The sequence below is a fragment of the Spirosoma sp. genome (assembly GCF_026391055.1).
GTDB lineage: Bacteria > Bacteroidota > Bacteroidia > Cytophagales > Spirosomataceae > Spirosoma.
Genome location: NZ_JAPLET010000019.1, coordinates 403,700 through 461,370 on the forward strand (window position 1 = coordinate 403,700; position 57,671 = coordinate 461,370).

Consider the following 57,671-nt stretch of genomic DNA (forward strand, 5'->3'; position numbering starts at 1 on the left):
TCGGTTTACGCCTGAGCAGAAAAAGCCGTTTTATGACTACTACGAAAATAAAATCAGCAAAGAGTTCGATGCAAAGAAGCTCACCGGCAAAGCCCTTGTGGAGTGGAAGTACCAGCGGTATATAAAAGATTACCTGTCCACCGCCTGTTCCCTCGACCGCAACATCGGGGAGCTTCTGGACCATTTGGACAAAAGCGGACTGGCTAAAAATACAGTAGTCATTTACGCGTCAGATCAGGGCTTTTACATGGGCGAGCACGGTTGGTTCGATAAACGGTTTATCTACGAAGAGTCTCTGAAAACGCCTTTTGTAATAAGGTATCCGGGCGTTATCAAACCGGGAACACAAATCAATGAGTTGATTTCCAATATAGACTGGGCACCAACGTTGCTGAATCTGACGGGTACGGCCATCCCCAAAGGCGTGCAGGGTGAGTCGTTCCTGCCGTTGCTGGCCGGCAAGAAAGTGCCCTGGCGCAAGGAAGCGTATTATCACTATTACGAGTACCCGCAGCCGCACCATGTTTATCCGCATTTCGGTATCCGGACAGGCCGTTACACATTGGCCCGGTTTTATGAGGTGAAAGACTTCTGGGAGTTATACGATTTAAAAAACGACCCTCAGGAAATGCATAATTTGTACGGTTCCAAAGGCTACGAAACCATTACCGCTGACCTCAAGGCGAAACTGAAAAAAGAGATAATTCATTATAAAGACGATGAAGCTCTCAAAATCATGGAGAGTAAACTATAGTGCTATGCTGAAGGCCTTTTTAGGAGTTACGCTGTTTGCTGGATTGATAGCCTGTAGTACAACGGACAAATCGACGAGTGAACAAGGTCAGTCGTCGGACTCGGCGGCTGCCTGTGTGGCAAAGGGAATGCCCTCCCGGTCGGCCGCTATTCGGCAGGCATCGTCGGGTACAGCCATAAGTGCAGCCAGTACGGCCGATATGGTCCTGATACCGGGCGGTACCTTCCTGATGGGGTCCGACGAGTTCCCCGATGCCCGTCCGGTGCATTCGGTTACCGTGAAACCGTTCTGGATGGATGAACACGAAGTGACCAATGCTGAGTTTGCCCGGTTCGTAACCGCTACCGGCTACAAGACCGTGGCTGAACGCCCGCTGAATCCGGCAGATTATCCGGGCGTTCCTGCCGCAGACTTGGTGCCGGGGTCAGCCGTATTTACGCCACCCACTCAAAAGGTCTCGCTGGCCAATCCGTTACAATGGTGGGAATACGTGAAAGGTGCAAGCTGGAATCATCCCAACGGGCCGAAAAGCAGCCTAAAGGGGCATGAGAACGAGCCGGTCATTCATGTCAGTTATGAGGATGCCATGGCGTATGCGAAATGGTTCGGAAAGCGCCTGCCTACCGAAGCTGAGTGGGAATTTGCGGCACAGGGCGGAAAAGGAAATCGGACTTATTATTGGGGCGATGAACTGAAGCCATCCGGCAAATGGATAGCCAATATTTACCAGGGTGATTTTCCATCAAAGAACACTACCGAAGATGGTTTCGCGGGCGTAGCCCCCGTCAAGTCATTCCCCGCTAATCCTTACGGGCTGTATGATATGGACGGTAATGTATGGGAGTGGTGTCAGGACTTGTACCGACCGGATTATTACATAAAATCACCGAAAGCTGATCCCCAGGGGCCTTCCGACAGCTACGATCCTGAGGAACCCGGTGCTGTGAAACACGTACAGCGGGGCGGCTCATTCTTGTGTAGTGATCAGTATTGTGTGCGTTATAAGGCTGGTAGCCGGGGGAAAGGTGAAGTGAGCAGCGGTAGCAACAACTTGGGTTTCCGGTGTGTGCGGAATAAATGATTTTCCTTTCGACAGGATTTACAGGCAGAGCAGGATTCTCTTCTACATTTCAATCTTATTTTTTCCTGTATATACTGTCGAAAAGAAACGTTGCCGTCTATACTGCCTTATTCAGAAAGCCTGATTTACCGCCAAAAAAGCGTATCTTTGCGGCTTAATCTGAAAAGGAAATTACAAGATGGTATCGGTACAAAACGTCTCTCTGCGCTATGGTAAGCGGGTGCTTTTCGACGACGTAACTATAAAATTTACTTCAGGCAACTGTTACGGCGTCATTGGCGCCAACGGAGCGGGTAAATCAACGTTTCTGAAAATATTGTCGGGCGAAATTGAGCCGCAAACAGGGTCTGTTGCCATGACACCCGGCGAACGGATGTCGGTGTTGAACCAGAACCAGGCCGCCTACGACGAGTTTCCTGTGTTGCAAACCGTTATTATGGGTAACAAACGCCTGTACGACATCATGCAGGAAAAAGATATTCTTTACGCAAAAGAAGAGTTTACGGATGCAGACGGCGAAAAAGCCGCTGAACTCGAATCGGAGTTTGCCGAAATGAACGGCTGGGATGCCGAGTCAGATGCGGCCAGTCTGCTGTCGGGCCTTGGCATCAAGGAAAATCTACACTATTCGATGATGAGTGACCTGAATGGCTCGGAGAAAGTTCGGGTCCTGCTGGCACAGGCACTTTTTGGTAATCCTGATGTACTGTTGCTTGACGAGCCTACTAACAACCTTGATGTGGAATCGGTGTTGTGGCTCGAAAACTTCCTGGCAAACTTCAAAAACACGGTTATCGTCGTTTCCCACGACCGTCACTTCCTCGACCAGGTCTGTACGCAGATTGTCGACGTCGACTTCAGCAAGGTGAAGCTCTTTGCTGGTAACTATTCGTTCTGGTACGAGTCGAGCCAACTGGCACTTAAGCAACGGCAGGACCAAAACAAAAAGACCGAAGACAAACGGAAAGAACTCGAAGAATTTATCCGTCGCTTTTCGGCCAACGCGTCGAAATCAAAGCAGGCTACAAGTCGGGGCAAGTTGCTCGAAAAACTGACGCTCGAAGACATTCAGCCTTCGTCGCGTAAGTATCCGTATGTAAACTTTAAAGCGGAACGTGAACCCGGCGATCAGATCTTGACGGTCGAAAACCTGACCTACACGGCCGAAGATGGAACAAAGCTGTTTGAGAACCTGTCATTCACTATGAATAAGCAGGATAAGATTTTCTTGTTTAGCCGCGATGGACTGGCCGTGTCGGCTTTGCTGGACATCTTGGCGGGCGAACGTAAAGCGGATTCGGGTACATTCCGTTGGGGAGTCACGATTACGATGTCCTACTTTCCAACCGATGCTGAAAAAGAGAAATTTTTCCAGACTGACCTTAACCTGGTCGACTGGCTGCGGCAATACTCGGTAGAGAAGGACGAAAGCTTCATCCGCGGATTCCTGGGCCGGATGCTTTTCTCCGGCGAAGAGTCACTGAAAAAAGCAACCGTCTTGAGCGGGGGAGAAAAGGTGCGGTGTATGTTGTCGAAAATGATGCTGTCGGGTGCTAACCTCCTGATGCTCGACGAGCCAACTAACCACCTCGATCTCGAATCCATCGAGTCGTTAAACAACGGCCTGATCGACTTCAAAGGACCAATCCTATTTACCTCGCATGACCATCAATTTGTGCAGACGGTAGCCAACCGCATTATTGAAATAACCCCGGCCGGTATTCTGGACAAGCTGATGACCTACGATGAATACCTCACCGACGAGCGCGTAAAAGCACAACGCGAGGAGTTGTACGAGGCTGTGGCCTAAGTAATTAACGCATATTTTTAATGTAATGAAGTGGCTGATTCGGATGAATCAGCCACTTTTTTTAGCCGGTGAGGGTAGTTTTCGAGTTATACACATGACCATTCACCGTCTTCATGGGTATGCTTACTTTTGACTTAGTTGTTATCGGCACCGGCTCGGCGGGTGCTACGGTTGCTCAAACTGCCCGTGAAGCCGGTAAATCGGTGGCTATAATTGACAAATTACCTTTTGGTGGAACCTGCTCGCAACGGGGCTGCGATCCTAAAAAAATACTGGTAGGGGCGGCCGAAATTGTGGCCCGCTCGGCACAACTGACCGGTAAAGGCATTACCTTACCCGCCACCATTGACTGGTCGGACCTGATGCGGTTTAAAAAGACGTTTACCAGCCCGATTCCGGAGCGAACACAATCGAAGTTTACTGACCTAGGTATTCAACTCTTTCAAGGAGTTGCTTCGTTTTTGTCAGCCAATACCGTGCGGGTTGATGAAGTAGAGCTTACGGCAAATCATATTGTTGTCGCAACGGGGCAGCGGCCCCAACCGCTCAACATTCACGGAGAAGAGTTACTGATCGACAGTACCGGGTTTCTGGAGCTTCCCCGGCTGCCGGCCAATATTGTTATGGTAGGCGGGGGCTACATCGCTTTTGAATTCGCTCATATTGCTGCCCGCGCGGGAGCTAATGTTACCATTATTCATCAGGGCCAACGCCCGCTGGAGGGGTTTGATGCCGACTTGGTAGCCTTGCTTGTGAAAGCGATGAAGGCCATTGGTATTCACATAATATTGGGCGCCAAGGTAACAGCATTGGAGGGGGATCGGGATAAGCTGATTGTTCGGTATTCACAACAGGACGAAGAGCATACAGTTTCCACGAACCTGGTCGTTCATGCTGCCGGACGTGTAGCCGATGTTTCTGAACTTCAGCTGGAAAATGCCGATGTTACGGTTGGGAAAAAAGGGATAGTCGTCAACGAATACCTACAAAGCGTGTCAAATCCGGGTATATATGCCTGTGGGGATGTAGCTGAGAAAGGACTGCCTTTAACGCCCCTGGCTTCGTATGAAGGAAGCATTGTTGCCGAGAACATTCTGAACGGTAACAACCGGATGTATGAAGATAACCCTGTGCCAACGGCTGTTTTTACGATCCCGACGTTAGCCTCCGTTGGCCTGACAGAAGAACAGGCGAAAGACAAAGGACTTAAGGTACAAGTAACATTCCAGGAAACGAGTGATTGGTACAGCAGCCGACGTATCAATGAGTCGTTCACTTCGTTTAAAACGCTGGTGGATGCAGAGACCGGTATGATTGTAGGAGCACACTTACTGGGATCAGGTTCTGAAGAATTGATCAACCTATTTACACTTGCCATCCGGCATCAAATCAAGGCTAAAGATATGAGTGCAATGCTTTTTGCCTATCCTACACATGGCTCTGACCTTAGTTCGATGTTGCCTGATGTCTAGGTACGGGAGTTGAAGTTGCCGTTGTTGCCAGAGTTGAGGTGTATACTATATAAATATGTGATTGTCTGGCTTTATAAGAAAAAGAGTATTCTGTTAAATACATTTAGTATGGCCGCTTGGTAATCAACCCACAAAATTTACCTTTACGTGCGATCCGTCGCAGTAAGGTTTGTTGCTACTCGCACCACAGCGGCAAAACGCAGTAACCTTACTTTTCTTAGTTTCCTGCCCGTCGTTACTTTTCACCGTAAGGTTGCCGTATACCAGTAGAGGGCCATTGGGTAATGGTTCTACAATACTTTCGGCTTGTATATTTCCGGGTTGCAGGTTCTCTTCGTTTCGGTAATAGCTCAACGCTCTGGAAGGGCAACGATCAACCTGCCCAATAATTTGTTCGGTACCTGCACCTTCCATCTTGACCCACGGACGCTCTCTGGGGTTAAAAACCTCGCTTAATTGCGTCCAGCAGAGTTTGGAATGAATACACACGGCAGGTTTCCAGACAACCGTTATTTCACCGTTCGTATAGGTTTTTGTGATATCAGGAGAAGGGATTGATTCGGCCATATAAATGGGTATTATGGGCGTAGTAAACAGTTTCGAATAAGCCTTCGATTAATAGGAGTCCTTAAGGCTGCTGATGGTTATCTTCAATGAGAATGGTTTCGAAATCAATAGGATTCTGCAACGTTCGATGAATAGGACAGCGGTCGGCTATTTCGGCAAGTCGGGTTCGCTGCTCGTGGGTGAGGTCACCATTTAAAATAAGTTTCATGGTAAACTGCGACCGTTGAGCGATTGAATCACTCGTATACTCAACGTGGGCAACAGCCGAGTCGAGTGGCCATCCTTTTCGATCGGCATACATTCGTACGGTCATAACGGTACAGGAGGCCAGTGAGCCAGCCAGTAACTCACCCGGCCCCATACCCCGGTCCTGACCGCCTACATCTGACGGCTCATCGGCAACAATGACTTGCGAAGAGGTCGATAGATGCGTTTCGTACGGTGTTCGCTCGATTCGGGCGGTGATCAGCGCCATGTTGTTAAGGTTAATGGTTAGTAAGTGAATGGTTATTCAGGGCTAATTTACTCATTTACCACTAGGGTTAATAAACTCACCACCCACTAACTTAATACCCATTAATCAATAACTACCTACTGTCCCCACTGCGCCGGATTCTGCCGCCAGGCCGCCAGCGATTCCATGGCTTCGGCCGGGATATAATCCAGTTCCTGCGCTTCAAGCAGGAGCGCGTCATAATTACTCAGACAGATCAGCGGTATGTTTTTCGTGGCGAAGTTTTGGTCGGCTACGGGAAAGCCATACGTGAAAATGGCGGCCATACCCAATACTTCCGCACCGGCCGCCTGGAGGGCATTGACAACTTTCAGGGAACTGCCACCCGTAGAAATCAAGTCTTCAATAACAACCACGCGCTGACCACTGGTCAGGTGCCCTTCGATCTGCTTCCCCATGCCGTGCGACTTAGGCTCGGGCCGAACGTAACAATATGGTATACCTAATACATCGGCCACTAATGCGCCCTGCGGAATACCCGCCGTGGCAACACCTGCGATGACTTCGACCGACGGAAAACGCTTTCGGATGGCATCGGCTAACTCATTTTTTATGTATGTACGTACTTCAGGATACGCCAGCGTAACCCGGTTGTCGCAATAAATGGGAGATTTCCAGCCTGAGCTCCAGGTGAAGGGTTCGTTTGGCTTAAGCCGGACAGCCTGTACGGCGAGCAGATGCCGCGCTACAGTTCTTTGAATGGACGATTGACTCACGAGTTAACAGTAAATAATAAAAAGCAATGGTGGACTACTCTTTGTTCAGATGGACTTTTACCGTGTCGATTCGAGTACCGTCCATCGAAATAATAGTAAAGGTAAAGGGCGAAAATTCAATAACCTCGCCAACTTGAGGAACGTCTTCGTGGGTAGCCAGAATTAAGCCGCCGAGGGTATCGTATTGAGGAGATTCTGGAATAGTCCAGTCGTAGGTCTTGTTCAGATCTTCAATTTCATGGCGTGCACTCAACAGCCAGTTCGTTTCATCGAGTTGTTGTTCGACCCAGTCTTCGTTGGTATCGTATTCATCCTGGATCTCACCGAAGATCTGTTCAACCATATCTTCCACACTAACAATACCGGCCGTACCCCCAAATTCATCGACAACCAAAGCCAGACTCTTACGCTCCGACAAAAAGCGCAAAAGTAAATCCTGGGCAGGCATGGTTTCTGGCACAACAATAATGGGCGTTATAATTTCTTCGACAGTAGCGGGCTTCTTAAATAAAGCCAGCGCGTGGCAATAGCCAATTACATCGTCTATAGTATCGCGGTAAACAACAATTTTTGAGTGACCGCTACCCTGAAACGCTTGTCGAAGCTCTTCAACGGTATCATCTACAGCAACGGCTGTAATCTCGGTGCGGGGTACCAAACAATCACGTACACGCACGTCCCGAAATTCGATGGCGTTATTAAAAATCTGGGTATCGACCTCTACTTCCTTCTCAGTGTCTGTTTTCTGGTTAAGCTGCTGAAGGTAATGGTTAAGGTCTGTCAAGCCGAAAACGGGCCGGATTTCCGGATTTTTTTTTCGCAGTATATACCGGATAAAGAAGCGAGCCGTGCCAACTAATACCCGAACAACGGGCGCAATGGTTTTATAAATAACCCAAAGGGGCACGGCCAGCGCTTCCAGAAAGCGGTCGGGATGAATAAGCGCCAGACTTTTGGGAATATAATCGGCCAGGGGTAGGAAAATAAGTGTTAGGATCAGCGTTTCAATGCCAATGACGACTGACTCATGGGCGGTCCAACTGGCGGGCAGGAGGGTAGTCAGCAGCGGGTTGAGAACGGTTACGCCCAGAACGGTGTAGAGAACCAGAAAAAGCGTATTACCGGTTAGGGTTGTACCGACAAAGAGAATCGGGTTTTTCAGAAAACCGGATACAAGCTTCTCACTGAGTGGCCCCTGCTTGCTATGCAGCTCAAAATATAAACGGTTGACCGATACATAGGCCATTTCGACAGCCGAGAAAAAACCCGCCAGCACTAGGGCAAGAAAGGCACCAAATAAAAGAGCGTAGGGTTCCATTGTTTACTAATGACCGGGTCGCCGGTGCGATGATAAATGACAAATGGTGAGTAGTATGCCTGAGCAAAACATTCACCATTTACCATCGGACCGGCGACCCGGTCATCATTTCTTTTTCTTCTTTCGGTCTTCAACCATTTGCTTGATGGTTGGGGAGACCACTTTTTCCCGTTCGAGCCGTTTGGTACGAACGTATTGAAAAGCCAGCAAAAAGCCAAGAAACAGCATCAATAGCCAATAACTGTCGCCAAAGCTGGTTCGTTGGTATTCGGCAATCCAGATAACCAGAAAGCCAGCAGCAACAGCTAAAAGGAGTATTTCTGAAAGTTTCATCTTTACAAAGCACCCTGTTTACTTTTCATCTTGCTGAACTCCCGATACCGGCGAACGGTAGCGATCAGGAAGCCAAGCACGACCACGAGCGTACCAATCCATAACAGATTGATCAAAGGTTTCTCCAGGGCTTTCATCACGATATAGTCGCGCTGAGTCCGGTTAACCGCAAATGTAAACTTGCCGGTGCGGGGATCGATCTCGTTGAGTTGGATACGAACGCCCAGTTCATCGCTCATCTCGGCAGGATGGGCTACCATTCGATCTTTAATGACGAAGGCCGGGTTGAGGATGTGCTCGCCATTTTTATCGAGTACGCGAACTCTGGCCCGCACAGCGGCATCGGATGGGCCAATTTCTACTCCATCGACATCATTGGTACGAGCAACGTCGTCCAGAATAGCCACGTAATCGTTCAGGAAGAATGTGTCTTTGATAGCAACGGAATACGTCTCGGTTTTCTCCCACTTATTCTCGGCCGATGGGTCGGGAACAGACGATACGAAGGTGTACATATCGCGGTCTGCCTTGTGCCGGATATCCGGTGAGGCCAGCAATCCCATCCGCTCGTTTACCTGAGCACGCGGGTAAAGGTTGAAAATCTTGCCATTCGGCTCGCGGTACTCAACTTCATAATAGGTGTTTTCCGGATATAAAGCCAGCGTATCACCTTTTTTGTGGTAAAGCTTACCATTCTGCTCAAGGTCGCGCAGAGCAATGCCGTGGAAATCGCCTTCAATTACTTCAACATCGTTACGGGAGATATAACCGGGCATATCGCGCGCTTCGATTCGCTGGCCACGATAGGTCAGTTGATAAGGCCCCATACGCTCGGGTTGGTTCAACCAGAGCAGCGTGTTTTCTTTATTCTCTTTGTTATCGTTTTTGGTGAACTCGTCCTGCTTTGAAATCAGCAGTCCCGTATTATTGATAGAAATAACTTTCGAGAAACCGGCGGAGTAGAGCACACCAATTAGCATCAGTGCCATACCAATGTGCGCAATCGCCCCACCAGATAACCGGTAATTACCACGAATAACACCCAGCAAAATAGTACCGTTGGTCATCAGGGCAAACACCGAAGCAACGAGCAGCGCCATGTATACCGGGTTCTTCATCTCACCAAAGGCAATGAGGGCGGCACTAACAAGTAAGGTCAGAATACCTGGGGTAATGAGTGCTTCGAATTTCTTGCCCTCGATTTTACGCCACCACATAAACTGGCCAACACCCGTGATTAAAGCAATAACCACAAAGAACCAAACCTGGAATTTGTTGTAGTGAGCGATCTGATCGGCGGGTAACGCCAGATTAGAAACTTTCCCGAATGCTTCCAGAATCTTGTTATAAACCGGGATGGAGGTTGTTGCAATCACCTGAAACGAAGCTAGACAAAGTACGGTAGCCCCAATAAACACCCAGAACTCTTTAGTATAGACAGAAGCCTCTTCGGCATCCGATGGGATTTGTTTCCATTTACGGGCCGCCAGCAGCACGGACAACGCCACAAAAACCAGCAGATAAATCAGCAACTGACCGGAAAGGCCTAGATCCGTAAATGAGTGCACAGAGGCATTGCCCAGAATACCGCTACGGGTCAGGAAGGTAGCGTACAGGATAAGAAGGAATGTGCTTATGGTTAGAATGATGGCTGTTTTCAGGCCTGTTGACGAGCGTTTGGCGATTAGCATCGTATGCAGGGCCGCCACCATTACGAGCCAGGGGACATAAACTGCATTCTCAACGGGGTCCCAGTTCCAATAGCCACCGAAGTTAAGTGTTTCGTAAGCCCAGTAGCCACCCATCATGATGCCGATACCCAGAATCATAGCACCAAAGAGCGTCCAGGGCAGGGCCGGGCGAATCCATTCGAGCGGTTGATTGCGCCAAAGGCCGGCGATGCAATAAGCAAAAGGCACCAGCGTAAGGGCAAAACCCAGAAAGAGTGTAGGCGGGTGAATGACCATCCAGTAGTTCTGAAGCAGCGGATTCAAGCCTTTACCATCCTTAGGAATAAAGTTAGGATCGGCTGCGAAAATGGGCGCTTCCGGCATCGCTTCGCTCAACAGCAGAAAGGGCGAAGAGCCAATCTTGAACGTATCACCGAAAACGACGCCTAGAATCATTGACGCCAGAAACGCCTGTACCAGCGCAAAAATAGCCATCATGGGCGCTTCCCAACGGGTACCCGCTTTCTGGATCAATACAGCCCCTAATACAGCATTCCAGAACAGCCAAAGCAGGAACGAGCCTTCCTGACTCTCCCAGAAGCACGCAATCATGTATTGCACCGGCAACGCCCGTGAGGAGTGACTCCAGGCGTAATGGTACTCAAAGTAGTGGTTGAAAATAATGTAAAAGAGCGAAGCGGCTACACCAACCACGGCAAGGCCGTGCAGGTAAAAAGCCCAGCGCGCCAGTGTTCGCCAGTCATCTCGGGCCGGTGGTGTACTAGCCTTGGCAACTGACTTAGCCGAGTGCCGCGTCTTTTTGTTGCCAAAACTCGCTTCGCCGGCATACGCAAGCTGAGGCTCTTCAACGGGTTCCGCCTGTAGGGAACGGCCCCAGCCGAGCGCCGAAATAAAATACGCTGCCGTTGCTACGAGGGCCGTAACGAACGAGAGAATAACAAAAAAGTGGCCGAGTTGCCCGACTGTGGTATGTATCATAATCGCTTAATGAGTTGATTGTACGCTGCGTGGGAGCCTATCCAAAATCAGTAAACTTCCTCTTCGCGTATAGCTAACGCACGGAAATGATCGCCTACACGTGCTGACCATAAGTTCTCTTTTCCGCTAATCTCTTTGAAATGCAACGATGGATGCGATGGATCGATCTTAAGGAGGTCAAAATTCTTATCTGCCAATTCCTAAATGGCTTCAGGCAAATCGCCATAATGTTTCCAAAACTTTGACGTAGTGTGGTGATTCATAAAGGTTTCGTTCTACCCTTACGAATATCCTCTCTAGCTTCGTTGAGCAAATCATCGAGCCGTCCTGCTCCAGCGTCTTCTTTTATCTGCTTGTCCCACTGCTCATGAAAGAAGTCAAAAAGGGGTGTTACCAGTCCATCTAATTCGTTAACCGGTAATTCTTTTGCTGCTCTCACTATTTCCTGTACGCTCATAATTGTGCCGTTTTGGCTTCGTGCTCCGTTGTTTCCAGCTTGCCGTCCTGGTATTTAGAAGGACATTTCAGCAAAATCTTGTTGCACTGAAAATGATCACCCTGCATGGCGCCGATGATTACAATCTGTTCCGACCGCTCGAAATCCTGGGGCTTGGGGCTGTTGAAGACTACTTTCTGCGCCCGGTTCTCGTTGTCGATCAGCGTAAACTCAAAGTGGTTTGGGTCGATTGCGGGGTTGTACAGCATATCCGTTATGCGACCCTGGGCATCTTTCTGAACTTTGCCAACAACGTGAATCATCTTGTCGTCGCCTTCCTTCTTCATCTGCTCGGCTTTGGTGAAGGTCGTGTAAACGCTGGCATCGCCCGCTGTGCTCGCAATGACACCGATGGCTACTGCAATGATGATGATACCGATTATGTGAGAGATTTTCATTTTGGTTAATTGGTTAACGGGTGGTATGCTTTCGGGCATTCAACCACACAACGAACTATAGACTAAATTGCTTCTTTTTATCTTTTACTTCGTCTTCCAACTTGGCAATCTGACGGTCGAGCCGCACCAGGTAAACAATAATACCCGTGAATACAGCTGCGATGACGGCGACCACGACCCAGATTTTGCCATCAGCCCGTAGTTTATCGGCCATTTCTACGCCGTTGGTAACGGGTTGCTGGGCCAATAAATGCTGGCTAAACAGAAGCAAAGTCGCTAAAAGACAAATGAAGCGGGAGGGCAGACGCATTGTTGTACGGGTTGTTGAAAAATAACGCAAAAATAAGGGTAATCATTCCGAAAATGATGCATGACTTTAGTCATCCAGCGCCACTTTCAGCCGTCTGAATCGAACACGCAGTTCAGTAATCCAGACACCCAGCAGGATAAACCCGATAATAGCCGGATAAAAGACCATCCGCATTCGGTTGTCCATGTCATATTTACCGAAAGCCGGATTGCCACCGTTGCCGGGGTGCAGGGAGTCGGTCAGGCGAGGGATAATGAAAATGAGCGGTATAAAGACCGCAAAGGCAAAGATGTTGTAAACGGCCGATATGCGTCCCCGTCGCTGTTCATCATCGAACGAACCCCGTAGCACCAGATAAGCCATATACATCAGCATACCAATGGCAACGCTGTTCAGTTTGGGGTCGTTTGGCCAGGGTTCGCCCCAGGTAAAATTAGCCCATATAGACCCTGTCAGGCAGCCCAGCAGCCCGAATAGTATCGCCGTATTCGCAAATTCAACGGCAACCAAGTCATCGCCGAGTCGGCCGTTGCGGAGATACCGGATCGAGTAAATGGCTGAGGTTAGCAGCAGGGCAATCATGCTGAACCAAAGGGGAACGTGGAAATACACGTTTCGGATGCTTTCGTTCAATATAGGCTGGCGCGGTACTACACCCAGCAACCCCCGAAAAATGACGTACGTAAGGATGATGACCCCTAGGGCCTTCCACCAATTCTTTTTCATATAAGTAGCGCGGGCGAAACCCGCTTATCTAATCTAACAGCGCGGGTTACCCCGCAACGGCGGACCGCCCGCCAAACTCAACTCCGCCATAAAAATGGAAACAGCAACCAGGAAAGTGTCAAAACAATGGCATCAATGGCCAGTACGGTGCCGATCTCGCTCCAGCTTACACTTCTGTCCAGCCCATCGAGCGCATTTTTCGATACCTTAAGCAGCATCAGCAGGAGTGGCAGGATAACCGGGAAGCTTAGTACAGCCATTAATGTAGCCGGGTTTTCGGCTTTGCTGGCAATGCCTGATACAAGGGTCAAGGACGAAGCAAAGCCAATGGCACCTAGTACAAGCGTCAGCAGGTAAAGCGGCACATCGTTGACCGGATTTCCTAATACGAATGCATACACACTAAAACCCAGAAAGGCCAATACCAGCATTAAAGCGGTATTATAGAGGATTTTCGAGAGTATAATCTGTTGCGGACTGGCGAGTGTATAATAATACAACTGGCGTCCGGCCCTTTCCTGCACAAAACTCTTGGCAATGGCATTGATGGCCGTGAATAGCAGAATAATCCAGAATAAGGTATTCCAGACAATGGGCGTTAGCTGACCACGTCGTGCGTTAAAGCTCAGGTAACAAACAAACACGGCCCCCACCATGTATAGCAACATGCCATTGAGCGCATACCGTTGCCGCCACTCCAGCAGAAACTCCTTCCGCATTAGTGCACTCAGCTGCCGTACCGATTCTGCCATACTTTGTCTATTAATGCGGCAAATTTACGGCGCAATGCTGATGCGAAAAAGAAATAGTTTGTGCATCTGCATCCGGACGTTTTCTGTCATCGCCGATCGGACAAGCTTATGGGATGATAATGACCAATTAATCAACTGAAAAGCTGGTTGTGTGAACGAAGCGCTTGCTTTTAGCCTTAATAAAGCAAAGTCGCAGGTTGGCGGATTTTAACCCGAACACCCTTGTGTTAGTAAAGAGAGGAGTACGTTGTCAATGGATTTTAATACGATTTTTATTCTCTGCGGATTCTCATTCGTTGCAGGTTTTGTCGATGCCATCATTGGTGGAGGTGGGTTGATTCAAACACCGGCTATCCTGTTTAGTCTGCCTCAATACCCGGTTCCAACCCTTATTGGTACCACCAAAATACCCTCTCTATCAGGCAGTCTGATGGGTGCCTTTCAGTACAGCCGGCGGGTAGCGGTAGTAGGTCGGTTTATCGGCCCGATGATGGCAATAGCCTTTGCGGCTTCGTGGCTTGGGTCGTGGACGCTCACGCGGGTACCCAACAGTTTTATGAAGCCTCTTGCGTTGGTTATTCTGATCGGTGTGTTTAGTTACACCCTGACGAAAAAAAATTTCGGTCAGGTGTCGCATCGGGTAGTCACGGCGAGCCAGCAGCGAACGCGCATGTGGCTCATGGGGGGGGGGGATCGGTTTCTACGATGGATTTTTCGGGCCTGGAACGGGGAGCTTTCTGGTGCTCGGGTTCATTACCCTGATCGGCTTTGACTTCCTGAAGGCCAATGCACATGCTAAACTGATCAATGCATCAACGAATCTGGCAAGCGCTCTGTTCTTTTTTCATGAAGGCCGAATCCTTTTTGCTTTTGCCTTACCGATGGCCGTGGCAAATTTGTCAGGCGCTTTTTTAGGGGCGCGGCTGGCTATTCTAAAAGGTAATCAATTTATCCGGGTGTTTTTTCTGATGTTGATCGCGGCAACCATACTCCGATTTGCGTGGGATTTGATAAAGTAGATTTGCATCAACAAACTTTCCGTTGTAAACTTGCGTTAATTAAACTGAATCTAAATAAAGATTAGACTCAAAGAAACCATGAGCAAGCGTAGCGTAGCTGACCTGAAAATTGGAGAACGAGCCACCATTGAGTCGTTTAATAATCAATTGATGTCGCTTAAACTGCTCGAAATGGGCTGCTTGCCCGGCGCCGAGGTTTGTCTGCACAGCAAAGCACCACTTGGTGATCCTATTTGTCTGAATGTGGCCGGTTATTGTCTGGCTATGCGTAAGTCTGAAGCTGCTACGATTCTGATTGATAATTAAACGTTTATAGGGTGTGGTTCACGAACGTGATCACTCTACTGTAGACCGTGAACTGCCTTGAAATCGTCTCCCACCATTGCCCTCGTTGGCAATCCCAATGCCGGTAAGTCGTCTTTATTTAACCAGTTAACCGGCCTGCGTCAGAAAACGGGTAATTTCCCCGGTGTCACGATGGATAAAAAATCCGGAACGTGGCCCATTGATACCCAGCACATAGCCACTGTAATTGACCTGCCCGGCGTTTATTCCATTTATCCAAAGTCGCTGGATGAACAGATCGTAACGGATATTCTGGCTAATCCTGCTCATCCGGACTACCCCGATGTGTCGGTTGTTGTGGTCGATGCCTCTAATCTTCATCGGAATTTGCTGCTTTTTACGCAGGTCGCTGATTTGGGCGTGCCAACGGTGCTAGCCCTTAACATGCTCGATGTAGCACAGCAACAAAGTAAAGTGGTTAATTCGGTACGTCTGGCCATGAGTCTGGGCGTCCCCGTTGTTCGTATAAATGCCCGAACGGGCGAAGGCACCGATCTGCTGAAAAAGGCGGTGCTGGGCCAGATGCAGGAACCAGTTCTCCCCGGAAAACTTTTCTTCGACCCCGCAGATGAGGTGCCTGCGTTGATTTCTGACACAAAAAACCAGTATAAGCTTACCAACAATTACCTCGCTTTACAGTACATTATCCAGCATGACGGGTTTTCATTCCTGAATACACCCCAGCGGAAAGTGCTCGATGAGATTATCGAACAGCACAAGTTCAGTGAACCCACCTTCCAGGCGGGGGAAACCATTACCCGTTATAAACGAATAGCGGCTATTGTAACGGAGGTTGTAAGCGATCAGCGTCCGGTCAACGAGCCTACCTGGAGCCAGAAACTGGACCGGGTATTGCTGCATCCGGTTTGGGGCTACGCTATTTTCGGTTTCGTCCTGCTCCTTATTTTTCAGGCCATTTTCGCTTGGGCACAACCCTTTATGGACGCCATCGACTCTGGTGTTGCCTGGCTCAATGGTCAGCTCAAAGAAAGTTTACCCGCTGGACCGCTTACCGATTTGCTTACCGATGGTATTCTGGCCGGGCTGGGCGGCATTCTGGTGTTTATTCCACAAATAGCCTTTTTGTTTCTGTTGATTGCCCTGCTGGAGGAGTCGGGGTATATGTCGAGGGTAATGGTCATTATGGACCGGATCATGCGCAAATTCGGCCTGAATGGCAGGAGTGTGGTTCCCCTTATTTCTGGTGTCGCCTGCGCAGTTCCTGCTATTATGGCTACCCGTAGCATTGGCACCCGGCGCGACCGGCTCATTACCATTTTGGTAACTCCGCTGATGAGTTGCTCAGCCCGATTACCTATTTATACTATCCTTATTGCACTGGTTGTACCAAGTCAGCGTGTGTTAGGCGTATTTAACCTTCAGGGGTTAGCCTTGATGGGCTTGTACCTGTTGGGATTAGTGAGTGCCTTACTGGCTGCCTATGTCCTGAAAATCCTGCTCCGAACCAAAGAGCGGGGGTACTTCATTATGGAACTGCCAACCTTTAAACTACCCCGATGGAATCATGTCGGGTTAACCGTTTGGGAGAGTGTCCGGTCGTTCGTTTGGGAAGCTGGGCGGGTTATTCTGGCCATTTCCATCGTATTGTGGGTCGTAGCCAGCTATGGCCCCGGCAACGATATGGATGAGGCCGAAGCACGGGTGAAGCAGCAGAATCCGATGGCCGCAGCTGATGACCTTCAGGATCGAATCGCTTCTGAACGCCTGGAGGCATCTTACGCCGGGAACTTCGGCCATTTTATTGAACCGGTCATTCGCCCCCTTGGCTACGACTGGAAAATTGGTATCGCTTTGCTAAGTTCATTTGCCGCCCGCGAAGTATTTGTCGGAACCATGTCGACAATCTACAGCATCGGCAGTGGTGCCGATGAGGAAGGCGTAACCATTCGGGAGCGACTTCGGCAGGAGCGAAATCCAGAAACAGGCGCGGCTATGTATACACCCGCCCTGGCCTGGTCCTTGTTGATCTTCTATGTGTTCGCCATGATGTGTATGAGTACACTCGCAGCTACCCAACGGGAAACCAAAAGCTGGAAGTGGCCAGCCGTTCAGCTGGTGTACATGATGGCGCTGGCCTATGTAACCGCCTTCGCCACGTATCAACTTCTGAAATAAGCTATGCGGGTCTTACCAAAGAAGTCCTTTGGCGAACATCGGATAAATAAAATAGCAAAGGATATAAGCAAACAGCGCTAAGGTTAAACCGCCTAGCGCAGTAGTTTGGTCTATGCTAAGTCGATTTCTACGGACGGGGCGGTTTAGCCGCCAATCTCTGTGGGTAGTATTTTTCATGGTGTGCATTATTAAACTATAAGTTTACTGCACGCAAATTTGGGGCCTTCTTACTTTCCATGGTAGAGCAAAAACCCGGAATTTGTTCAATAGGTATAACTACCTGTTTCCATTGTCACGAATTTGCTTGAATTGTTGCTATGCATAGTCCCGGATAATGAATCAAATTATGCCCTGAGTCTTTGTTTTGTGGAACTTTTTCTACGCTTTTTGTGGAATTTATTCCCAGTTGAGCGCTTCAATTATATCAGAAGCAATCATGCCGATTGGTCCCCTTTTCCGGGCCACCACATCGCCAGCCAAACCGTGTGTAAATACCCCCAGTACAGCAGCCTCAACCGAGTCATAACCCTGGGCCAGCAGAGCCGTCAGAACACCTGTCAGTACATCACCCGTGCCACCCGTGCTCAGTCCTGGATTGCCCGTTGAGTTAAAGTGTATATCCCCTTCGGGTGTAGCCACGGCCGAGTAGGCACCTTTCAACACAACGACTACGCCGTACTTTCGGGTGAACTCCCGCAAGAGGTCCAGTTTCTCGTAGTCATTGTCCCATTTTTTAGTCAGTCGTTCAAACTCTTTCGGGTGAGGTGTCAGAATGCTGTTTTTGGGTAGATACCTCAGCAACTCGCGGTTTTCGGAAAGCAGATTTAACGCATCGGCATCAACAACGATGGGCTTTTTTAACATAGGCAGTAACGCTTTCATCATCGCCAGCGTTTCGGGTGCTTTGCCAATACCAGGGCCCAGGCCAATGGTTGAGTAGTCGGTTGGATCGGGTAAATCATCAAGTTGACTGGTTCCCGAAAGTACATGTTCATTTCGATCGGGTCGACACATGGCTTCCGGAACAATCGTTTGTAGCGGTATATAACCGCATTGGGGCACCTGAACCGTCAACAACCCCACCCCCGACCGTAAACAGGCGCGGGCAGCCAGTATGGCCGCGCCAATCTTTCCATAACTACCTGCTAGTAACAGGGCATGGCCAAAAGTACCTTTGTTGGAGAAGCGATCGCGTTTGTGCAGGAGTAACCGGGCTTCTTTAGGTTGCGTATAATAGTACGAGGTAGGGGCCTGATCAATGAAACGTTTGTGCAACTGAATGTCCAAAAGGTGCCATTCACCCACGAATGCGCCATTTTTAGGCAGAACAAAAGCTAGCTTAGGCAACTGAAAGGAAACTGTATAGTCGGGTTCAACAATAACGTCGCCGAGTTTATTCGGCTGATCGGTGTACAAGCCGCTGGCAATATCGACGGCAATAACGGTAGCAGGAGTCCGGTTAATGGCTTCGATTGTGGTTTTCACGATGCCTTCGGTAGGGCGCGATAAACCCGAGCCCAGGATGGCATCGAGCACAATTTCGTTATGTCGAATGGTTGGAATATCGGTGGCAGATTCGATGTAATGAATATTTTCCGTAACGAGTTTCAAACGACGATGGTTGTGCATAAAGTCGTCGGATTCGCGCGGGGCATACCGCACAACATAGACATCAATCGGGTAGGTTCGCTCCAGTAGTAACCGGGCAATGGCCAGCCCGTCTCCGCCATTATTGCCCAACCCGCAAAAAATCTTAATTGGGTGTTTACTCTTGAAACGATCAGCGAACCAATCGACAAAGGTAAGGGCAGCCCGTTCCATTAAATTAATAGGCGCTATCGGTTCATGTTGAATGGTGGATTGGTCAAGGGAACGAATTTGATCAACGTTCAGTATTTTCATAAGTAATTGGATGACGTCGGAGCGTAATTTCACAAAAGTATTTTCTCCTACTGATAAATTTACTATCTTTGCGGCTCATTTCGCAAATACTTATCTGGCGATTTATATACGGTCATGAGCGAGTTAATCAAATTAGTGGAGGCAGACAACGCGCAGCGTCGCACCGAGTTGCCCACATTCCGGGCGGGTGATACGGTGAACGTACACGTTAAAATCCGCGAAGGAAATAAGGAACGTATTCAGGTATTCACGGGAACGGTTATTCAACGCCGGAACCCAAGTTCCGCTGGCGAGACATTTACTGTCCGCAAAGTATCAAATGGCGTTGGCGTAGAGCGTATCTTCCCAGTTCTGTCGCCTAACATCGACAAAATCGAAGTTGTTCGTTTGGGTAAAGTTCGCCGGGCACGGTTGTTCTACCTACGCGGTCGTCAGGGTAAAGCTGCTCGTGTTAAAGAGCGCAAGCCTAAAGCAGTTGTAGCCGCTTAATAGCTTCAATTGCATTAGATTTTGAAAAGCTGTCTGGAAAGACGGCTTTTTTTGTAATAGCCGCAACAGGCTCCGGCTGTTGCATAAACAGTGAACCAGTAACAGCCGGAGCCTGTTGCGGCTATTACTATGGACTTCTTTAAATACCAGGGTACCGGCAATGATTTTATCTTGATCGACGACCGGGCCAGAACTTTTCCTGCAGCCGATCAGGCGTTTATCGAGCACCTATGTCACCGACGCTTCGGCATCGGGGCCGATGGATTAATTCTCCTCCAGACTGATCCGGAGTACGATTTTCGGATGGTTTATTTCAATGCCGACGGCGCTGAAGGCAGCATGTGTGGCAATGGTGGCCGGTGTATTGTCCGGTTTGCCCACGACCTGGGCCTCTTTGACAGTGAAACCCGTTTTCTGGCCGTAGATGGCGAACATCTGGCGATGGTTTCCGACGAAAGCATTTCGTTAAAGATGACAGATGTTACCGGCATTGAAGATCGCCAAGGGCTGACCTTTTTAAATACAGGTTCGCCCCATGTCGTATGTTTTGTTGATGATTTGGAATCGTTTGATGTCGTATCTGAAGGGCGGTCCATTCGCTATAGCGAGCCATTTCAGCCGGGTGGGACAAACGTGAACTTCGCTCAGGTAGTTGATGAAAACACGGTGTTTGTCAGAACCTACGAACGCGGTGTGGAAGATGAAACGTACTCATGCGGTACAGGTGTAACGGCTGTCGCACTGGTTGCTCAACACGAGCTAGGCATGCCTAGCCCCGTATTTATCCGTACCCTTGGCGGCAACCTTCGCGTGTCATTCAATCCTCAGCCCAACGGTGGCTTTGATTCCATTTACCTTATTGGACCAGCAAAGCGGGTTTTTGCCGGAACCATAACTGTTTAGTGTGTTGTGCAGTTAATAAAAACAGCCAGCACTAATACAGGGAATGATTATCTATAAGAATAAAGGGTTATTACAATCTATTTGGCATTTTCATACCGGCCCCACGGCTAAAGCACTGATGGGCCGGTTAATAGTTGTTGCTATTTATGTGACCATCGTTACGGTTGCCGAAATGCACTACACAGACTTACGTCTGAAAGATACACCCTCTTCGTTTCTGGGAGCAATGGGCATTCTGCTCAGTCTGTTGCTTATTTTTCGGACTAACACCGCTTATGACCGATTTTATGAAGGGCGTCAGGCTTGGGGCGTCCTGGTCAACAATTGCCGGAATCTGGCCATTTATTTCAATGCCGTTCTGCCGGAAGGTGATGCCAAAAGCCGGGAGTTTTACGCTAAGGCGATTGCTAATTTTCCCTTCGCCCTGAAGAATCATTTACGCGACAGCAATAACACCGCCGAACTGGACATCGTAGAAGAAGGAGAACGACGTGACCTGAGCCATTTTGACCATAAACCGGCCGGGGTATCGAACCAACTCTGGGTGAAAACTGAAATCCTCTACCGCGAGGGACATATTTCCGAATCACAGCATATTAACCTGAATCAGTATTTAACAACGCTGATGGACGTGTGTGGTGTATGTGAGCGGATTAAAAGTACGCCCATTCCGTTCTCCTACATGCTGTTCATCAAGCTGTTCATTATGCTTTATGTGACGTTGCTGCCCTTTACGGTTGTAACGGCTTTTGGTTACCTGACAATCCCGGCCGTTGTCCTCACGTCGTACATACTGGTTGGGCTGGAGATGATCGGTGAAGAAATTGAAGAACCCTTTGGTCTGGAGCGCAACGACCTTCCATTGAATCAGTTAAGTCAGCTTATTCGTGTGAACGTTCACGACATTTTACAGATTTATTTGCCTCATGTTGAGAAACAGGCGGCCAAGCCGGGCTTTACCATAGTGACATAAAACTTAATCCACGGCTTCAATAATGCCGCCGTGCAGGTGGTAAATGGATTTGGCCTGCAAGTCGGGTTGGCGCAATAAATCCTTAGCCGCCACCCGGCTGCGGACACCGTTAGTGCAGATGACAAGCAGGGTCGAATAGGGTAAGAGTTCACCCTTTCTGGCCCGGATATCGGCAAGGGGTATGTTGAGCCCGCCAATATTGAATTCTTCGAACTCCCATTCGTCCCGCACATCGACAACGGCCGTATCGGGTTGACGGCGCAGCCTTTCGAGCTCTGTAAGGGTTATGTCTGTATAGGTGTGTGTGGTCATACACAAGCATAACAAACTTTCCGGAATGGCTGTTCAGTGAGGAGGCTATCGTCTGGAAATTGCCAGAATGTCAATCTCCTTTACTTTCGGACGACTTCCCCAGATGCATAGTAGCTCAACTTGTTTCCCAGTTTCCACGTAACGAATAAGAACGGCCCGTTCTACGGAGTTGGGCAAGGGTGGAATGTCGCTGATGGCTTTATAATACAAAGGGAGGGAGCTCGCTGTAGGTTTACGCCAACTGGCTATTCCGGTAGTATCGGATCTATCGTTGGCCAGTCGAACAAAGTCTTCACATCCATCAGCAATCCGGCTGTTGTCTGTGATAAAAGCAGCCTCAGTGCGTTCAGTAAGGTTGACCGTTACTGTCGACTGGCATCCGAACAGAAGTGTTAGAATAAGAAACGAAGAAAATTTCATGCTATTTATAGGCTTATTTATACTGACCCTATCAGGCGGTAATCAGTTGGAAAGCACTTGTTACTACGTTAAATCTGTCAATCTGTCAGAAACGCACAGGCTGGAACAGGATTTGACGGCCTGAGAACAGACTCATAATCTTACTAACATAAATTATGGAAGCTGTACAAACCGAGAAGGGGCAAATCTCAATCCATACCGAGAATATTTTCCCGATTATCAAAAAATTCCTCTATTCTGACCACGAGATTTTTCTGCGCGAATTAGTGTCAAATGCAGTGGATGCTACGCAGAAACTGAGCCAGCTGGCTTCGTTTGGCGAATTCGGAGGTGAACTGGGGGAGTTGAAAGTGACGGTTTCGCTGAATGAGGAAGCCAAAACGATTACCATCAGTGACAACGGCATCGGTATGACTGCCGATGAAATCAAGAAATATATCAACCAGATTGCCTTCTCCGGGGCCACCGATTTTCTGGAGAAATACAAAGACAAAACGGACGATAAAGGACAGATCATCGGTCACTTTGGCCTGGGCTTCTACTCGGCGTTTATGGTTGCCGAAAAAGTAGACATCGTCACTAAATCCTATCGGGATGGCGCTGAAGCGGTTCGCTGGACCTGCGATGGCTCTACAGAGTTTGAACTGACGCCCGCCGAGCGTGCCGACCGAGGTACGGACATAATTCTGCACATTGCACCTGACTCCGAAGAGTTTCTGAGCAAAAGCCGGTTGCAGGGAATTCTCGATAAATATGCCCGGTTCCTGCCCGTTGCCGTTGAGTTTGACGAGAAAGTCGTTAACAATACGAACCCGATCTGGACCAAATCACCGGCCGATCTTACCGATGAGGATTATAAGAATTTCTATCGGGAGTTGTACCCAATGGGGGAGGAGCCACTGTTCTGGATTCATCTGAACGTGGATTATCCATTCAACCTGACGGGTATTCTGTATTTCCCGCGTATCAAAAATGAGCTGCGGTTCCAGCGTGAAAAAATTCAACTGTACAGCCGCCAGGTGTTTATTACCGATGAGGTAAAGGACGTAGTGCCTGATTTTCTGATGATGCTGCACGGCGTAATCGACTCGCCCGATATTCCGCTCAACGTGTCGCGGAGTTTCCTCCAGGCCGATAGCAATGTCAAAAAGATCAATGGCTATATCACTCGAAAAGTCGCCGATAAGCTGAACGAGCTGTTCAACGCCGACCGCAAAGGCTTTGAAGAGAAGTTCGACGATATCGGTCTGTTCATCAAATACGGTATCCTGAGCGACGATAAATTCTGGGAGAAAGCGAAAAACTTTGTGTTGCTGAAAAATACCGAAGGGGTGTTTACAACGCTGGATGAGTACCGCGAGAAAGTACAGGCTAACCAGACCGATAAGAGTGAGACGCTAATCATGTTATACACCTCCGACCGTAAGCAACAGGATGCTTACATTGAGTCGGCTCGGCGACGGGGCTACGATGTGTTGTTAATGGACAACGTTATTGATGCTCACTTCATCAATGCATTGGAGCAGAAGCTTGAAAAAGTGCGCTTCCAGCGTGTAGATGCCGATACACTCGATAAATTAATCGATAAAGGGCTTAATAATGAAAGCGTTCTGTCGGAGGTCGACCAAACGAAACTGAAAGAGGTATTTGAGCAGGTGCTGGACAATAAGATGCTGCATGTGAGTGTAGAAGCTCAACCAACGGATGAACTGCCCGTTACGATTACCATGCCAGAGTTCATGCGCCGGATGAAAGATATGTCGGCTCTTTCGGGCGAGCAATCGTTCTACGGGAATCTGCCGGTCACGTACAACGTCGTTGTGAACGCAAACCACCCGCTGATTGGTAAAGTGCTGGCAGAATCGGATACCGATGCGCAAAAAGCACTGGTAAAGCAAGTGTATGATTTGGCGTTGCTTTCGCAGAATATGCTTACCGGTGCCGACCTAACCGCCTTTGTTAAAAGGACGGTAGCCGGATTGGCATAATAGTCAGTTTTGCCAATTAAAACGGGGCTGAAGCGATTTCATCAGTATGAAATCGCTTCAGCCCCGTTTTAATTGGCAAACCGGAGGTCGCGAAAATACAACCCTATAACTCGCTATCGGCTAAGATTCGGCGACTTATCGGCGCGGGTAAACCAGATCTTTCGGCGGGCAACCAGTCGGCTGATAATGAAAATTAGCACCAGAAAGATAACGACAGCGGCCACTAATGGCAATAAAATGCTGAAGATGGAGAGCCCAATGGAGGCCACATTTTCGCCCGTTGCCACCACAGGATTGGCAAGCCCGCCGGTAGTAGCGGTGGAACCAAGCCGGAGCAGACTGGTTCCCGCCTGAATGATTCCCGCCGTACTGCCGCCGAGCATCAACCCAAGTCCCCAATGGAGTAACGGGTTATCTATTTGAAGAAAAGACGTACTCAACAGAGTTCCGGCAATGATGGAGGTTGGGGTCGCTATCGTGTCGAGCACGTTATCGAGCCAGGGGATGTAGTAGGCTCCGAGTTCAAAAATGGTAGCCACTGCCAGGCCTAACAGGGCAGGCCAGCCACTGAGCCATTCGAAGCCGGTGATGGTATTGATAATGCCTAATTTAGTGGCCAGGCTGGCAATCAGAAGCGGCACAAATACCCGGAAGCCACAGCAGGCCGCCAAGCCGATTCCAATGCAGGCACTCATTATCCATTCAAGAGACATAGTAACGTGCGGTTTGTAGTAGTTGGTTTGCGGTATGCCAGTGGGTCTGTAACCGTAAACCAACTACTACAAACCGTAACCGATTGTTTTATCCAAAAAACTGCGAATTAAAATTCATCAGGAAGGCTTCGTCGGTGGCGCGGGTTAAAGCCGTGTACAGCCATCGAACAAATTCGTCGTTTACCTGGCCCTCCGGCAGAAACCCCTGATCAACGAAAACCGCACTCCACTGCCCCCCCTGCGCTTTATGGCAGGTCAGTGCGTACGCAAACTTTACCTGTAATGCGTTGAGGTACGGGTCCCGACGTATCGCTTCTGAACGTTCTTTCTTGCTTTTAATGTAAAAGTAGTCTTTGGCAACACTTTCGTACAGTGCCTTGTACTGATCGGCCGTCAGCGAGGGAACCGGTGTATGGAGCGTGTCGAGCATGATTTTGGCGTCGAAATCGGGCTGCTCTTCGTAGTCAATCAGACGCAGCGTGACCGTGGCAAAGCGAAAGCCGTGCATTTCTTCCTTATTGCGGATTTTTTGCACCTCTGCAAATTCGCCATTGGCCAGAAAACCCGCCGGCGAATCTTCGTCAAGTACAGTGTAATTGTTGCGGGCAATCATGAGCATATCCCCGGCGTCGAGTTCTTCCTCGCACTGGTCAATCATCCGCCGAACAAACTGATTGTACTGTACTGCCGACTTGTTGGAGCGGCAGATGATGGCTGTATTCTCCCGGCCGTATTTGTCGTAGGCATATCGAATGCCATCTTCCAACTTAGTCAACGGCATTTTATAAATGTCGCTGAACGAGCGAACGTTAAGTTGAATAGGCGGTATTTCAGCGGTTGCGGCCGAAGCGTTGTCATTGAGCAAGGCATCAAAACCAACCGCTTTCGGGGTGGGCGAGGTGCCGTCCAGCAGCATCCTAAGGCCCGTTGCATTGTACAGAATACCCGATTCTTCATCCTGGCGCATGACCTCGGTCAATTCCTGTTCATACACAGTCATATCGAACGCGCTAGCCAGAAAGCCCCGGTCGAGGGCAGGGCTCAACTCCCGGCCAACAGGGGGAAGCTGGGCGGTATCGCCCACGAGCATAAGCTTGTTGCCGGGTCCTTCGAAGACAAAGTCAATTAGGTCGGTCAGTAGTCCCTTCCCTCCAAAGTCAGCTTCATCGGAAATCATCGAAGCTTCATCGACAATAAACAGGGTGTCTTCGTGGTAATTTTTCTGCCGCTGAAAAGCCAGATTTCCCGAGCCGGGGTCGGCCACCTGTCTGTATATTTTTCGGTGGATGGTCTGGGCTGGTTTCTTGGCATAGTTCGTCATTACTTTGGCTGCTCGGCCCGTAGGAGCGAGCAGTACCGATTTATAGCCGAAACGGGGAAGTACTTTTATGAGGGTACCTACGAGGGTGGTTTTGCCGGTACCGGCATAGCCGCGAAGCAAAAAACAATCCCGATAATGGGCAACTTCTTCCTTGGAGATAAACTGGCCAATCTGTTCGAAAAACTGTTCCTGACCCGGAGTAGGCTTAAAAGGGAAACGTTTGGCCAGCAAATGGGCGGCCGTTTGGGTTTCGTTCATGGGTCTAATTTACGAAAAAAGGACCAAAGTGAAAAGGGTAAAAAAGGTAGAGAAAGAGGCAATTTTTTATTTTTTTAATCCTTTTTTGATCGCACCTTTCGCACCTTCGTCCTTTTTCTTATCTTCACCCTACACTAATTGCCTCCTACATGAACATACGCCAAATACTTCAGGGAAAGCGCATTAACGCGCTCTATAGCGTCTCCTCAGACCAAACGGTACTGGATGGACTAAAGGTCATGGCCGAAAAAAATATCGGCGCTTTACTCGTTGTTGATAACGGGGAACTGACGGGCATATTTTCAGAGCGGGATTATGCCCGTAAGGTAATTTTGAAAGACAGACATTCTGACGATACGCGAATTGCCGATGTTATGACCGCCAATGTAATCACCATCGGCCCGGATCAGTCGCTGGAAGAAAGTATGGTGATCATGTCAGACCGGCATATTCGTCACCTGCCTGTTGTCGATAAAAGCGAATTAATAGGCATTATTTCAATTAACGACATCGTTACGGCCATCATTCGCGATCAGAAGACGCGTATCGATTCGCTGGAAAGCTACATATCTGGAAGCCCGTATTGAGTAAGTAGTGGGAGTTAGGAATGAGAAGTGGCTAACGCCAGCAGTATCTCGTGTCAGCAACTTCTCACTCCTCGATCCTCACTCCTAATACCTACCCACTAATCCTCAAAATCTGTTACCTTTGCGTCCCCAAATACGTTTAAGATTGTGACAGTAGTAGCGGATAAGCCAAAGCGGGTAGATAAGGTCACTCCGGCGGGTGACAAATTGACCGATAATGTCGATTTGCCTCGGGAAGAAGTACTAAAATTATACGGCAACCGGCTCCGGCTGCGGGTTTGCGGGTTGCACCGTGAAGGCGATCAACTATTAATGGTTCGTCATCGGGGCATTGGGCCAACCAATACCTTTTGGTGTCCGCCGGGTGGCGGTGCTCAGTTTGGCGAGAAAGCGCCGGCAGCATTGAGTCGGGAGTTTGTGGAAGAAACAGGACTGGAAGTCGAAATAGGCGACCTGTTGTTTGTCAACGAATTCATGTTGCCTCCTCTCCATGCCATGGAACTGTTCTTTATCGTTAAGGTAACGGGCGGTCAGCTGCACCAGGGAACAGACCCTGAAATGAGTGTTGGCGGGCAAATTATTGAGGAAGTGCGCTTCATGACGTTTGCCGAAATAAAGAGTTACCCGCCCGAAGAGGTACACGATATGTTTCGTTACTGTAATTCACTCGATGAGGTGTTTCAACTGAAAGGCTATTTGAAATAAGCTGGCCTGCATAAATGTCCGGCTTTTATAGATTTACTTGTCAATATCAACTAAACCTGGTTGCCCCGATATCGTGCAAATCGCTGTTACTCTATCTCCGACCGTACAAATCAGCGCCGATTCGTTCGACGCCGGGCTTGCCAGTAAATCCGTGTTGAGTCTGGAAGTGGGCCGGGAGCGGTTTCGGTTTATGGTGCAGGATAGTCGTGGGCAGGGGTTGTACCTGGAAGATTATACCTTTCCGTCCCTGCTTACCGAGCGTTCGGTAACGGGTGTGCTGCCGGAGGTGTTTCGCGAGCACCCTGTATTATCGGCAGGCCCCTGGCAGGAAATTCGCATTGGTGTCAATTCCCCTTCGTTTACTCTTATTCCGGCTCCGCTTTTTCGCAAAGAATACGCCGGGAGTTATCTGTCACTTATGCGGGGAAGTGCTTTGCCAGCGCATGAGTTCGCTCAGTCCTATACCCACGAAGCCGAAGGGTTTCTGTCGGTGTTCAATATGGAGCATCTGTTAGCTGATTTCTTTTCGGAGACTTATCCACTTCAGCCACTGGTGTTTATACACCAGGTGGGTACGTTAGTTCAGGCCACGGCTGATCTGGATCGGCATGCGTTGACAGCAGACAATGTTTATCTGTTCTTTGAGGACGAATTCGTAACTATCATTTGCAGAAGCTCGGGCAAAGTGCGTTTCTGTAATCGATTTGGGTACAAGAATGTACAGGATCTGGCCTACTATATGCTGTACGTCTTTGAAGAACAGACTCTGGCGCCTGAATTGACACCCGTTTTTCTGTACGGCGAAATCACACCTTTTGCCGAGGCTTACGCTGAATTAAGCCGATTCCTGCCAAACTTAACATTCGGGCAGATACCACCCGGGTTGCGATTATCGTCGGCATTTGACGACCTACCCAACCACAGATACCTGAGTCTGTATGGGTTAGGCTTACTGAGTGAATAAGGGATACGATCAGTCTACCCCTCATTAGCTCAATTCACTCATTCTTTCTATATGAAGCGTATTGCCCTTTTTCCCGGTTCATTCGACCCATTTACACGAGGTCATGAAGACATTGTTTTGCGAGGCCTACAACTGTTCGACGAAGTCATCATTGGTATTGGGCGAAACGCTCGTAAAGAGCGCTACTTCCCGCTGGAACAGATGACCGGATTAATTGAGGAAGCCTTTCGTTCCACGCCTGCGGTACGAGTCATTAGCTACGACGATCTGACCGCCAATGTGGCCCGAAAAGTGGGTGCCCGGTTTCTGCTGCGGGGGCTACGAAACACTACCGACTTCGAATACGAAAACGGAATCTCGCAGGTTAACCGCTACGTGTACGAAGACGTTGAGACGGTATTTTTGATTACCTCTCCACATCTGGCCCCAATCAGTTCCAGCATAATCCGGGATTTACACCGGTACGGACAGGATGTCGATGCGTTCTTGCCGTATCAACTGGCGAAGCTGGAAAAAGAAAAATAAAGCAGGGCAGAGCATGGCCGCCCTGGCTTGTTACACCTTGCCATTTACGCGCTTGTTGACTTCATCGATAACGTACCGAATCGAACTAAAAGAGTTGGTAAGGGCCAGTTTGGTTTCCCGCTGGCCAAACCAGACGAGTTGCTCAATGTCTTCTTCAACTTGAGGTGCCATGCGAGTATCGTCGAGCGCTTTCATCCGATACCATTTTGTTCGCTTTAGAATACGACTTCCGTTGAGTGTGTAGGTATGCCAGGTTGTACAAATGCGTTCGCCGACGGATACACGAACCCCTGTTTCCTCTTTTACCTCTCGAACGGCCCCCTGCTTGGAGGATTCTCCATCATCCAACTTCCCTTTGGGTAGGTCCCAGACGCCCCGGCGGAACATCAGCAGCATCTTGTCGCCTTTAAAGACGACCCCTCCAGCGGCTTTTATAATCTTGAATGGTTTCTTTATTGCTTCTTCGCAGGCTTCTTTATCGAGGCAGCCCAGCGTAACGGAAAGCAACTGATCAGCATCACTTTTTTGGAGTAGGGTTAAAAGCTTGCTGACCGTAGCCGGCGTAGCGTTCAGCAACAGCAAATGACCATTCAGAGCATCTTGTTTGAGCAGCTCCAGACGGGCATCGACGATTAGATCATAATCGACAAATGTGGGGTGATTTGCCAATGCCGGATTGGTCAATTGAGTAGCGGCTTTGGGGCCAACGAGCCGGATAGGGCGGTCGTTTATGAAAACAATCATCAGGAAATAAGCAGTTCGAACTGTAAAAGTACTAAAACAGATGGTCTATCGTACGGTTATATCTGTTGCAAACCAGTTCCATTTCTATATTTTTGCAACAGGTCAATCATCCTCTTTGTGGAACTTCTAATTATTTTTCTTCTGACACTGCTGAATGGTGTGTTTTCGATGTCAGAAATTGCCCTGGTATCCTCCCGTAAGTCGAAGCTGGAAACAGCCGCTAAAAATGGGGATCGGCAGGCGCAGGTTGCCCTCGATCTTTCAAACTCTCCCAACCGCTTTCTGTCGACCGTACAGATAGGAATTACCCTGATCGGTATTTTACTCGGTATTTTCTCCGGTGATAAACTGACCACCGATGTTCAGGAATTTGTGGCGCAGGCTGACTTTATTCAGCCATACGCGCACTCGGTAGCTGTCGTGTTGGTGTTGCTGCTGCTTACCTACCTTTCGCTTGTTTTTGGTGAACTGGTACCCAAACGAATTGGTCTTTCCAATCCCGAAGGAATTGCCAAAACCATGGCTGCCCCCATGCTTCTCCTTTCGCGGCTAACATCGCCCTTTATTGCGCTTCTGACGGTGTCGAGCGATTTGCTCCTCAAAATACTGAACATCCGACCCAACGAAAACGCCGTTACGGAAGAAGAGATAAAGAGCCTTATTCAGGAAGGAACTTCAGGGGGCGCGATCGAGGAAATCGAACAGGAAATTGTTCAGAATGTCTTTCAGCTTGGTGATCGGAAGATTACCTCACTCATGACCAATCGGCAGGAGATCGTTTTCCTTGATCTGGAAGATGAGCCCGCCGAAAATAAAGCCCGTATTCTCGAACACAAACACTCAGTATATCCGCTCTGTAATGGCGGAGTCGATGAAGTCGTTGGCTTGATCTACACTAAAGACTTTTTGGGCAGAGATCTGGATAATGAACTCCTGCACCTGACGGATATGAAGCGGGATGCGCTCTTTGTTCCCGAAAATAACAAGGCTTATCAGGTACTGGAGCGATTTCGGGAGCGCAGACAATACGTTGGCGTTATTGTCGATGAGTATGGTGGTGTGCTGGGCATCATCACCCTGAACGACATCCTGGACGTATTGGTCGGTGATATCAACGATGACGTTAACTCCGATTACGAAATCCGCGAACGCGAAGATGGGACATTTCTGATTGATGCTCAGTTGCCTTTCGAAGATTTTATCTCGTATTTCTCCATTAACATAAATGCACAGGCTCGTCGCGAATTGACGGGATTTGACACCCTCGGCGGCTTCGCTCTCCACATTCTTAAGGACATTCCCAAAGCAGGAGAAACCTTCGTCTGGCAAAACTACCGCTTCGAAATTATCGACATGGACAAAAGCAGGATCGATAAAATTCTGGTTAAGAAGTTGACTGAAGAGTAAACAACCTGTAAGAAAACGAGTTATAGATGAAAACAAATTCATCGATACTCATGCGACACTTCAGCCCCGATGCCAATGAGTTGACTGGTGGTACATCCAGTCGTGTTCCGACCGGTATGGAAAATGATCCAACTGCTGATGAAGAAGTGATTAACCAGCAGGGGGATGACTCGTCATCACAGAACACCTACCCGGAACCAGTCGAAAAATCCGCAAAAATTGCTCCGGACGATTTAGCCGCTTCAATAGCTTATGCACTCGATGGCAGTGGCCCCGGTCCGACCAATGACAAATCGAATGTATCCGGGCACAAAGTAATTTCGGAAGGAATTACGGGTGCCGGTCCTGAAGAGGAAGAAGATGACTTGCGCTCGTGAGCGAGCTTACACTACTTCTTTATATTGCATCCGGTAGAGATTGGCGTAGAAGCCCTCATGCTGGAGCAGTTCTTCGTGATTTCCCTGTTCCACAATACGGCCTTTATCCACGACGATAATATTGTTCGCCTTCTGAATTGTTGACAGACGGTGGGCAATAACGATGGCGGTGCGGCCTTTCATGAGTTTCCCGATAGCATCCTGGATCATTTCTTCTGTTTCGGTATCGACGGATGACGTGGCTTCATCGAGGACAATAATTTTGGGGTCCTGAACCATTGCCCGAACGAACGAAATCAACTGTCGCTGCCCCACAGACAGGGTCGAACCGCGCTCCATGACGTTGTATTCGTAGCCACCTGGCAGTCGCTCAATGAAATCGTGAACGCCAACAAGTTTGGCTGCTTCCACTATCTTCTCTCGGCTGATGCGTTTGTCGCCCAGCGTAATGTTGTTTTCGATAGTATCCGAAAATAGGAAAACATCTTGAAGCACAACGCCGATATTTCGCCGGAGGTGACCTAGTTCGTATTCGTGAACATCGACATCGTCGACCTTGATTTCGCCCTTGTTGATATCGTAAAAGCGGCTCAATAAGTTGATGATCGAAGACTTGCCCGCGCCGGTGGCCCCGACAAAGGCTACTGTTTCGCCGGAGTTGACCCGAAAGGAAATATCACGAAGTACCCAGTCTTCATTGTTGTAAGCAAACCAGACATTTTTGAAATCCACATCACCACGGATGGTGGTCGGAGCGTACGTGCCGTTATTTGCTGTAAACTCATCGCTGTCCAGCAGTTTCAGAATCCGGTCGGTGCTCACGATACCCATTTGAAGGGTGTTGAAGCGGTCGGCCAGCATCCGGATGGGGCGGAAAAACAGGTTGATGAACATGACAAAGGCCGTAACCGTCCCGAACGTAACATCCGAACTGATAATCTGCTGAGCACCGTACCAGACCACCAGGCCAACGGCTACCGCCGAGATAATATCGGCCACGGGATAGTAAACGGAATAGTACCAGATGGAGCGAATGTTGGCTGCCCGGTGCTCGTCATTGATAACCCGGAATTTTTCGGCTTCAATTTTCTCGCTGCCGAAAATCTGGACGATGTTCATACCGGTTATATGTTCCTGAACAAAGGAGTTCAGGTTTGCCACGGCCGTCCGTACCTCATTAAATGATTTCTTGATCTTTTCCTTGAATACGTACGTGCTAAACAGCATCAGCGGAATGGTCGATAGGCTGATGGCCGCCAGCCGCCAGTCGGTATAAAACATCACGCCGATAATCAGTACCAGTTGTAGAATATCGCCCGCAATAGCCGCCATGCCTTCACTGAATACATCGGCCAGAGTTTCAACGTCCGAAATAGAACGAGTAACTAACCGGCCAATGGGCGTGTTGTCGAAAAACTTGAGCCGTAAGTGGAGAATTTTATGGTATAACTGCACCCGAATGTCACGTATAACATACTGCCCCAGCCATCCGGATAAGTAGGTGTTCAGGAACTGAATAAGCGCCTGAGCCACCAGCACGCCAATCATAATGACCAGCATGGTTGTCAACTGCTGATAATCGCCCATGGCGATCACGTTATCAATGGTATAACGAATGAGCAGGGGCGTCAGCGGGGCTAGACAGGCCGCCAGCATAATGATGCCGATCAGCGTGTAAAAACGCGTCTGATAGGGTTTGATAAACGCGTATAATCGTCGGAGGATGGCTAAGTCGAAAATCCGACCTGACTTTTGTTCTTCGTTCACGGGGTAACCAGAAAGGGCAAGTTCAGAATTGTAACAGCGTTTTTAGCCCGAACGTTTCAGATAAAATGGGATTTGACTTGGTCCGGAATGGAATCGGTCAGTAGTAAAAACCGGCTACAGTCGCTTTATTTGAAAAGATCTGACTTAATAACGATTTATGAAACGGCGTATGTTCACCCGGCTGGTTACCGCCCTGCCGGTTAGTTTGGGGATTAGCCAGGTAAAGGCAACCGATAGATTTTTGCAACGAACAACGGCAACCAATACCGCCAATGATGACCGGGCTTACTGGCTGCAAACCTTACTCAAAGTTGCTGATCCGGTATTGATCGCGTTGGCGCAGAATCGCTTGAAAGCGACTATGCCTGTTGAGTCTGCGCCGGGGCAGCAGCCAGGCCGTATAGTGGTGTCGCACCTCGAAGCACTCGGCCGGACAATGGCCGGACTGGCACCCTGGCTCGAACTCAGCGCCGACGACGATGTGCAGGAGAGCCTACTTCGCCAGCGCTACCTCGACTTATCCCGTCAGGCCATTGCCAACGGAGTAAATCCTAAATCGCCCGATTACCTTAACTTTGTGAGAGGAGGACAACCGCTGGTCGATGCCGCTTTTCTGGCGCATGGGCTGGTGCGTTCGCCAAAGCTGTGGCACGCCCTGAGCACTATTGAACAGGGTAATGTGTTGAAAGCCCTACAGGCTAGTCGGGCTATCAAACCAGGCTACAACAATTGGCTGTTGTTCAGTGCCATGGTTGAGGCAGCCTTGTTGAAATACAGCGGTACGTGCGATGAAATGCGGATGGATTACGCCATCAGACAGCACCAGACCTGGTACAAGGGCGATGGTGTTTACGGCGACGGCCCCGATTTTCACTGGGATTATTACAACAGTTACGTCATTCAGCCCATGCTGCTGGATATTGTCAGGACGCTGGCCGACGCCGGAAAAGCTGAGAAAGGGTTATACGAAACGTTACTGGCCCGCGCTCAGCGGTACGCCATCGTTCAGGAGCGGCTGATTGCGCCCGATGGCTCGTTTGCCGCTTTTGGCCGGTCGCTGGCTTACCGATGCGGAGCTTTTCAGTTGCTGGCGCAGGTTGCTTTGCAGGGAAAGTTACCCACAGAGTTATCGCCCGGTCAGGTGCGGTCGGCGTTAACGGCGGTCATTCATCGGACTCTGGACGTGGATGGTACATTCGATGCCAAAGGGTGGTTACAGATTGGCTTGTGCGGTCATCAGCCCGGTATCGGCGAAACCTATATCTCGACGGGCAGCCTATATCTATGCTCGGTGGCGTTTCTGCCGTTGGGTTTGTCGGCTATAGACCCGTTCTGGTCTGCCCCCGCCACCGACTGGACTGCCAAGAAAATATGGTCGGGGCAAAATGTGCCAGTAGATCACGCCATTAAAGGATAAAAAAACTAAAAAGCCGGAAACACATTGTCTCCGGCTTTTTACTGTCTAATAGTAAAGAGATTAGCTTACTGTTCCGCCATTCCAAACGGCGTCGCCGGGAGCAATAAGGGCCAGTTTACCGTCGCGGTCTTCGGCCATCAGAATCATACCCTGCGATTCAAATCCCATCATCTTGCGCGGGGCCAGGTTAGCTAGAAAGGTCACCTGTTTGCCAATAATTTCTTCGGGTGAAAAATGTTTGGCAATGCCGCTCAGAATCTGCCGACCACCCATTCCGTCATCAACTTTTAGTTTCAGCAGCTTGTCGCTCTTGGGTACCCGTTCGGCCTCGGTGATGGTACCGATCCGGATATCCATTTTTGCGAAATCATCGTACGTAATTTCGTCCCGTAGGGCAGGAACGGTCTTGGTTTCTAGCTCATTCATGCGTTTAGCATTCAGTAATTTCTGAATCTGTGTGTTTATTTCGTCGTCTTCAATCTTGGCGAACAGCAACTCACCTTTGCCCAGTTCTGTCCCCGTAACCAGCAGATCGGCCCGGCCTGCGTTGGTCCAGTTGAAATGCTCGGTGATGTTTAGCTGGCTGCGGAGTTTCTGCGTGGTGAAGGGCAGGAACGGTTCGCAGACGATACTCAGGTTCGCCGAGATTTGCAGAGCTATGTTCAGAATCGTATTAGCACGAATCGGATCAGTTTTTACCACTTTCCAGGGCTCTGTTTCGGCCAGGTATTTGTTGCCCAGCCGGGCCAGGTCCATCAGGTGGCCGAGCGCTTCCCGGAACTTATAGGCGCCAATCGCCTGCCCGATTCGGTCTGGGAACAGGGCCAGTTCGTCCAGTACCTGCTGGTCGTAAGCGGTCAACTCGCCAAGGGCCGGTACTTTGCCGTCGCAGAATTTTTGCGTCAGCACCACCGCCCGGTTCACGAAGTTGCCGAATATGCCAACCAGTTCGGCGTTGTTGCGGGTTTGGAAATCCTTCCAGGTAAATTCACTGTCCTTGGTTTCGGGTGCATTGGCCGCCAGTACATACCGCAGCACATCCTGCTTGCCGGGCAATTCCTCCAGGTACTCATGAAGCCAGACAGCCCAGTTGCGCGAGGTACTGATTTTATCCCCTTCTAGGTTCATGAACTCGTTGGCGGGCACGTTGTCTGCCAAAATGAAACTCCCCTCGGCCATGAGCATGGCGGGGAAGATAATGCAGTGGAAAACGATGTTGTCCTTGCCGATAAAATGAACCAGCTTGGTGTGTTCATCGCGCCAGTACAGTTCCCAGTCCCGACCCTGTTCGGCCGCCCACTCTTTAGTCATGGAGATATAGCCGATGGGAGCATCGAACCAGACGTACAGCACTTTGCCATCGGCGTCGGGTAGGGGTACTTTAATGCCCCAGTCGAGGTCGCGGGTCATGGCCCGGGGGCGCAGGCCTTCCTTCAGCCACGACTGACATTGCCCGGATACGTTGGTTTTCCACTCGGGATGGCTGTTGACGTATTCTTCAATTTTGGGCTGCATCCGGTCCAGCGGCAGAAACCAGTTTTTGGTGGAGCGCAGCACGGGTTTCGAGCCGGAGAGTGTGGAGTGCGGCTCAATAAGTTCGGTAGGGCTCAGGGCCGTGCCGCAGCGCTCGCACTGGTCGCCGTATGCGTTGGGGTTGCCGCAAACCGGGCAGGTGCCCACGATGTAGCGGTCGGCCAGAAACTGCCCCGCAACTTCATCGTAATATTGTTCGGTAATTTCTTCGTCGAAATCGCCCTTATCGTAGAGGTTAGTAAAAAACTCCTGCGATGTTTCGTGGTGAATCGGGTTCGACGTACGGGAGTAAATGTCGAAGGAAATACCAAAGTCGCTGAAAGCCTGCTTAATCTGGCCGTAGTATTTATCGACGACTTCCTGCGGGGTGATGCCTTCTTTTTTCGCCTTGATGGTGATGGGCACGCCGTGTTCGTCGGTGCCGCTGATAAAGGCGACATCCTTCCCCGTTGAGCGAAGGTAGCGAACATAAATATCGGCGGGCAGGTAGCATCCGGCAATATGACCGATGTGAATCGGGCCGTTGGCGTAGATCAGGGCCGCCGTAACGGTATAGCGTTGTGGATTCTCTAACATAGTCAGTGGTTAGTAATTAGGGGATGTTGGTTCGCTCCGGCATCAGGAGTTTGACCTGAGCTACGATACACTATCCACTAATTGGCCGCAAAATTAGCAATTCAGGGCCGAACGTGGTTATGTTTACGCAAACAGATGGTGCAAAACAACCTGCGCCGAACGGATTGAAAAGACGGGCTGCTATGGAGAACACCACGCCGAATACAAATAATTTCCTCAACTGGGTCGAAATCAAAAACTTCAATTGACATCATTACTACCTAAATCGGTTTTTATTACGGGTGCTACCGGTTTTGTCGGTTCGCACATTGCCCGGCGTTACCTGGCTGATGGCTATAGAGTTACAGTACTTCATCGCCCGGCCAATGGCTATGGACTGCTGACCGATATAGCCAGTCAGCTTATCTGGTGCGAGGGCGACGTGCTGGATATTCCATCCCTCGAAGCGGCCATTAAGCCAGAACACTCCGGTGCTTCGGTGGACGTTGTTCATGCGGCTGCCGTCGTGTCGTTTGTTCCGAAAGATCGCGACCGGATGGAGCGCATTAATGTGGAGGGGACAGCCAATATTGTCAACGTCTGCCTGAAAGCGGGCGTACGGAAACTGGGCTATGTCAGCTCCGTTGCCGCTCTTGGTCGGCCGGTAGCGAAAGGAGGAAGCCCCAATGAGCCAATCCGAATTGACGAAGAACAGAAGTGGGAAGACTCGCCGAATAACTCAACGTACGCTAAAACCAAGTATTGGGCGGAGTTGGAAGTCTGGCGTGGTGTGGCCGAAGGGCTGAACGCTGTAATCGTTAATCCGTCTCTGGTTCTGGGCGTTGGTGACTGGAGCAAAAGCAGCCTTCAGCTCATAAACTATGTGCATTCCGAAAAGCCCTTCTACCCGGCGGGGTTGGTCAATTACGTCGATGTGCTCGACGTGGCTGATAGCCTGGTCAATCTGATGCAATCCGACATCAAGGCACAGCGGTTCATCCTGAACGGGGGCACCATTCCGTATCGTTCGTTGTTAGAACAGATAGCGGCCGTACTGGGTAAACGTCCGCCTGGGTTTCGGGTTCCTGCCACATTGACCCGTCTGCTTTGGCCTTTGGAGGCTATTCGGGCGCGATTGACCGGTAAGCCCCCGTTGATAACTCGTGAAACAGCCCGGTCGGCAAGTTCGTTGTATCAGTACGACGGGCGCAAAATCGGGCAGGTACTTGATACTCAGTATCGGCCATTAAGTGAGACGCTGGAGCGTGTGGCAAACGCCTTCGGACGACCTTCGGACGGGCCGTAAATTTTACGTTCGGAGGTTGGAGTTCTCCTTTTTTGAGTTTATATTTCACTGCCAAAGGATAAATCGCACCGTTGGTGCGGCCCCTATCCGCCCACATTTTGAAGGCAATAGCATGGAGCAAGAGTTCGAAGAACGAGAAGGCGATATTAAAGAATCTATCCGGCGTTTTGAGCAGATGCTGGACCAGCAGCAAAGCCAGTTTTTCGACCTGGACGTCTATGAACAAATGGTTGAGCACTACCTCAATCAGGGTGATTTAGACAAGGCGCTTAAAGCCGCCGAATCCGGTCTGGAAAATTTTCCCTATGCCCTGGAACTGATGCTCGACAAAGCCCAGATTATGGCCAATTTTCAACGATTCGATGAGTCGCTGGATTTATTGGAACGGGCTTCCTTATTTAACCCCGGCGATCTTGATGTGCCCTTTATGCAAGGCTCTGTCCTGAATATGGCCGGTCGGTATGAAGAATCAATACAGGTGCTGGAAGAACTGCTCGATCGGGCTGAAGAGAAGGACGATATTCTGTTTCAACTGGGCCAGAGTTACCAGAACTGGGGTAAGTACGACGAGGCTATCACGCAATACAAGAAGTCTATTGCGCTGAATATCAATAACGAGAACGCACTGTATGAGCTTGCATTCTGTCTGGATGTAACGGGTGAACTGGAGAATAGTCTGGCCTACTACCAGCAACTGATCGACTCCGATCCTTACTCGTATAACGCCTGGTACAACATTGGCATCGCATACAGTAAACTTGGGCGCTACGCCGAAGCCGCTGAAGCCTACGATTATGCTGTTATTATCAAAGGTGATTTTGCATCGGCGCACTTTAATCTGGGTAACACCTACATGAATCTGGGGTTATTCGAGAAAGCCGAAAGCTGTTACCGCGAAACACTTAAATACGAAGAAGCAACTGCCGATACGTATTGTCATTTGGGGGCCAGCCTGGAAAAGCAGGATCGCATTACGGAGGCTATTAAAGAATATCGGGAGGCTATTAAACTGGACCCTATGTGGGACGAGGCCTGGTATGGTATTGGTGTGTGCCTGAGCGAATCGGGCAAGTGGTACGAAGCGCTGCCGTTTTTGCAGAAAGCCGTTAAACTAAGCGATCAAAACGGCGAGTACTACCTGGCGGTAGCCGAAACGGAGTACAAAATCGGGAATGTGCTGTCGAGTGTCGAGGCTTTCGAGAAAGCTGCCGAAGTAGATGCCGAAAACCCCGATGTGTACCTGACCTGGTCTCTCGTTCCGTTCGATCAGGGCGATTTCCTGAAAGCCAACGATATTATCCAATCGGGTATCAACGATATGCCTGCCGAAGCTGATCTATACTATCGCTCAGCTGTCTATCTGATTCATGCCGGTCACTACCGCGAATCGCTGATTCAGCTGGAAGCGGCTCTCTCGCTGGATTATGACGCGCACGTGCAGCTCTTTGAGTTCTTCCCTGAACTGGAAAAGCAAAAGGCGCTTTATAAAATCATTCAGCAATACAAAAAAGAGTAAGTTGATAATAGTCTATCAACAAAAAGAGCTGCCTGTTTGGGCAGCTCTTTTTGTTGATACCTAGTACACAGGCTTCGTTGTTACCGACAAAAAGTAATTAGAAAAGTGTAGGTTAGCAGCTTGATTTGCAACCACCGTAAATTCGTTTGCCACACTATGAAAAAGCCGAATGGCGGCCAGTCAACCAACCGAAACACGAACTACGCACTCTTTATTAGTTTTTGCTTTTTCTCCATTCTATCCCTAAATGGTAGGGCTCAGCCTGGATTAACTCAACCCGGCAATCTGGAAAACAAAAGCGCATCGGCGCCGGATTCATCGGCCGATATTTGGGATGTTTATTTTCAATTTATCAACCGAAAAGGGCATCGTCCGGCAGAACGAGCCACCGCAGGTTTCCATCCCTCTGTTTTTCCTGAACTGGCCTATGCTCTCCAAACCGGCTTCGCTGTTGGTATGAATGCCAATCTCTCATTTACCAGCACCAATGCTGATCAAAATATTTCGACCATCATAACAACACCCCAGTATACGCAGTATAAACAGCTTATTGTGCCAGTAGTTACGAACATCTGGACGAAAAATAACCACTACAACATCGTTAGCGACTGGCGCTACTACGATTATTCGGCTGACAATTTTGGTTTGGGAGGAAGCTCCCCGGCTACTGTTGACGACCGTTTGTTGTATACCTACCTCAGGCTTCATCAGGCCATTTTACGACAGATTTTGCCTGATTTTTCTGTGGGGGTAGGGTACGCACTCGATTACCACTGGAATATTCGGGATGAAAATAATACGCCCGACCTGAACGACGATTTCAAGATATACAATTCAGGTACCCGGACTGTATCGTCGGGCCTACTGTTTAGTATTCAGTATAGCACTCGGCGAAATCCTAACAACCCCCAAAATGGCTTTTTTGGCAATGTAATAGTCCGGCCAAATATGCGATGGTTGGGCAGTGACCAAAACTGGCAGTCGGTAGTGGCTGATTTCAGGAAATATATCCCATTGGGTGAAAGTGGGAAGCATATTTTAACCTTCTGGAATCTTAATTGGCTGAGTTTTGGAGGGCAGGCACCGTACCTTGACCTTCCCAGTACTGGTTGGGATACTTACTCAAATTTAGGAAGGGGATACACCCAGGGGCGGTTTCGTGGACGTAATTTAGTCTATCTGGAAACAGAATATCGCACCACCCTGCTGCACAATGGATTGTTGGGCGGGGTTGTATTTGCCAATATGCAGACATACAGCGATTATCCGGAGACGAACCATTTTGGGCGACTGCTGCCTGGTGGTGGTATTGGCCTTCGTATAAAAGTAAACAAACACTCGAATTTGAATCTGGCTATCGATTATGGGTTTGGTATTGGCGGATCGCAGGGGCTGTTTCTGAACCTGGGCGAAGTATTTTAAGTACGGACCTGTATAAATTGTCTGGCAGAAGCCGTCGTTGTGTCGCTGGTTGGCGAACCGGAACGACCGTCATGAAAACCGATCCGGGCTAAACGCGGCAATGTCCATACTGCCCGCCTTGCCGCCAATTTCTTCACTAACCAGTTTGCCCGTACCCGGCCCAAGGCTTAGGCCCATCATGCCGTGTCCGGTGGCAAGTACTACGTTTTCGTAGCGTTTGGTACGGCCGATATACGGCAGACCATCGGGGGAGCAGGGGCGTAAGCCTCGCCAAACCACATCGACTTCGGGCATGGTAACCGGAATGTCGGGATAGTACTGGTTAATCGACTGAACAATGCCGCGTACCCGGTTCATATTGACCGTCATATCGGTACCCGCTACTTCGAGCGTACCGGCAAAACGCAGGTCGCTGCCCATGGGCGTGGCCGTCGCGCGGGCTTCGAGCATGATGGCCGGAATACGCACGTTGTTCGTCAGGTTTCGAAGCACAAAACTGTAACCTTTTCCGCCCTGCATAGACAAGCTCAGGTCGAGCATGCGAGCAAGCGCGGGAGACCAGGCACCACCGGCCACAACCAGTTGATCAACGGAGTAGTCGCCCTGGGCTGTCTGAACGGATTTTATGCGGGAGCCCGTCCTGCCGAAACCTGTTACCGCCTGACTTTCGTGAATAGTAACGCCCTGTTTGCGCAGATAGGTCACCAGCGAACGGATCAGTTCACCGGGATTGAGGTGCGCATCGCCGGGGTATAGCACCGCTCCCCGAACATCGACCCGGGCTTTAGTCTCCAGGTCCTGAACCTGCTGACCCGTCAGTACACGGGCTTCGATACCCGCTCGGTTAGCAACCTCGGCTTCTTCGGCCATTTCGTGCTCGGCCGATGCGGTTTTGTAGAGCATCATCAGGCCCCGTTCCTGCCACTCGAAGTCGAGGTCGCCATTGGCGGCTAGATCCTGATACAGCGCCTTACTGAGCAGGCTGATGTCGCGCAGAACCGGAATGGAGCGTTCGACATGCTCGGGGGTCGAATTTCTGAAGAAGAGCCAGCCCCAGCGTGCCAGCTCCAGATTCAGCCTTGGTTTGACGTAAAACGGGCTGGTTGAGTCGAGCATCCAGCGCATACCTTTGGCAATCATGCCCGGCTGAGCCAGCGGAATGATGTGGCTGGGCACAATCATACCGGCATTGCCGAACGAGCAGCCGTCTGAAATGGGGTTCTGATCAAAGAGCGTTACCTGATAACCCGCCTTGTGCAGGTAGTAGGCCGAACTTAACCCGATGATTCCTCCGCCAACAATACCGATCCTATTCGAGGCCCGATGTGTCATATTACTTGAAATCCAAATACGTAAGGGTCCTCTTCATCCAGAATAAGGTGATTGTAGCCATGAATTCTGGCCCAGCCTTCGATGCTCGGAACGATGGCCGGTCGATTGGCCAGCTCCGTTTCGGCTTCGATACGCCCGTTGAAAATTGACCCGATAATGCTCTCATGCACAAAGGTTTCGCCTGGTTTCAGGCGACCCTGCGCGTACCACTGCGCCATTCGGGCCGATGTGCCGGTGCCGCAGGGCGAACGGTCGATGGCCTTATCTCCGTAAAAAACAGCATTTCTGGCCGTCGATGTTTCTGCGATTGGCTTGCCGGTCCACAGAATATGACTCAGGCCATTGATGGTCGGGTTTTCGGGATGAACAAAGGTATACTGTTCATTCATCCGTTCGCGCATGACCCGCGCCCAGCCAATAAGCTGCTCCGCTTTGTAGTGTTCAAGGCCGGGGAAATTGGGCTGCGGGTCGACTATGGCGTAGAAGTTACCACCGTAGGCCACATCCACCGTCAGCAAGCCTAAATCCGGGCAGTCGACGGTTAGCTTTTCGGCTGCGAGATACGACTTGATATTCGTAATCTTCACCGACGTTACCTTTTTGCCTTCCTGCTGGTATTCGGCCCGTACCAGTCCGGCGGGTACTTCCAGATGGAGTACACCGGGCGTTTTGGGTCGTATGAGGTTTTGCTCGATAGCGACCGTAACCGTGCCAATGGTGCCGTGACCGCACATAGGCAAACAACCGGATGTTTCGATGAACAGTACGCCCGCGTCATTGGCCGGATCGGTAGGGGGATAGAGAATGCTGCCCGACATCATGTCGTGGCCCCGTGGTTCAAACATCAGCCCTTTCCGAATCCAGTCGAACTCCCGCAGAAAATGCTGCCGCTTTTCGCTCATGGAATTGCCTTGCAGAAAGGGAATGCTGCCGCCCGTAACTACCCGAACCGGATTGCCGCAGGTATGCGCGTCGATACAGAAAAAATGAAATTCGGCCATGATCTAGTGAACCGTCGTTAACACGGGCCGATTGGCCAGCGACGTTTGAATAACCTGTAGTACCTGCTCGCGTTCGGCACCAACGAGTGTGAGCCGGGGAGCCCGTACGTATTCTGAACCGATACCGGTTGCCGTGGCGGCCAGTTTGATATACTGAACGAGTTTGGGGTGAATATCCAGTTCCAGCAGGGGCATAAACCAGCGGTAAATAGCCAGTGCTTCGGCAACCTGACCGGCTTTGGCCAGTTCGTAAATAGCCATTGTTTCCTGGGGGAAAGCATCGACCAGTCCGCCAACCCAACCGTCGCAGCCCATCAGCAGAGCTTCCAGCGCCAGCGTATCAACACCACCCATCAGCTTGAAGCGATCCCCAAAGGCGTTCCGCATTCGGGTGATGTTGGTGAGGTCGCGGGTTGATTCTTTAACCGCCTGAATGTTGGGTAGTTTGGCCAGTTCATCGAACATAGCCACGGTCGTCATGATCTTGTAATCGTATGGATTGTTGTAGATCATGATAGGCAGCGACGTTTCCTGGGCTATGGCCTTGAAGAAGGTGACCGTTTCGCGCGCGTCGGCGGGGTAGCGCATGGGGGGGAGCAGCATCAGCCCATCGGCACCGTTGCTTTCGGCTTCGTGAGCACGGGCAATGGCCTGTTTGGTGCCCTGTTCGGCAATGTTAACCAGCACGGGAACCCGACCGTCACTTACGCCGAGGCCCGATTCCAGCAGGGCAATCTTTTCGTCGTTGAGCAGCGTACTGGCTTCGCCCAGCGAGCCACCAATGATGAAGCCGTGAACACCCGCTTCGAGCTGGGCGTGCAGGTTTTTTTCGAAAAGCGGCAGATCAAGCTGGTCGTCGGCGGTAAACGGAGTCAGAAGGGCGGGGTAAACACCTTCCCATTTTACAGAAACATTCATGGGCGTAGTAGCTATGCGTTTTAGTCAATCAAAGTTCTACAATTGTTTCGCATCTGCTTTGCGAATAATTCATGGATACTAATACAATTTTCACGCATTATTCAGAATATTGCGAAAAATAGGTAAAATATGTATTGATGAAGGCACTTCTTTTCCGCGTTCCCAGTGTCGATGACCGTTCGTTCCGGATTGAGCAGGACAACGCTCCTCACTTCTACGGCCAGTTGCATTTTCACCCCGAAATTCAGCTCACACTCATTCAGCAAGGGGAGGGGACGCTGATTGTGGGGGATAAGATTGATCGATTCGATCCGTATGACGTGTTGCTGCTGGGGGCTAATCTGCCCCATGTGTTGCGTAGTGATACCGATTATTATCAGCCAGACTCCACCCGCCGGGCCACCTCGGTTTCTGTATTATTCAAACCGGAGCATCTGGAAAAGACGATGCTCAACCTCCCCGAAACCCGGCATCTGACAACGCTTTTGCAGGAAGCGCAGCACGGCGTTCGGCTGCGTTGCGGGATGAGCAACGCCCTTACACACTTGCTGGAGGGTATTCCGGAAAAACGACCGTTTGAGCAGCTGCTTGGGTTGTTGCAGGTGCTGGACAACCTGGCGGCTAATCCTGAACGCGAGGTATTGTCGGCCACGGCTTACGCCCAGCCGCAGCGCCCCGACGATCAGCGTAGGCTGGAGCAGGTGTTTTCGTATATTCTTCAGCGCTACGCGTCGCCTATATCGCTCGATGATGTGGCCAATGTGGCTAACCTGACGCCCGGGGCCTTTTGCCGTTTTTTTCGGCAGCACACGCGCAAAACGTTCTCGCAGTTGCTCAATGAAGTGCGGATCGAACATGCCTGCCGGTACTTGCGCGAATCGCAGGAAAATATTAGTCAGATCGCTCTGAACTGCGGGTATACGAATCTGTCTAATTTCAATCGACAGTTCAAGGAAATCGTGGGCATGCCCCCCGGCGAATACATTCGAAGTTACCGGCTGTAATCGACTCGTGCCGGGTCATTTAGGCGCGCGGACGCAGGGAGGAGGCCCGCACGATGAGCTGGGTTTCCATCACTTTTGTTTCTCTGGGAACAACGGTGTTGGTTGAGTCGAGTTGCTTGAGCAGTAGCCGAACGGTTTCAGTTCCCATCTCCTGAATAGGCTGGCTGATACTGCTGATGCCGGGCGAGAAAAAAGCCGATACGGGTTCATTATTAAAGCTAACAATGGCCACATCCTCCGGAATGCGAAGCCCTTTCTGTTGCATCGCATAAATGGCCGGATAAGCTACCCGATCACTAATCATGACGACCCCATCCGGCGGCTGCGGCTGACTCATCAGGGCCAGTGTTTGCATGATGGTGTTTTCCTGCGTGTAATCACAATGCAGTACATACTGATTACTCACAGGTAGGTTGTGCTTCTCCAGCGCTGCCTGATATCCTTTTACCCGTTGACTGCTGAGCAAAAGCTGGACGGGTCCTGCCAGAAACCCGATTCGGCGGCAACCATTTTCGATCAGGTGTTCGGTCGCTTTAAAGGCAGCCGCTTCATTGTCGACGATCACTTTCGATACATCAATACTTTCAGCGTAACGGTCAAACAGAACCAGGGGTATGTTCTTCCGGGCCAGCCGCTCCACGTGTTCGTAGTTGTCAGTGTCGCGGGAGAGGGAGATGATGAAACCTTCTACCTGACTGCGAAGCAGGTTTTGGATGTTGGTAATTTCACGCAGGTACGATTCGTTCGTTTGACAGACCAGCACACTGTAGCCTGCCTGCAGGGTAGCCTCCTCAATGCTGTTCAGCATGGAGGAAAAGTAGTAATAGCTTAAGTTGGGGACAATCACCCCAATCGTTTTTGTACGGCTTTTAGCCAGGTTTTTAGCGAGCTGATTGGGCTGGTAGTCAAGCTCTTCGGCAAGTTTTACCACAGCCGCTCTGGTATCCGGGTGAATCTCCGGCAACCCCCGTAATGCCCGCGATACCGTTGAGATGGAAATGTTCAGGGACCGGGCAATGTCTTTAATCGTAACGGGCGTATTTTTCATTATGAATGGAGCCAGATGCACACCTGCGTTTTGTCGGGCTGTATCTCAGATACAGTAACAACAGCCAACAGGCTATACGATAACTTGTCAATATTAGAGAAAAAACGTAAACTTTTCCGAAATCAATGCCCGATCGGCCGTACCCACGACTATTTTATCACCGTCTTGTTGAGTGCAAAGCAATGGCAGAAGGTAAAGGCTTGTAACTTCGTGGGCGAAAAGTCGTAAATAAAGTTTTCTGCATGAACGTACTCCTGCTTAAAGTAACCCTGATGCCTTCGGTCATTGCACTGATTACCCTGGCAATTCGAAAGTGGGGAGGCAAAATAGGGGGGCTAATTGGGAGTATGCCCTGGGTAGCCGGACCAATTCTGTTCTTTTTTATTCTGGAACAGGGAAAGCCGTTCGGCATTTATTCCATTCAGGGGTCAATGATTGGTATTCTGGCTTTAATCAGCTTCTGTGTGAGCTATTCGGCGTTTTCGCGCCGGTTGAGATGGCTGCCTACGCTGCTGCTTGCCTATGCTGCGTACACGCTGACAGCAGTGGTATTCAGCTACCTGCAGCTCAATCTGTATGTAAGCTACGCCCTCGTGATCGTAAGTGTCCTGCTGAGTTTACGGTTTTATCCGGTGCCTAATGGGCCGCCCGTCAGTACCCGCCGGTTGCCGTTCGATATTCCCATTCGGATGGTTGTGGCAACCTTGTTTGTGCTGGCGGTTACCGGATTGGCGGGCATATTAGGGCCGAAGTGGAGTGGTATCTTAACGCCATTTCCCATCATGACGACCATTCTGGCTATTTTCTCGCACACCCTTCAGGGAAGTACGGCAACCATTTCGACGCTTCGCGGGCTGGTTATCGGTCTGCTGGGATTTACTACCTTTCTGTTCCTGCAAGCCTTTCTTCTCCGGGATTTCTCGGTGGCGGCATCCTTTGGGCTGGCCTTTATCGTAAACGCCCTGATTAATCTGGCCGCAAGTAGGATATGGTGATAAATCGGGCTCTTTCTGCTTATAGTAGTCTGGATGATTTTAGACCTAGTACCTTACGTGAAAAACTTTCGCAAGACTCTCTTTTTATGTTTGCTGGCGGCTGCTGTACAGGCCCAGCAACCCACTTCCCTGAAACTATGGTACAACCAGCCGGCCGGGAAAATCTGGACTAGCGCGCTGCCCGTTGGCAATGGTCGGCTGGGGGCCATGGTGTACGGAAACCCGGAGCAGGAACTTATCAAATTGAACGAAGCCACCGTTTGGTCAGGTGGGCCGAACCGGAACGACAATCCCGATGCCTTGGCCGCACTGCCCGAAATACGACGCTTGATCTTTGCCGGAAAACAGGCCGAAGCGCAAAAACTGGCGGCTGCCAACATTGAGACGAAGAAAAATAACGGCATGAAATACCAGCCTGTGGGTAATCTTCAGCTATCGTTTCCGGGTCATCAGTCCGTCACGAATTACTACCGCGAACTGGATATTGAAAAAGCCATTGCCACAACCATGTATACGGTCGATGGCGTTCGGTACACGCGCCAGGTTATCGCGTCTGCCCCCGATCAGGTCATTGCCGTTCGGCTGACAGCTGATAAGCCGGGGAAATTGTCATTCACGACATTTCTCAATAGCCCCCAAAAGGTTCAGCGCAGTGTTGAAGGGACCACTAAACTGGTTATGACGGGTACCACCAGCGACCATGAAGGTGTAAAAGGTCAGGTGAATTTCAGCGCCCATGTGCGCGTGGTGCCAGAGGGTGGACAAACGACTAAAACGGACACATCGGTGGTGATCAGCGGGGCTAATGCCGCTACGCTGTATGTATCGATGGCAACCAACGTTGTAGATTACAAAACCCTCACCGCCGATCCCCAAACACGGGCTGATTCGTATCTGACCCCTGCGGCTAAACGTTCGTTCAACGCCATTTTGGCGGCTCATGTGTCGGCTTATCAACGCTATTTTAAGCGGGTCAATCTTGATTTGGGTACATCGGATGCCGCTAAACTGCCTACAGATGAACGCATCCGGCAGTTTGCCTCGGGCAATGATCCGCAGCTGGTATCGCTCTATTTTCAATTCGGCCGTTACCTGCTGATTTCGGCTTCGCAGCCCAGCCGAAACGGGGTAGTGGGGCAGGTGGCCACTTTGCAGGGGCTTTGGAACGACAGGATGGACCCGCCCTGGGATAGTAAGTACACCATCAACATCAATACCGAGATGAACTACTGGCCAGCCGAAGTGACTAACCTCACCGAGTTGCACGAACCGCTGGTGCAGATGGTAAAAGATCTTTCGCAGACAGGCCAGGAAACGGCCCGAGTCATGTACGGTGCCAGTGGCTGGCTGGCCCACCACAATACCGACCTATGGCGGATTACCGGCCCTGTCGATCCCATTTATTACTCCATGTGGCCAATGGGGGGCGCGTGGCTGAGCCAGCATCTGTGGGAAAAGTACCAGTATTCGGGCGATAAAGCGTACCTGAAATCGGTTTACCCGGCCATGAAGGGGGCTGCCCAGTTTTTCGTCGATTACCTTGTCGAAGACCCTAACCACCATTATCTGGTCGTCTGCCCCGGTATGTCGCCCGAGAACGCGCCATCGACACGCCCCGACGTTTCCATCGATGCGGGCGTTACGATGGACAACCAGCTTGTGTTCGACATTTTTACCAACACAATCCGGGCTGCGCAAGCTCTCGGGACTGATGCTGACTTCGTGAAAATCGTTGCGTCGAAACTGGCGCAATTACCGCCCATGCAGGTTGGTAAGCACGGCCAGCTACAGGAGTGGATCGATGATCTGGACAGTCCGGACGACAAGCACCGGCATATCTCGCACCTTTACGGCCTATACCCATCGGCGCAGTTGTCGGCCTACCGCACACCTCAGTTGTTCCGGGCCGCCCGCAATACGCTTGAACAGCGGGGCGATGCATCCACGGGCTGGTCGATGGGGTGGAAGGTTAACTGGTGGGCACGGCTCCTGGATGGTAACCGGGCCTATCGACTCATTACGAATCAGCTATCGCCCGTTAGTGAAGGCGGCAGAAACCGGCCCGGCGGTACGGGAGTTGGCGGCACGTATAACAACCTTTTCGATGCGCATCCGCCGTTTCAGATCGACGGGAATTTTGGCTGCACGGCGGGTATCGCCGAAATGCTCATGCAAAGTCATGACGAAGCCATTCATTTGCTGCCTGCCTTGCCAGACCGCTGGCCAACGGGGCGTATCGGCGGCCTTCGGGCACGGGGCGGCTTTGAAATCGTTTCGATGGACTGGAAAGAGGGAAAGGTGGCCAGCGTAACTATCAAATCGACGCTGGGTGGAAACTGCCGAATTCGGGTGCCCAATGAATTACAGGCAAAGGGGTTCAAGACAGTCCTGAATGCAGCAACGAACGCTAACCCGTTTTATCAGCCGGTAGTTGTTAAAGACCCCATTGTTTCGCCCCAGGCGCAGCTCATCATGGCCAAACCCCGGATCGGGCAGGTGTACGATTTTGCAACCCAGCCCGGAAAAAGCTACACTTTGATCATGAAGTAGCGAAAGTCCGTTATTGCTGGCTAACACCCCGACATAGTCACAGGCTATGCCGGGGTGTTAGCTGACCTCCGACCGGCACTTACTGACTAATCTGATAGAAGGCGGTCAAAAAACGCGAATTATGTTGACATCCTAAAACCTACTGTAGCGTTTGATAACCTAAGACGACGAAAATCTAACTGCACGACACGCCTAATTGGTAGGCCGGGCAGTTTATTTCAACTACATCACTAACTATTGACAGAACTCTGGTTCAGGCTTTGTAGGCTTTTCGAAGGACACTGCCAATTAGGCTTCCGGCAAACGTAAGCCCGACAGAACCGAATAGGCTGAACACTTCAACTTCCCGGTGTGTACTGAGGGGGTCCGGCCCGACCAGCCCATAATAGCCTACCAGAATAAGGAATACCTGAACCAACGCCAGCATCCATCCTTTACGCGGCTCCAGAAAACCAAGGCCAACCGCCGAAGCCGCAGCCCACAGATAAGGCCAGTGAATAACCGGACTCTCTTTGATGATGTAAAGCAGGATTAAGCCACTCATAACTGTTAGACCAGCGTTTAATATAAGCTGCCGATCAATGAATGCACGTTTACCCGGTGGCTGAATCAGGGCTTTTGTACGACCCATCTCATCCAGTCGGCTGGCCTTGTCCATGTCCTGTTGAGCGTCCATGTCCTGCCGGAGTTGCTGACGGGTCAGGCCACGCCATCGGTAGGGCTCAGCAGCTTCACCGTGGGAATGAAAAATTGCTTTATCGAAATCCTGAAAAGCAGTTGTATAGTCATGAGCCTGAAAGTGGATTTGTCCACTTTCGGTATGCAGTTCGGCGAGGGTGTCATCGTAGCTTTTTCCCCGGTTCAGGTCGTCGAGTGCTGCTTGTGTATCGCCCAGAGACCGGTAAATACGAGCCCGGTAGAGATAAGCTACCGACGAGTCGGGCGTTGTACGAATCACGTTGTTGAAGTAGGCAAGGGCTTCGGCATACTGATCGTTCTGATAAAGCGTGATCCCTTCCCGTAACCGATCGGCCTCTAATTCGGCTTTAGACCGCTGGTCGGCATAGTAGCGTAAATAAATGATATACCCGATAAAAGCAGTGAGTGCCGTGAGTTCAAGCATAAGTGTATAGTAAGCCGCCCCCAAAATTGGGGCTATTTAAGTATTTAAACATGTTCCTATAACTAGCAAGCAGGCTTCATTCTTGCCTTAATAGGTATTTATTGGCTAATGGGGTATTATTTGCGCAGGATGAATTCACTCGTATCAGTGTAGCACCTCAATACTAAGAAAAAAGTTGAACTTGTAATTTGATGCCCATGCGTACAAAAACCTCAAGACGAACATTTCTGATGTCGTCGGCTCTCCTTGGGTTGGCATCCGGTTCATTTCCAGAAGTGGCTAGGGCCAATACCCTACCTGATGGCCAACGGAAAGAAACCGGGCTTGTCTTCCTATTTCAGGGCGATTCGATAACCGATGGTAACCGGGGCCGGAACACCGACCCAAACCACATTATGGGACATGGGTATGCCTACGCAATAGCCAGTCGAATCGGAGCCGATTTTCCAGAGCGGGATTTTATCTTTTATAACCGAGGTATCAGCGGCAACAAAATTACGGACCTACAGAAGCGCTGGCAACCCGACACGCTGGCTCTCAAACCGGACGTGCTCAGTATACTGATCGGGATTAATGATACAGGAGCAACCATCAATAAACCCGCCGAAGCAACAACACCTGAGCAGTTCGAAACGATCTACCGCAGTTTGCTTGATGAATGCCGACGGGCTAATCCGGAAACCCTCTTTGTATTGGGTATTCCGTTTGTGTACCCCGTGGGAAGTCGGCAAGAGAACTGGGAGCGCTGGCAGAGCGACACCCGGAATCGGCAGGTGGTAATCCGGAAACTAGCGACCGAATTCAACGCCGTTGTAGTCGATTACCCCGCCGTTCTCGATCAGGCGATTGCAGGAAAAAATACGGAATATTGGGTGTGGGATGGCATTCACCCAACGGTGTTTGCACATGAGCTGATGGCTCGCGAATGGCTTAAACAGGTAAGCCAGCGGCTGAAGTTTTTAAAGAAGTACAAACGCAGTTTTTAATCGTCTTTTGTAAACTGACGCAGTATCATAATAGCTGATTGTAGGCAGTGAAATTGTCTCAGCGTGAAATTGGGTGATGGTTAAAAAAATGTTAAACTTAGTACTTGTTGTTACTTAAGTGATGTATAAGTAATTATATTGGCGACTAATAATCAATATTGTATACTTAGATAGATAGATAAATTGGCTGAGCACTTAACATTAGCTTCTGGAAGTAGGCCGAAAAAAAATTTGCCTACCTGTCCCAAATGCGGTGATTGGTCATCGGTTGAGCGGGTACCTCGTGGAAAATTAATTCGTAACCTTTTATTTTTCCTGCCCCTTCGTGCTTATTTGTGCTATAGATGCAGCCGTAGATTTTACCGGTTCTTATGAGTCTCTGAGGCTGTCAATAGTATGGTTCATCGACAGGGCGTATCGTATCCTTCGATTGGCCTGGGGTAACCGCTAATCGGATTATGGAGGAAACGGATCGTTTGATGAGAAATTTGTTAAATTTAGGCGTAAACGAACCCGGACCAACATGAGCCAAATCAATAAAGAAGACCTCAAACAGGAAGTGTTTGACCTGTATGATGACTATGCCCACAACCGGATTGACCGGCGCGACTTTGTGCAAAAGCTGTCTACATACGCTGTAGGTGGTATTACCGTAGCGTCTTTGATGGGGTTTCTCACGCCTGATTATCAGGGGGCTATTCAAATCAAAGAAGATGACCCCCGCATAACTTCGGAGTATATTACGTATCCATCGGCCAAGGGGGGCGGAACAATCAAAGCTCTACTGTCGAAACCAGCCAATGCAAAAGGCAAACTCGGCGGTATTGTTGTGGTACATGAAAACCGGGGGCTTAACCCACACATCGCCGATGTTGCCAGACGGGCGGCCTTAGCCGGGTTTGTTTCAATTGCCCCCGATGCGTTAAGCCCCTTAGGTGGCTATCCGGGTAATGACGACGACGGCCGTGCCCTGCAAAGTAAACGTGACAGAAATGAAATGCTGGAAGATTTTATAGCAGCCAATGACTATTTGAAAACCCAGAAAGACTGCAATGGCAAGGTTGGTGTTGTTGGTTTTTGCTTCGGAGGGTGGATTGCCAACATGATGGCTGTGCGGCTTCCGGACTTATCAGCTTCTGTTCCGTTTTATGGCGGTCAGCCCACGGGCGATGATGTGGCGAAAATAAAGGCTCCTCTGCTGTTACATTTTGGCGAGCTGGACAAAGGGGTTAACGCGGGTTGGCCTGCTTACGAAGCGGCTTTAAAAGAGAACCATAAAGAATACACAGCCTACGTATATCCAAATGCGAATCATGGCTTTCATAACGATACAACCCCCCGTTACGACAAAGCCGCAGCCGAACTGGCCTGGAAGCGTACCATCGACTTCTTCAACGCAAAACTGGCCTGATTAACTTTTTAAGAGGTTCTTCTCGAAGAGATAACAGCATAACAGGCACGGCACTATCAAAAAGTAAATAGCTGTAACTTTTCTCTGTAATACGATTTTTCTGAAGCGCGGCCAGTAAACCACGCTTCAGAAAAATCTCACCCTTGCCCAAGGCAAGCGAATACAGGACTGTCGATGATCAATTCATTTCAGAGAATTAATCGGGACTGCAACACTTCAGTTAATTCCTTGCGGGAAAGATCTTTATTCATCAATTGTCAAGTACACACTACAGGTGGCACCCTGTCCGGGTTTACTGGTTGCATTAACAGCGCCCCCGTGGTTGGCTACCACTTTTTCGCAGATGGGCAGGCCAATGCCTGTCCCGGCATATTCGCTACGGCCATACAAACGCTGTAACACCTGAAAGATGCGGTCCAGATACTTTTCATCAAAACCAACACCATTGTCGGCCACATCAATCCGATAATACTGACCAGTCGCTCGGATTGGTTTAGCCGAAGCCGGTAATTGACTCCGCTCAATCGAATAAGCGTTGATCTGAATGACTGGAGCTACATCCTTTCGGCGAAACTTCAGTGCATTGCCTATTAGACTCTGGAACAGTTGGTCTAACTGGGAGGCATCGCCCTGGACGTTAGGTAAGGGGCCTGTGCTGATAGTTGCTCCTGTGTCTTTAATTACTAATTCCAGGGAAACTAAGGCACGATCAATAATTTCCGGCAACGATACCGATGCTGTAAGGTCACGCTGGGTATTGATCCGCGAATAGTCAAGCAGGTCTTTGATTAAGGTTGGCATTCTACTGGCTGCCAATTGCATGCGCTCCAGGTAGGCAAACTGTTGTTGGTTGTTGTTAGAGCGTAACAGTAAACCATTGGCTTCTTCCAATTCTTCATTGAGGGCTACGTATTCTTCGTTGCTTGCTTCCAGTTCTTTGTTGATAGCCGCCAGTTCTTTCGTTCGCTGAAACACTAGTAGCTCCAGATCGGTCGAAAGGTTCCGATAACGGGTTTCGCTGTGGCGTAGCTCTATTTCTGCCACCTTACTCGGGGTACTTATTGAACCAATTCATGGATACCTCATTATACGACTGATAAGGCTGCTCCGAATCCAGATAAAATATCATGGCGGGCACGGTGTCCCGCAGGAGTTGCAGGTGAGCCTCACTTTCCTCCCGATTTTAATGGGCCAGCAAAAGCCGCACCGGCTGATTCCAGCCAAAATAAGGCTCTCCTCTTTGGTACACTTGGCGGCAGACAGCTAATAGTGGCTAATCATATAATTCGGGCATGATCAATACCAGCGGTTGACCTATGCTGATCCTCGGTCCATCAGGACCAGCACGGCGGGATTGGCCATTTCGATCACTAAGTCTTCGCCCTTTAACAGCAGGATGGCTACCGGAGCCTGTTCGATGGCCTGCCGAAACTGGATTGAGCTAACGTCCGACCCGTGCCGGACGCTGCCCATTTCTAGCTCACTAGCGAGTCAGCCTAGCACACCTCACCGGGTGTACAGGCAGGGCCGTCTGCCTGCACGTCAGTAAGAACAGGATTTGCGTTCTCCCATTCTGTCCAGGCTGTGTTGAGGGCACCCAGGAATGTTTCAGGTTGTTGTGCACCCGAAACGGCATACCGGCGGTTAAGTACGAAGAAAGGTACACCCCGCGCCCCTACCTGCTGCGCTTCATATACATCCCGGTTTACGGCATCTGCAAACTGGTTGCTGGCCAGTAGTTGCTCAACAGCCGTTTCATCCAGACCAATTTCGGTGCCCAATTCCAGCAGGGTGGCATGGTCGGAGGTGTCGCGTCCTTCGGTGAAATAAGCCTTGAATAACCGTTCTTCAATGGCATCGCCCAGACCGTGTTGTTTAGCCAGCTGAATAAGCCGATGGGCATCCCATGAGTTGGCAACTACGGCTTTATTCAGGTCGTAGGATAGGCCTACTTCCCGCGCCATGCCAGTGACATGGTCGTTCATGCGTTGGGCTTCGGCCAGGCTCCAGCCCTTTATTTCGGCAAGATACTGATTGATGCTCTTGCCTGGCTGGGTCTTCATGTCAGGATTCAGCTGAAAGCTTTTCCAGACAATATTAATCTGCTCTTTGTGCTCAAACTGATTGAGGGCCTGCTCGAATTTCCGTTTGCCAATGTAGCAAAAGGGGCACATGATATCACTCCAGATTTCTACGTCCATGGTTTGTAAATTATGTAACGATGATGTCATATTTGTTCAGCAAACCGGGAAGGCTATGTAGCGAAAACTTTGTTTTTCTGATCTTGTTTTGATCAGGGTCCATGCTTAAGTTGTACGAACTCGAAAAGTCAGTTTGCGTCAGCGTATTCGTGGCAAATACCGTCAGTTCGAGATTACAGTTTTTGAACAAGGCGCCACTCAGGTCGCAGTTTAAAAAACGAGCTTCGCGCAGGGAGCAATCCACAAAGTGGGTCTTTTTCAGGTTTCGATTGAAAAATGAAGCGTAATCGAGCTGGCACGTCTGAAAATCGACATGGAAGCCGAAGGCGCTGCATTGCCCGAAATTGACCCCGTTCAGCTTGCAATCGGTAAACAGCACATCGTCGAGCTTAGTGCCCTCCAGTACTGCCATGCCCAGGCTACAGTCGGTGAAACGGCAGTTAACGAAGCTCGTGCCGCCGAATATTACTTTAGACAGGTCGAGGTTTTTAAAGGTACATTGCTCAAAACTGTGGCGGAACCACTGCTCCGGTTCGTCCGTAATTTGATCAAATACCTGGTCGCAAAAATCCATTTGTAAGCGGTTGTAAAGAGTGTATTCTGGTATCGGAATAAATACCAAACCTACCGCTGGTTTAGCTAAACATCAAACCCGCGAGTCTTTTGCTGCTGGTGTTTCCGGATCTGCATAGGCATCCACGCCCGCCTGTAACCGCCTGATAATAACCCGGCGCAGACGCTCCGGCTCCAGCACCTGCATGCCTTCGCCAAACCCCAGAATTTCTTTTTCGAGTTCAAAATTGTGCTGGACAGTAAGTTGGATAACAATGCCATCGGGCCTTCGCTCAACCACCTGTTGCGATTGGTGTAGTGGCTTGGTTTCGACATAAGGCGCATGAAACTGGCTCACAAACAACCTTACTTTTATGGGGCGCATCCGTTCGCTGACCGAAACACCGATCACATCGCGGTAATAAAGATCGGGGTCCAGGTGTTGGTTGGCGATGTAGTCAATATCTGGTGCTGGCGTTATGCCCAGCATACGGTCGAGGGCCAGGTTCATGGTATACCGTTTGCCATCGCACACACCCACGGCAAACCAGCGGTTCTTGAACTCTTTCAGCCACCATACATGAAAGGTGAACGTTTGTGGCAATCGAGCCGAAAACGACTGGTACTCGATCCGGAGTGTATGTTGCTGAATAACGGCCTGGTACAGCTCATCCAGATAGTGCAGCCCTTTCAAACTCTCATTTTTCTCGAAGTCAATGACCGGGGCCGACTTCCGGGCGGTCGAGTACACATGGTCTTCCAGCTTCTGAACCACTTCATTCAGGGCCGTAAAATGTGAGAATCCCTTGAACTGCTTGAGTACTTCAACCGCTTCGTTCATCCGCGACAGATCACCATCCGACAGGGGGATGTTGGTGATGCTATAGGCGGGGTCTTCGTAGGTGTAATATTTTTTGTCGATGACGACAATGGGCGCAAAGTACCCCAATTTATCGCTGCGCATCAGTTGAAGGTCGGCCTGTACGGTGCGACGGCTGATGCCTTTATCCATCCCTTCGAACTCATACAG

The 57,671-nt window shown here is 50.0% G+C and carries 56 protein-coding genes (2 of these 56 running past the window's edge); 27 read left to right on the forward strand and 29 right to left on the reverse strand.

What is annotated here, in order from left to right:
• The 4 genes from NT073_RS12375 to NT073_RS12390 all read left to right on the forward strand — a co-directional run.
• Window positions 1-754, forward strand: the 3' end of a protein-coding gene (locus NT073_RS12375; RefSeq protein WP_297373512.1) for a sulfatase. Its footprint begins 815 nt before the window's first position; only the last 754 of its 1,569 coding nucleotides appear in the window; the start codon falls outside the window, past its left edge; the stop codon is at window positions 752-754.
• Window positions 755-758: 4 nt separating this feature from the next.
• Window positions 759-1,835 (forward strand): formylglycine-generating enzyme family protein, encoded by a 1,077-nt coding sequence (locus NT073_RS12380; RefSeq protein ID WP_297373515.1) that lies wholly within the window; start codon window positions 759-761, stop codon window positions 1,833-1,835.
• 178 nt (window positions 1,836-2,013) lie between these two features.
• A complete protein-coding gene (locus tag NT073_RS12385) occupies window positions 2,014-3,645 on the forward strand; it encodes an ATP-binding cassette domain-containing protein (RefSeq protein ID WP_012926035.1) in 1,632 nt (543 codons plus the stop codon).
• Window positions 3,646-3,764: 119 nt separating this feature from the next.
• Window positions 3,765-5,117: an NAD(P)/FAD-dependent oxidoreductase gene (locus NT073_RS12390; protein ID WP_297373521.1), complete on the forward strand. Its 1,353-nt coding sequence runs from the start codon at window positions 3,765-3,767 to the stop codon at window positions 5,115-5,117.
• 123 nt (window positions 5,118-5,240) lie between these two features.
• Here NT073_RS12390 and NT073_RS12395 read toward each other — a convergent pair whose 3' ends face one another.
• From NT073_RS12395 to NT073_RS12445, 11 genes are all read right to left on the reverse strand, one after another.
• Window positions 5,241-5,684, reverse strand: a complete 444-nt coding sequence (locus tag NT073_RS12395) for a (4Fe-4S)-binding protein (protein ID WP_297373523.1) — start codon at window positions 5,682-5,684, stop codon at window positions 5,241-5,243.
• Window positions 5,685-5,745: 61 nt separating this feature from the next.
• Window positions 5,746-6,159, reverse strand: a complete 414-nt coding sequence (locus tag NT073_RS12400) for an OsmC family protein (RefSeq protein ID WP_297373526.1) — start codon at window positions 6,157-6,159, stop codon at window positions 5,746-5,748.
• Window positions 6,160-6,275: 116 nt separating this feature from the next.
• Window positions 6,276-6,914 (reverse strand): orotate phosphoribosyltransferase, encoded by a 639-nt coding sequence (pyrE, locus tag NT073_RS12405; RefSeq protein ID WP_012926040.1) that lies wholly within the window; start codon window positions 6,912-6,914, stop codon window positions 6,276-6,278.
• A gap of 34 nt (window positions 6,915-6,948) precedes the next feature.
• Window positions 6,949-8,232, reverse strand: coding sequence for a hemolysin family protein (locus NT073_RS12410; RefSeq protein WP_297373532.1), 1,284 nt, complete (start codon window positions 8,230-8,232; stop codon window positions 6,949-6,951).
• 105 nt (window positions 8,233-8,337) lie between these two features.
• Window positions 8,338-8,565, reverse strand: coding sequence for a hypothetical protein (locus NT073_RS12415; RefSeq protein WP_012926042.1), 228 nt, complete (start codon window positions 8,563-8,565; stop codon window positions 8,338-8,340).
• A gap of 2 nt (window positions 8,566-8,567) precedes the next feature.
• Window positions 8,568-11,234, reverse strand: a complete 2,667-nt coding sequence (gene ccsA, locus NT073_RS12420) for a cytochrome c biogenesis protein CcsA (RefSeq protein ID WP_297373537.1) — start codon at window positions 11,232-11,234, stop codon at window positions 8,568-8,570.
• 259 nt (window positions 11,235-11,493) lie between these two features.
• Entirely contained in the window at window positions 11,494-11,691 is a 198-nt protein-coding gene (locus NT073_RS12425; protein WP_297373540.1) for a hypothetical protein, read from the reverse strand.
• Window positions 11,688-12,128, reverse strand: a complete 441-nt coding sequence (locus NT073_RS12430) for a cytochrome c maturation protein CcmE (protein WP_297373542.1) — start codon at window positions 12,126-12,128, stop codon at window positions 11,688-11,690. Before NT073_RS12430 ends, NT073_RS12425 begins: the two co-directional genes overlap by 4 nt.
• A 55-nt stretch (window positions 12,129-12,183) precedes the next feature.
• Window positions 12,184-12,438 (reverse strand): CcmD family protein, encoded by a 255-nt coding sequence (locus tag NT073_RS12435; protein ID WP_297373545.1) that lies wholly within the window; start codon window positions 12,436-12,438, stop codon window positions 12,184-12,186.
• A gap of 66 nt (window positions 12,439-12,504) precedes the next feature.
• The gene (gene ccsA, locus NT073_RS12440) at window positions 12,505-13,164 is read right to left on the reverse strand and encodes a cytochrome c biogenesis protein CcsA (protein ID WP_297373548.1); all 660 of its coding nucleotides are present in this window, start codon (window positions 13,162-13,164) and stop codon (window positions 12,505-12,507) included.
• Between the two features lie 77 nt (window positions 13,165-13,241).
• Window positions 13,242-13,916 (reverse strand): heme exporter protein CcmB, encoded by a 675-nt coding sequence (locus NT073_RS12445; RefSeq protein WP_297373551.1) that lies wholly within the window; start codon window positions 13,914-13,916, stop codon window positions 13,242-13,244.
• Window positions 13,917-14,169: 253 nt separating this feature from the next.
• On the opposite strand from NT073_RS12445, the gene NT073_RS12450 reads away from it, so the two are divergent.
• The 4 genes from NT073_RS12450 (at window position 14,170) to feoB (ending at window position 17,416) form a co-directional block, all read left to right on the forward strand.
• The gene (locus NT073_RS12450) at window positions 14,170-14,688 is read left to right on the forward strand and encodes a sulfite exporter TauE/SafE family protein (RefSeq protein ID WP_366107242.1); all 519 of its coding nucleotides are present in this window, start codon (window positions 14,170-14,172) and stop codon (window positions 14,686-14,688) included.
• Entirely contained in the window at window positions 14,609-14,935 is a 327-nt protein-coding gene (locus NT073_RS33365; protein ID WP_366107246.1) for a TSUP family transporter, read from the forward strand. The genes NT073_RS12450 and NT073_RS33365 overlap by 80 nt, the downstream gene beginning before the upstream one ends.
• 78 nt (window positions 14,936-15,013) lie before the next feature.
• Entirely contained in the window at window positions 15,014-15,241 is a 228-nt protein-coding gene (locus tag NT073_RS12455; protein ID WP_012926051.1) for a FeoA family protein, read from the forward strand.
• Window positions 15,242-15,298: 57 nt separating this feature from the next.
• Window positions 15,299-17,416, forward strand: coding sequence for a ferrous iron transport protein B (gene feoB / locus NT073_RS12460; protein ID WP_297373557.1), 2,118 nt, complete (start codon window positions 15,299-15,301; stop codon window positions 17,414-17,416).
• A gap of 396 nt (window positions 17,417-17,812) precedes the next feature.
• On the opposite strand, the gene NT073_RS12465 is transcribed toward feoB, so the two are convergent.
• The gene (locus NT073_RS12465) at window positions 17,813-19,318 is read right to left on the reverse strand and encodes an NAD(P)H-hydrate dehydratase (protein WP_297373560.1); all 1,506 of its coding nucleotides are present in this window, start codon (window positions 19,316-19,318) and stop codon (window positions 17,813-17,815) included.
• A 114-nt stretch (window positions 19,319-19,432) separates the two neighbouring features.
• On the opposite strand from NT073_RS12465, the gene rplS reads away from it, so the two are divergent.
• The 3 genes from rplS to NT073_RS12480 all read left to right on the forward strand — a co-directional run bounded on the left by rplS (window position 19,433) and on the right by NT073_RS12480 (window position 21,683).
• Entirely contained in the window at window positions 19,433-19,807 is a 375-nt protein-coding gene (rplS, locus tag NT073_RS12470; protein ID WP_297373561.1) for a 50S ribosomal protein L19, read from the forward strand.
• A 129-nt stretch (window positions 19,808-19,936) separates the two neighbouring features.
• Window positions 19,937-20,710 (forward strand): diaminopimelate epimerase, encoded by a 774-nt coding sequence (gene dapF / locus NT073_RS12475; RefSeq protein ID WP_297373566.1) that lies wholly within the window; start codon window positions 19,937-19,939, stop codon window positions 20,708-20,710.
• A gap of 43 nt (window positions 20,711-20,753) precedes the next feature.
• Complete coding sequence (locus NT073_RS12480; protein WP_297373568.1) at window positions 20,754-21,683, forward strand: bestrophin family protein; 930 nt, start codon at window positions 20,754-20,756, stop codon at window positions 21,681-21,683.
• A 3-nt stretch (window positions 21,684-21,686) separates the two neighbouring features.
• Here NT073_RS12480 and NT073_RS12485 read toward each other — a convergent pair whose 3' ends face one another.
• Both NT073_RS12485 and NT073_RS12490 read right to left on the reverse strand, forming a co-directional pair.
• A complete protein-coding gene (locus NT073_RS12485) occupies window positions 21,687-21,995 on the reverse strand; it encodes a rhodanese-like domain-containing protein (protein WP_297373570.1) in 309 nt (102 codons plus the stop codon).
• Window positions 21,996-22,040: 45 nt separating this feature from the next.
• Complete coding sequence (locus NT073_RS12490; RefSeq protein ID WP_297373573.1) at window positions 22,041-22,415, reverse strand: hypothetical protein; 375 nt, start codon at window positions 22,413-22,415, stop codon at window positions 22,041-22,043.
• Between the two features lie 155 nt (window positions 22,416-22,570).
• On the opposite strand from NT073_RS12490, the gene htpG reads away from it, so the two are divergent.
• Window positions 22,571-24,403 (forward strand): molecular chaperone HtpG, encoded by a 1,833-nt coding sequence (htpG, locus tag NT073_RS12495; protein WP_297373576.1) that lies wholly within the window; start codon window positions 22,571-22,573, stop codon window positions 24,401-24,403.
• A gap of 113 nt (window positions 24,404-24,516) precedes the next feature.
• Here the strand turns inward: htpG and NT073_RS12500 are convergent, their stop codons facing one another.
• Together NT073_RS12500 and NT073_RS12505 are read right to left on the reverse strand one after the other, a co-directional pair.
• On the reverse strand, window positions 24,517-25,116 hold the full coding sequence (locus tag NT073_RS12500) for a DUF4126 domain-containing protein (protein WP_297373580.1): 600 nt from the start codon (window positions 25,114-25,116) through the stop codon (window positions 24,517-24,519).
• An 88-nt stretch (window positions 25,117-25,204) separates the two neighbouring features.
• The gene (locus tag NT073_RS12505; protein WP_297373583.1) at window positions 25,205-26,695 is read right to left on the reverse strand and encodes an AAA family ATPase; all 1,491 of its coding nucleotides are present in this window, start codon (window positions 26,693-26,695) and stop codon (window positions 25,205-25,207) included.
• A gap of 149 nt (window positions 26,696-26,844) precedes the next feature.
• Here NT073_RS12505 and NT073_RS12510 point away from each other — a divergent pair, with 149 nt between their 5' ends.
• The 4 genes from NT073_RS12510 to coaD all read left to right on the forward strand — a co-directional run bounded on the left by NT073_RS12510 (window position 26,845) and on the right by coaD (window position 29,476).
• Entirely contained in the window at window positions 26,845-27,282 is a 438-nt protein-coding gene (locus NT073_RS12510) for a CBS domain-containing protein (protein WP_297373586.1), read from the forward strand.
• A gap of 207 nt (window positions 27,283-27,489) precedes the next feature.
• Window positions 27,490-27,987, forward strand: coding sequence for an NUDIX hydrolase (locus tag NT073_RS12515; protein WP_297373821.1), 498 nt, complete (start codon window positions 27,490-27,492; stop codon window positions 27,985-27,987).
• 73 nt (window positions 27,988-28,060) lie between these two features.
• Window positions 28,061-28,951, forward strand: coding sequence for a DUF3822 family protein (locus tag NT073_RS12520; protein ID WP_297373589.1), 891 nt, complete (start codon window positions 28,061-28,063; stop codon window positions 28,949-28,951).
• A gap of 51 nt (window positions 28,952-29,002) precedes the next feature.
• On the forward strand, window positions 29,003-29,476 hold the full coding sequence (gene coaD / locus NT073_RS12525; RefSeq protein WP_297373591.1) for a pantetheine-phosphate adenylyltransferase: 474 nt from the start codon (window positions 29,003-29,005) through the stop codon (window positions 29,474-29,476).
• A 30-nt stretch (window positions 29,477-29,506) separates the two neighbouring features.
• Here the strand turns inward: coaD and NT073_RS12530 are convergent, their stop codons facing one another.
• Entirely contained in the window at window positions 29,507-30,220 is a 714-nt protein-coding gene (locus tag NT073_RS12530; RefSeq protein ID WP_297373594.1) for an NUDIX hydrolase, read from the reverse strand.
• A gap of 117 nt (window positions 30,221-30,337) precedes the next feature.
• Between NT073_RS12530 and NT073_RS12535 the strand changes: the two genes are divergently transcribed.
• Complete coding sequence (locus NT073_RS12535) at window positions 30,338-31,627, forward strand: hemolysin family protein (RefSeq protein ID WP_297373597.1); 1,290 nt, start codon at window positions 30,338-30,340, stop codon at window positions 31,625-31,627.
• Between the two features lie 50 nt (window positions 31,628-31,677).
• On the forward strand, window positions 31,678-32,004 hold the full coding sequence (locus NT073_RS12540) for a hypothetical protein (protein WP_297373600.1): 327 nt from the start codon (window positions 31,678-31,680) through the stop codon (window positions 32,002-32,004).
• Window positions 32,005-32,010: 6 nt separating this feature from the next.
• Here the strand turns inward: NT073_RS12540 and NT073_RS12545 are convergent, their stop codons facing one another.
• Window positions 32,011-33,771, reverse strand: a complete 1,761-nt coding sequence (locus NT073_RS12545) for an ABC transporter ATP-binding protein (protein WP_297373603.1) — start codon at window positions 33,769-33,771, stop codon at window positions 32,011-32,013.
• 157 nt (window positions 33,772-33,928) lie between these two features.
• Between NT073_RS12545 and NT073_RS12550 the strand changes: the two genes are divergently transcribed.
• Window positions 33,929-35,188: a DUF2264 domain-containing protein gene (locus NT073_RS12550; RefSeq protein WP_297373606.1), complete on the forward strand. Its 1,260-nt coding sequence runs from the start codon at window positions 33,929-33,931 to the stop codon at window positions 35,186-35,188.
• Window positions 35,189-35,248: 60 nt separating this feature from the next.
• Here the strand turns inward: NT073_RS12550 and metG are convergent, their stop codons facing one another.
• Window positions 35,249-37,297, reverse strand: a complete 2,049-nt coding sequence (gene metG, locus NT073_RS12555; protein WP_297373609.1) for a methionine--tRNA ligase — start codon at window positions 37,295-37,297, stop codon at window positions 35,249-35,251.
• A 244-nt stretch (window positions 37,298-37,541) separates the two neighbouring features.
• Between metG and NT073_RS12560 the strand changes: the two genes are divergently transcribed.
• From NT073_RS12560 to NT073_RS12570, 3 genes are all read left to right on the forward strand, one after another.
• The gene (locus NT073_RS12560) at window positions 37,542-38,582 is read left to right on the forward strand and encodes an NAD-dependent epimerase/dehydratase family protein (RefSeq protein ID WP_297373612.1); all 1,041 of its coding nucleotides are present in this window, start codon (window positions 37,542-37,544) and stop codon (window positions 38,580-38,582) included.
• A gap of 112 nt (window positions 38,583-38,694) precedes the next feature.
• Window positions 38,695-40,098, forward strand: a complete 1,404-nt coding sequence (locus tag NT073_RS12565; protein WP_297373615.1) for a tetratricopeptide repeat protein — start codon at window positions 38,695-38,697, stop codon at window positions 40,096-40,098.
• Window positions 40,099-40,254: 156 nt separating this feature from the next.
• Window positions 40,255-41,520 carry a BamA/TamA family outer membrane protein gene (locus NT073_RS12570; RefSeq protein ID WP_297373618.1) on the forward strand — a complete coding sequence of 422 codons (1,266 nt, stop codon included), beginning with the start codon at window positions 40,255-40,257 and terminating at the stop codon, window positions 41,518-41,520.
• A gap of 69 nt (window positions 41,521-41,589) precedes the next feature.
• Here the strand turns inward: NT073_RS12570 and NT073_RS12575 are convergent, their stop codons facing one another.
• From NT073_RS12575 to NT073_RS12585, 3 genes are read right to left on the reverse strand one after another with little or no spacing between them, the layout of a single operon-like run.
• Window positions 41,590-42,852 carry an FAD-dependent oxidoreductase gene (locus NT073_RS12575; protein WP_297373621.1) on the reverse strand — a complete coding sequence of 421 codons (1,263 nt, stop codon included), beginning with the start codon at window positions 42,850-42,852 and terminating at the stop codon, window positions 41,590-41,592.
• Complete coding sequence (locus NT073_RS12580) at window positions 42,849-43,853, reverse strand: 4-hydroxyproline epimerase (RefSeq protein ID WP_297373624.1); 1,005 nt, start codon at window positions 43,851-43,853, stop codon at window positions 42,849-42,851. Before NT073_RS12580 ends, NT073_RS12575 begins: the two co-directional genes overlap by 4 nt.
• 3 nt (window positions 43,854-43,856) lie before the next feature.
• On the reverse strand, window positions 43,857-44,771 hold the full coding sequence (locus NT073_RS12585) for a dihydrodipicolinate synthase family protein (RefSeq protein ID WP_297373627.1): 915 nt from the start codon (window positions 44,769-44,771) through the stop codon (window positions 43,857-43,859).
• A 137-nt stretch (window positions 44,772-44,908) separates the two neighbouring features.
• Between NT073_RS12585 and NT073_RS12590 the strand changes: the two genes are divergently transcribed.
• On the forward strand, window positions 44,909-45,775 hold the full coding sequence (locus NT073_RS12590) for an AraC family transcriptional regulator (protein ID WP_297373631.1): 867 nt from the start codon (window positions 44,909-44,911) through the stop codon (window positions 45,773-45,775).
• A gap of 19 nt (window positions 45,776-45,794) precedes the next feature.
• Here the strand turns inward: NT073_RS12590 and NT073_RS12595 are convergent, their stop codons facing one another.
• Window positions 45,795-46,823, reverse strand: a complete 1,029-nt coding sequence (locus NT073_RS12595; RefSeq protein ID WP_297373636.1) for a LacI family DNA-binding transcriptional regulator — start codon at window positions 46,821-46,823, stop codon at window positions 45,795-45,797.
• A gap of 242 nt (window positions 46,824-47,065) precedes the next feature.
• Here NT073_RS12595 and NT073_RS12600 point away from each other — a divergent pair, with 242 nt between their 5' ends.
• Window positions 47,066-47,818 (forward strand): hypothetical protein, encoded by a 753-nt coding sequence (locus NT073_RS12600; RefSeq protein WP_297373640.1) that lies wholly within the window; start codon window positions 47,066-47,068, stop codon window positions 47,816-47,818.
• Window positions 47,819-47,875: 57 nt separating this feature from the next.
• The gene (locus NT073_RS12605) at window positions 47,876-50,368 is read left to right on the forward strand and encodes a glycoside hydrolase family 95 protein (protein WP_366107243.1); all 2,493 of its coding nucleotides are present in this window, start codon (window positions 47,876-47,878) and stop codon (window positions 50,366-50,368) included.
• 253 nt (window positions 50,369-50,621) lie between these two features.
• On the opposite strand, the gene NT073_RS12610 is transcribed toward NT073_RS12605, so the two are convergent.
• On the reverse strand, window positions 50,622-51,491 hold the full coding sequence (locus NT073_RS12610) for a tetratricopeptide repeat protein (RefSeq protein WP_297373650.1): 870 nt from the start codon (window positions 51,489-51,491) through the stop codon (window positions 50,622-50,624).
• Between the two features lie 197 nt (window positions 51,492-51,688).
• Here NT073_RS12610 and NT073_RS12615 point away from each other — a divergent pair, with 197 nt between their 5' ends.
• On the forward strand, window positions 51,689-52,477 hold the full coding sequence (locus tag NT073_RS12615; RefSeq protein WP_297373653.1) for an SGNH/GDSL hydrolase family protein: 789 nt from the start codon (window positions 51,689-51,691) through the stop codon (window positions 52,475-52,477).
• 523 nt (window positions 52,478-53,000) lie between these two features.
• On the forward strand, window positions 53,001-53,888 hold the full coding sequence (locus tag NT073_RS12620) for a dienelactone hydrolase family protein (protein ID WP_297373657.1): 888 nt from the start codon (window positions 53,001-53,003) through the stop codon (window positions 53,886-53,888).
• Window positions 53,889-54,131: 243 nt separating this feature from the next.
• Here the strand turns inward: NT073_RS12620 and NT073_RS12625 are convergent, their stop codons facing one another.
• The 5 genes from NT073_RS12625 to NT073_RS12645 all read right to left on the reverse strand — a co-directional run.
• Window positions 54,132-54,932 (reverse strand): ATP-binding protein, encoded by an 801-nt coding sequence (locus NT073_RS12625; RefSeq protein ID WP_297373660.1) that lies wholly within the window; start codon window positions 54,930-54,932, stop codon window positions 54,132-54,134.
• Window positions 54,933-55,202: 270 nt separating this feature from the next.
• Window positions 55,203-55,361 (reverse strand): hypothetical protein, encoded by a 159-nt coding sequence (locus NT073_RS12630; RefSeq protein ID WP_297373663.1) that lies wholly within the window; start codon window positions 55,359-55,361, stop codon window positions 55,203-55,205.
• Window positions 55,362-55,384: 23 nt separating this feature from the next.
• Window positions 55,385-56,089 carry a DsbA family oxidoreductase gene (locus NT073_RS12635; protein ID WP_297373665.1) on the reverse strand — a complete coding sequence of 235 codons (705 nt, stop codon included), beginning with the start codon at window positions 56,087-56,089 and terminating at the stop codon, window positions 55,385-55,387.
• 10 nt (window positions 56,090-56,099) lie between these two features.
• A complete protein-coding gene (locus NT073_RS12640) occupies window positions 56,100-56,663 on the reverse strand; it encodes a pentapeptide repeat-containing protein (RefSeq protein ID WP_297373668.1) in 564 nt (187 codons plus the stop codon).
• A gap of 72 nt (window positions 56,664-56,735) precedes the next feature.
• Window positions 56,736-57,671 carry the 3' portion of a WYL domain-containing protein gene (locus NT073_RS12645; protein WP_297373671.1) on the reverse strand. The gene runs 111 nt beyond the window's last position, so the window shows 936 of its 1,047 coding nt (coding positions 112-1,047); the start codon falls outside the window, past its right edge — the gene reads right to left on this strand; the stop codon is at window positions 56,736-56,738.

Coding starts and splice junctions, on each gene's coding strand:
- NT073_RS12380 (WP_297373515.1), top strand. CDS start 759: ATGCTGAAGGCCTTTTTAGGAGTTACGCTGTTTGCTGGATTGATAGCC.
- NT073_RS12385 (WP_012926035.1), top strand. CDS start 2,014: ATGGTATCGGTACAAAACGTCTCTCTGCGCTATGGTAAGCGGGTGCTT.
- NT073_RS12390 (WP_297373521.1), top strand. CDS start 3,765: ATGCTTACTTTTGACTTAGTTGTTATCGGCACCGGCTCGGCGGGTGCT.
- NT073_RS12395 (WP_297373523.1), bottom strand. CDS start 5,684: ATGGCCGAATCAATCCCTTCTCCTGATATCACAAAAACCTATACGAAC.
- NT073_RS12400 (WP_297373526.1), bottom strand. CDS start 6,159: ATGGCGCTGATCACCGCCCGAATCGAGCGAACACCGTACGAAACGCAT.
- NT073_RS12410 (WP_297373532.1), bottom strand. CDS start 8,232: ATGGAACCCTACGCTCTTTTATTTGGTGCCTTTCTTGCCCTAGTGCTG.
- NT073_RS12415 (WP_012926042.1), bottom strand. CDS start 8,565: ATGAAACTTTCAGAAATACTCCTTTTAGCTGTTGCTGCTGGCTTTCTG.
- ccsA (WP_297373537.1), bottom strand. CDS start 11,234: ATGATACATACCACAGTCGGGCAACTCGGCCACTTTTTTGTTATTCTC.
- NT073_RS12425 (WP_297373540.1), bottom strand. CDS start 11,691: ATGAGCGTACAGGAAATAGTGAGAGCAGCAAAAGAATTACCGGTTAAC.
- NT073_RS12430 (WP_297373542.1), bottom strand. CDS start 12,128: ATGAAAATCTCTCACATAATCGGTATCATCATCATTGCAGTAGCCATC.
- NT073_RS12435 (WP_297373545.1), bottom strand. CDS start 12,438: ATGCGTCTGCCCTCCCGCTTCATTTGTCTTTTAGCGACTTTGCTTCTG.
- ccsA (WP_297373548.1), bottom strand. CDS start 13,164: ATGAAAAAGAATTGGTGGAAGGCCCTAGGGGTCATCATCCTTACGTAC.
- NT073_RS12445 (WP_297373551.1), bottom strand. CDS start 13,916: ATGGCAGAATCGGTACGGCAGCTGAGTGCACTAATGCGGAAGGAGTTT.
- NT073_RS12450 (WP_366107242.1), top strand. CDS start 14,170: ATGGATTTTAATACGATTTTTATTCTCTGCGGATTCTCATTCGTTGCA.
- NT073_RS12455 (WP_012926051.1), top strand. CDS start 15,014: ATGAGCAAGCGTAGCGTAGCTGACCTGAAAATTGGAGAACGAGCCACC.
- NT073_RS12465 (WP_297373560.1), bottom strand. CDS start 19,318: ATGAAAATACTGAACGTTGATCAAATTCGTTCCCTTGACCAATCCACC.
- rplS (WP_297373561.1), top strand. CDS start 19,433: ATGAGCGAGTTAATCAAATTAGTGGAGGCAGACAACGCGCAGCGTCGC.
- dapF (WP_297373566.1), top strand. CDS start 19,937: ATGGACTTCTTTAAATACCAGGGTACCGGCAATGATTTTATCTTGATC.
- NT073_RS12480 (WP_297373568.1), top strand. CDS start 20,754: ATGATTATCTATAAGAATAAAGGGTTATTACAATCTATTTGGCATTTT.
- NT073_RS12485 (WP_297373570.1), bottom strand. CDS start 21,995: ATGACCACACACACCTATACAGACATAACCCTTACAGAGCTCGAAAGG.
- NT073_RS12490 (WP_297373573.1), bottom strand. CDS start 22,415: ATGAAATTTTCTTCGTTTCTTATTCTAACACTTCTGTTCGGATGCCAG.
- htpG (WP_297373576.1), top strand. CDS start 22,571: ATGGAAGCTGTACAAACCGAGAAGGGGCAAATCTCAATCCATACCGAG.
- NT073_RS12500 (WP_297373580.1), bottom strand. CDS start 25,116: ATGTCTCTTGAATGGATAATGAGTGCCTGCATTGGAATCGGCTTGGCG.
- NT073_RS12505 (WP_297373583.1), bottom strand. CDS start 26,695: ATGAACGAAACCCAAACGGCCGCCCATTTGCTGGCCAAACGTTTCCCT.
- NT073_RS12510 (WP_297373586.1), top strand. CDS start 26,845: ATGAACATACGCCAAATACTTCAGGGAAAGCGCATTAACGCGCTCTAT.
- coaD (WP_297373591.1), top strand. CDS start 29,003: ATGAAGCGTATTGCCCTTTTTCCCGGTTCATTCGACCCATTTACACGA.
- NT073_RS12530 (WP_297373594.1), bottom strand. CDS start 30,220: ATGATTGTTTTCATAAACGACCGCCCTATCCGGCTCGTTGGCCCCAAA.
- NT073_RS12540 (WP_297373600.1), top strand. CDS start 31,678: ATGCGACACTTCAGCCCCGATGCCAATGAGTTGACTGGTGGTACATCC.
- NT073_RS12550 (WP_297373606.1), top strand. CDS start 33,929: ATGAAACGGCGTATGTTCACCCGGCTGGTTACCGCCCTGCCGGTTAGT.
- metG (WP_297373609.1), bottom strand. CDS start 37,297: ATGTTAGAGAATCCACAACGCTATACCGTTACGGCGGCCCTGATCTAC.
- NT073_RS12565 (WP_297373615.1), top strand. CDS start 38,695: ATGGAGCAAGAGTTCGAAGAACGAGAAGGCGATATTAAAGAATCTATC.
- NT073_RS12570 (WP_297373618.1), top strand. CDS start 40,255: ATGAAAAAGCCGAATGGCGGCCAGTCAACCAACCGAAACACGAACTAC.
- NT073_RS12575 (WP_297373621.1), bottom strand. CDS start 42,852: ATGACACATCGGGCCTCGAATAGGATCGGTATTGTTGGCGGAGGAATC.
- NT073_RS12580 (WP_297373624.1), bottom strand. CDS start 43,853: ATGGCCGAATTTCATTTTTTCTGTATCGACGCGCATACCTGCGGCAAT.
- NT073_RS12585 (WP_297373627.1), bottom strand. CDS start 44,771: ATGAATGTTTCTGTAAAATGGGAAGGTGTTTACCCCGCCCTTCTGACT.
- NT073_RS12590 (WP_297373631.1), top strand. CDS start 44,909: ATGAAGGCACTTCTTTTCCGCGTTCCCAGTGTCGATGACCGTTCGTTC.
- NT073_RS12595 (WP_297373636.1), bottom strand. CDS start 46,823: ATGAAAAATACGCCCGTTACGATTAAAGACATTGCCCGGTCCCTGAAC.
- NT073_RS12600 (WP_297373640.1), top strand. CDS start 47,066: ATGAACGTACTCCTGCTTAAAGTAACCCTGATGCCTTCGGTCATTGCA.
- NT073_RS12610 (WP_297373650.1), bottom strand. CDS start 51,491: ATGCTTGAACTCACGGCACTCACTGCTTTTATCGGGTATATCATTTAT.
- NT073_RS12615 (WP_297373653.1), top strand. CDS start 51,689: ATGCGTACAAAAACCTCAAGACGAACATTTCTGATGTCGTCGGCTCTC.
- NT073_RS12620 (WP_297373657.1), top strand. CDS start 53,001: ATGAGCCAAATCAATAAAGAAGACCTCAAACAGGAAGTGTTTGACCTG.
- NT073_RS12630 (WP_297373663.1), bottom strand. CDS start 55,361: ATGGGCAGCGTCCGGCACGGGTCGGACGTTAGCTCAATCCAGTTTCGG.
- NT073_RS12635 (WP_297373665.1), bottom strand. CDS start 56,089: ATGGACGTAGAAATCTGGAGTGATATCATGTGCCCCTTTTGCTACATT.
- NT073_RS12640 (WP_297373668.1), bottom strand. CDS start 56,663: ATGGATTTTTGCGACCAGGTATTTGATCAAATTACGGACGAACCGGAG.